The sequence below is a fragment of the Acinetobacter junii genome, assembly GCF_018336855.1.
GTDB lineage: Bacteria > Pseudomonadota > Gammaproteobacteria > Pseudomonadales > Moraxellaceae > Acinetobacter > Acinetobacter junii.
The window spans coordinates 2,883,568-2,941,238 of sequence record NZ_CP059558.1 but is presented as its reverse complement, the minus strand read 5'-3'; the positions used below and the strand labels follow the sequence as shown (position 1 = coordinate 2,941,238).

General features: G+C 39.1%; 56 protein-coding genes (2 of these 56 only partly in view). 31 read left to right on the top strand and 25 right to left on the bottom strand.

Translation table 11 applies throughout. From position 1 onward, the window contains the following. Positions 1–1,374, bottom strand: the 5' portion of a protein-coding gene (locus H2677_RS13610; protein ID WP_212638756.1) for an Rne/Rng family ribonuclease. 1,986 nt of this gene lie to the left of the window's left edge; 1,374 of the gene's 3,360 nt are visible here — the first part of the coding sequence; its start codon is at positions 1,372–1,374; the stop codon falls past the left edge of the window. 790 nt (positions 1,375–2,164) lie between these two features. Between H2677_RS13610 and H2677_RS13605 the strand changes: the two genes are divergently transcribed. The 4 genes from H2677_RS13605 (at position 2,165) to H2677_RS13590 (ending at position 5,205) form a co-directional block, all read left to right on the top strand. Further along, positions 2,165–3,097 carry an RluA family pseudouridine synthase gene (locus H2677_RS13605; protein ID WP_212638755.1) on the top strand — a complete coding sequence of 311 codons (933 nt, stop codon included), beginning with the start codon at positions 2,165–2,167 and terminating at the stop codon, positions 3,095–3,097. Continuing rightward, complete coding sequence (locus H2677_RS13600) at positions 3,094–3,768, top strand: HAD-IA family hydrolase (RefSeq protein WP_212638754.1); 675 nt, start codon at positions 3,094–3,096, stop codon at positions 3,766–3,768. The genes H2677_RS13605 and H2677_RS13600 overlap by 4 nt, the downstream gene beginning before the upstream one ends. A 75-nt stretch (positions 3,769–3,843) precedes the next feature. After that, on the top strand, positions 3,844–4,542 hold the full coding sequence (locus H2677_RS13595; protein ID WP_212638753.1) for a helix-turn-helix transcriptional regulator: 699 nt from the start codon (positions 3,844–3,846) through the stop codon (positions 4,540–4,542). Between the two features lie 51 nt (positions 4,543–4,593). Then, on the top strand, positions 4,594–5,205 hold the full coding sequence (locus tag H2677_RS13590) for a glutathione S-transferase family protein (RefSeq protein ID WP_212638752.1): 612 nt from the start codon (positions 4,594–4,596) through the stop codon (positions 5,203–5,205). A gap of 37 nt (positions 5,206–5,242) precedes the next feature. Here the strand turns inward: H2677_RS13590 and H2677_RS13585 are convergent, their stop codons facing one another. Then, positions 5,243–6,151, bottom strand: a complete 909-nt coding sequence (locus tag H2677_RS13585) for a LysR substrate-binding domain-containing protein (protein ID WP_212638751.1) — start codon at positions 6,149–6,151, stop codon at positions 5,243–5,245. 386 nt (positions 6,152–6,537) lie between these two features. On the opposite strand from H2677_RS13585, the gene H2677_RS13580 reads away from it, so the two are divergent. Continuing rightward, entirely contained in the window at positions 6,538–7,590 is a 1,053-nt protein-coding gene (locus H2677_RS13580) for an MBL fold metallo-hydrolase (RefSeq protein WP_099949251.1), read from the top strand. Here the strand turns inward: H2677_RS13580 and H2677_RS13575 are convergent. The 3 genes from H2677_RS13575 to katG form a co-directional block, all read right to left on the bottom strand. Beyond that, positions 7,577–7,984, bottom strand: a complete 408-nt coding sequence (locus H2677_RS13575) for a DoxX-like family protein (protein ID WP_212638750.1) — start codon at positions 7,982–7,984, stop codon at positions 7,577–7,579. The two genes, H2677_RS13580 and H2677_RS13575, sit on opposite strands and share 14 nt — an antisense overlap. Continuing rightward, positions 7,981–8,421 (bottom strand): thiol-disulfide oxidoreductase DCC family protein, encoded by a 441-nt coding sequence (locus H2677_RS13570; RefSeq protein WP_099949249.1) that lies wholly within the window; start codon positions 8,419–8,421, stop codon positions 7,981–7,983. The genes H2677_RS13575 and H2677_RS13570 overlap by 4 nt, the downstream gene beginning before the upstream one ends. A gap of 110 nt (positions 8,422–8,531) precedes the next feature. Beyond that, positions 8,532–10,736, bottom strand: coding sequence for a catalase/peroxidase HPI (gene katG / locus H2677_RS13565; RefSeq protein ID WP_212638749.1), 2,205 nt, complete (start codon positions 10,734–10,736; stop codon positions 8,532–8,534). Between the two features lie 534 nt (positions 10,737–11,270). Here katG and H2677_RS13560 point away from each other — a divergent pair. Then, positions 11,271–11,729 (top strand): hypothetical protein, encoded by a 459-nt coding sequence (locus tag H2677_RS13560; RefSeq protein WP_212638748.1) that lies wholly within the window; start codon positions 11,271–11,273, stop codon positions 11,727–11,729. Positions 11,730–11,846: 117 nt separating this feature from the next. On the opposite strand, the gene ptsP is transcribed toward H2677_RS13560, so the two are convergent. Together ptsP and H2677_RS13550 are read right to left on the bottom strand one after the other, a co-directional pair. Next, positions 11,847–14,141, bottom strand: a complete 2,295-nt coding sequence (gene ptsP, locus H2677_RS13555) for a phosphoenolpyruvate--protein phosphotransferase (RefSeq protein ID WP_004957663.1) — start codon at positions 14,139–14,141, stop codon at positions 11,847–11,849. A 92-nt stretch (positions 14,142–14,233) separates the two neighbouring features. Next, a complete protein-coding gene (locus H2677_RS13550) occupies positions 14,234–14,710 on the bottom strand; it encodes an RNA pyrophosphohydrolase (protein ID WP_004876647.1) in 477 nt (158 codons plus the stop codon). Between the two features lie 183 nt (positions 14,711–14,893). Here H2677_RS13550 and H2677_RS13545 point away from each other — a divergent pair, with 183 nt between their 5' ends. The 4 genes from H2677_RS13545 (at position 14,894) to H2677_RS13530 (ending at position 18,764) form a co-directional block, all read left to right on the top strand. Next, on the top strand, positions 14,894–15,544 hold the full coding sequence (locus H2677_RS13545) for an HAD family hydrolase (protein WP_212638747.1): 651 nt from the start codon (positions 14,894–14,896) through the stop codon (positions 15,542–15,544). 151 nt (positions 15,545–15,695) lie between these two features. Next, positions 15,696–17,135, top strand: a complete 1,440-nt coding sequence (locus H2677_RS13540) for a DUF2252 domain-containing protein (RefSeq protein WP_212638746.1) — start codon at positions 15,696–15,698, stop codon at positions 17,133–17,135. 53 nt (positions 17,136–17,188) lie between these two features. Next, positions 17,189–17,935, top strand: a complete 747-nt coding sequence (locus tag H2677_RS13535; protein WP_004957674.1) for a sporulation protein — start codon at positions 17,189–17,191, stop codon at positions 17,933–17,935. Between the two features lie 73 nt (positions 17,936–18,008). Beyond that, positions 18,009–18,764 (top strand): glycine-rich domain-containing protein, encoded by a 756-nt coding sequence (locus H2677_RS13530; RefSeq protein ID WP_212638745.1) that lies wholly within the window; start codon positions 18,009–18,011, stop codon positions 18,762–18,764. A gap of 2 nt (positions 18,765–18,766) precedes the next feature. On the opposite strand, the gene H2677_RS13525 is transcribed toward H2677_RS13530, so the two are convergent. Together H2677_RS13525 and H2677_RS13520 are read right to left on the bottom strand one after the other, a co-directional pair. Continuing rightward, complete coding sequence (locus H2677_RS13525) at positions 18,767–19,630, bottom strand: LysR family transcriptional regulator (protein WP_004916621.1); 864 nt, start codon at positions 19,628–19,630, stop codon at positions 18,767–18,769. 51 nt (positions 19,631–19,681) lie between these two features. Beyond that, positions 19,682–19,888 carry a DUF2061 domain-containing protein gene (locus H2677_RS13520; RefSeq protein WP_017397277.1) on the bottom strand — a complete coding sequence of 69 codons (207 nt, stop codon included), beginning with the start codon at positions 19,886–19,888 and terminating at the stop codon, positions 19,682–19,684. 319 nt (positions 19,889–20,207) lie between these two features. On the opposite strand from H2677_RS13520, the gene leuC reads away from it, so the two are divergent. The 4 genes from leuC (at position 20,208) to leuB (ending at position 24,137) form a co-directional block, all read left to right on the top strand. Beyond that, a complete protein-coding gene (leuC, locus tag H2677_RS13515) occupies positions 20,208–21,626 on the top strand; it encodes a 3-isopropylmalate dehydratase large subunit (RefSeq protein ID WP_212638744.1) in 1,419 nt (472 codons plus the stop codon). A 12-nt stretch (positions 21,627–21,638) separates the two neighbouring features. Next, positions 21,639–22,289 (top strand): 3-isopropylmalate dehydratase small subunit, encoded by a 651-nt coding sequence (gene leuD, locus H2677_RS13510; RefSeq protein WP_004958794.1) that lies wholly within the window; start codon positions 21,639–21,641, stop codon positions 22,287–22,289. A gap of 147 nt (positions 22,290–22,436) precedes the next feature. Continuing rightward, entirely contained in the window at positions 22,437–23,012 is a 576-nt protein-coding gene (locus tag H2677_RS13505) for a hypothetical protein (RefSeq protein ID WP_004957691.1), read from the top strand. 45 nt (positions 23,013–23,057) lie between these two features. Further along, complete coding sequence (gene leuB, locus H2677_RS13500) at positions 23,058–24,137, top strand: 3-isopropylmalate dehydrogenase (protein ID WP_212638743.1); 1,080 nt, start codon at positions 23,058–23,060, stop codon at positions 24,135–24,137. A gap of 64 nt (positions 24,138–24,201) precedes the next feature. On the opposite strand, the gene H2677_RS13495 is transcribed toward leuB, so the two are convergent. Then, the gene (locus H2677_RS13495) at positions 24,202–24,609 is read right to left on the bottom strand and encodes a hypothetical protein (protein WP_212638742.1); all 408 of its coding nucleotides are present in this window, start codon (positions 24,607–24,609) and stop codon (positions 24,202–24,204) included. A gap of 156 nt (positions 24,610–24,765) precedes the next feature. Here H2677_RS13495 and H2677_RS13490 point away from each other — a divergent pair, with 156 nt between their 5' ends. Then, positions 24,766–25,137: a lysozyme inhibitor LprI family protein gene (locus H2677_RS13490; protein WP_004958805.1), complete on the top strand. Its 372-nt coding sequence runs from the start codon at positions 24,766–24,768 to the stop codon at positions 25,135–25,137. 59 nt (positions 25,138–25,196) lie between these two features. On the opposite strand, the gene infA is transcribed toward H2677_RS13490, so the two are convergent. Further along, the gene (infA, locus tag H2677_RS13485; RefSeq protein WP_001284370.1) at positions 25,197–25,418 is read right to left on the bottom strand and encodes a translation initiation factor IF-1; all 222 of its coding nucleotides are present in this window, start codon (positions 25,416–25,418) and stop codon (positions 25,197–25,199) included. 230 nt (positions 25,419–25,648) lie between these two features. On the opposite strand from infA, the gene H2677_RS13480 reads away from it, so the two are divergent. Next, entirely contained in the window at positions 25,649–26,656 is a 1,008-nt protein-coding gene (locus H2677_RS13480; RefSeq protein ID WP_004916600.1) for an AraC family transcriptional regulator, read from the top strand. A gap of 40 nt (positions 26,657–26,696) precedes the next feature. Here H2677_RS13480 and truA read toward each other — a convergent pair whose 3' ends face one another. From truA to asd, 5 genes are all read right to left on the bottom strand, one after another. Then, complete coding sequence (truA, locus tag H2677_RS13475) at positions 26,697–27,494, bottom strand: tRNA pseudouridine(38-40) synthase TruA (protein WP_004957701.1); 798 nt, start codon at positions 27,492–27,494, stop codon at positions 26,697–26,699. A 15-nt stretch (positions 27,495–27,509) separates the two neighbouring features. After that, a complete protein-coding gene (locus H2677_RS13470) occupies positions 27,510–28,478 on the bottom strand; it encodes an asparaginase (protein WP_004958814.1) in 969 nt (322 codons plus the stop codon). Positions 28,479–28,522: 44 nt separating this feature from the next. Continuing rightward, on the bottom strand, positions 28,523–29,830 hold the full coding sequence (locus H2677_RS13465) for a FimV domain-containing protein (protein ID WP_212638741.1): 1,308 nt from the start codon (positions 29,828–29,830) through the stop codon (positions 28,523–28,525). 63 nt (positions 29,831–29,893) lie between these two features. Then, complete coding sequence (locus H2677_RS13460) at positions 29,894–31,324, bottom strand: FimV/HubP-related protein (protein WP_212638740.1); 1,431 nt, start codon at positions 31,322–31,324, stop codon at positions 29,894–29,896. Between the two features lie 140 nt (positions 31,325–31,464). After that, the gene (gene asd, locus H2677_RS13455; protein ID WP_004916583.1) at positions 31,465–32,583 is read right to left on the bottom strand and encodes an aspartate-semialdehyde dehydrogenase; all 1,119 of its coding nucleotides are present in this window, start codon (positions 32,581–32,583) and stop codon (positions 31,465–31,467) included. Between the two features lie 189 nt (positions 32,584–32,772). Between asd and H2677_RS13450 the strand changes: the two genes are divergently transcribed. Then, on the top strand, positions 32,773–33,918 hold the full coding sequence (locus tag H2677_RS13450; protein WP_212639619.1) for an endonuclease/exonuclease/phosphatase family protein: 1,146 nt from the start codon (positions 32,773–32,775) through the stop codon (positions 33,916–33,918). A gap of 287 nt (positions 33,919–34,205) precedes the next feature. Here the strand turns inward: H2677_RS13450 and H2677_RS13445 are convergent, their stop codons facing one another. The 3 genes from H2677_RS13445 to H2677_RS13435 are packed head-to-tail and all read right to left on the bottom strand — an operon-like array spanning position 34,206 to position 37,079. Continuing rightward, a complete protein-coding gene (locus H2677_RS13445; protein ID WP_212638739.1) occupies positions 34,206–34,904 on the bottom strand; it encodes a hypothetical protein in 699 nt (232 codons plus the stop codon). A 2-nt stretch (positions 34,905–34,906) separates the two neighbouring features. Continuing rightward, a complete protein-coding gene (locus H2677_RS13440) occupies positions 34,907–35,791 on the bottom strand; it encodes a DUF6502 family protein (RefSeq protein ID WP_212638738.1) in 885 nt (294 codons plus the stop codon). 43 nt (positions 35,792–35,834) lie between these two features. Then, a complete protein-coding gene (locus H2677_RS13435; protein WP_212638737.1) occupies positions 35,835–37,079 on the bottom strand; it encodes a cupin-like domain-containing protein in 1,245 nt (414 codons plus the stop codon). 133 nt (positions 37,080–37,212) lie between these two features. Between H2677_RS13435 and H2677_RS13430 the strand changes: the two genes are divergently transcribed. Continuing rightward, positions 37,213–38,907: a PT dipeptide repeat lipoprotein gene (locus H2677_RS13430; protein WP_212638736.1), complete on the top strand. Its 1,695-nt coding sequence runs from the start codon at positions 37,213–37,215 to the stop codon at positions 38,905–38,907. Positions 38,908–38,948: 41 nt separating this feature from the next. Here the strand turns inward: H2677_RS13430 and H2677_RS13425 are convergent, their stop codons facing one another. After that, a complete protein-coding gene (locus H2677_RS13425) occupies positions 38,949–39,884 on the bottom strand; it encodes an LpxL/LpxP family acyltransferase (protein ID WP_099949236.1) in 936 nt (311 codons plus the stop codon). Positions 39,885–40,091: 207 nt separating this feature from the next. Between H2677_RS13425 and H2677_RS13420 the strand changes: the two genes are divergently transcribed. Continuing rightward, positions 40,092–40,634 (top strand): DUF4334 domain-containing protein, encoded by a 543-nt coding sequence (locus H2677_RS13420; RefSeq protein ID WP_004957729.1) that lies wholly within the window; start codon positions 40,092–40,094, stop codon positions 40,632–40,634. 53 nt (positions 40,635–40,687) lie between these two features. Here the strand turns inward: H2677_RS13420 and H2677_RS13415 are convergent, their stop codons facing one another. Then, the gene (locus H2677_RS13415) at positions 40,688–42,601 is read right to left on the bottom strand and encodes an ATP-binding cassette domain-containing protein (protein WP_212638735.1); all 1,914 of its coding nucleotides are present in this window, start codon (positions 42,599–42,601) and stop codon (positions 40,688–40,690) included. 32 nt (positions 42,602–42,633) lie between these two features. Between H2677_RS13415 and H2677_RS13410 the strand changes: the two genes are divergently transcribed. The 10 genes from H2677_RS13410 (at position 42,634) to H2677_RS13365 (ending at position 51,974) form a co-directional block, all read left to right on the top strand. Beyond that, positions 42,634–42,879 carry a SlyX family protein gene (locus H2677_RS13410; RefSeq protein WP_004916571.1) on the top strand — a complete coding sequence of 82 codons (246 nt, stop codon included), beginning with the start codon at positions 42,634–42,636 and terminating at the stop codon, positions 42,877–42,879. Positions 42,880–43,524: 645 nt separating this feature from the next. Further along, positions 43,525–43,974, top strand: coding sequence for a hypothetical protein (locus H2677_RS13405; RefSeq protein WP_004958841.1), 450 nt, complete (start codon positions 43,525–43,527; stop codon positions 43,972–43,974). A gap of 33 nt (positions 43,975–44,007) precedes the next feature. Further along, the gene (gene topA / locus H2677_RS13400) at positions 44,008–46,647 is read left to right on the top strand and encodes a type I DNA topoisomerase (protein ID WP_130575445.1); all 2,640 of its coding nucleotides are present in this window, start codon (positions 44,008–44,010) and stop codon (positions 46,645–46,647) included. An 88-nt stretch (positions 46,648–46,735) separates the two neighbouring features. Beyond that, complete coding sequence (locus H2677_RS13395) at positions 46,736–47,494, top strand: hypothetical protein (protein ID WP_212638734.1); 759 nt, start codon at positions 46,736–46,738, stop codon at positions 47,492–47,494. Positions 47,495–47,662: 168 nt separating this feature from the next. After that, positions 47,663–48,235, top strand: a complete 573-nt coding sequence (locus tag H2677_RS13390; RefSeq protein WP_212638733.1) for an HdeD family acid-resistance protein — start codon at positions 47,663–47,665, stop codon at positions 48,233–48,235. A gap of 122 nt (positions 48,236–48,357) precedes the next feature. Next, on the top strand, positions 48,358–50,337 hold the full coding sequence (locus H2677_RS13385; RefSeq protein ID WP_212638732.1) for an ATP-dependent helicase: 1,980 nt from the start codon (positions 48,358–48,360) through the stop codon (positions 50,335–50,337). 58 nt (positions 50,338–50,395) lie between these two features. Then, positions 50,396–50,641: an RNA recognition motif domain-containing protein gene (locus tag H2677_RS13380; RefSeq protein ID WP_212638731.1), complete on the top strand. Its 246-nt coding sequence runs from the start codon at positions 50,396–50,398 to the stop codon at positions 50,639–50,641. Positions 50,642–50,647: 6 nt separating this feature from the next. Next, on the top strand, positions 50,648–51,007 hold the full coding sequence (locus H2677_RS13375) for an ASCH domain-containing protein (protein WP_212639617.1): 360 nt from the start codon (positions 50,648–50,650) through the stop codon (positions 51,005–51,007). Between the two features lie 68 nt (positions 51,008–51,075). Beyond that, the gene (locus H2677_RS13370; protein ID WP_004916508.1) at positions 51,076–51,579 is read left to right on the top strand and encodes a DUF6586 family protein; all 504 of its coding nucleotides are present in this window, start codon (positions 51,076–51,078) and stop codon (positions 51,577–51,579) included. A gap of 116 nt (positions 51,580–51,695) precedes the next feature. Continuing rightward, the gene (locus H2677_RS13365; RefSeq protein ID WP_004916505.1) at positions 51,696–51,974 is read left to right on the top strand and encodes a hypothetical protein; all 279 of its coding nucleotides are present in this window, start codon (positions 51,696–51,698) and stop codon (positions 51,972–51,974) included. Positions 51,975–52,021: 47 nt separating this feature from the next. On the opposite strand, the gene H2677_RS13360 is transcribed toward H2677_RS13365, so the two are convergent. From H2677_RS13360 to H2677_RS13345, 4 genes are all read right to left on the bottom strand, one after another. Beyond that, on the bottom strand, positions 52,022–53,737 hold the full coding sequence (locus tag H2677_RS13360; RefSeq protein WP_004916503.1) for a cation:proton antiporter: 1,716 nt from the start codon (positions 53,735–53,737) through the stop codon (positions 52,022–52,024). 262 nt (positions 53,738–53,999) lie between these two features. Continuing rightward, on the bottom strand, positions 54,000–54,155 hold the full coding sequence (rpmG, locus tag H2677_RS13355) for a 50S ribosomal protein L33 (RefSeq protein WP_003654787.1): 156 nt from the start codon (positions 54,153–54,155) through the stop codon (positions 54,000–54,002). Between the two features lie 12 nt (positions 54,156–54,167). Then, entirely contained in the window at positions 54,168–54,404 is a 237-nt protein-coding gene (rpmB, locus tag H2677_RS13350) for a 50S ribosomal protein L28 (RefSeq protein ID WP_004649871.1), read from the bottom strand. Positions 54,405–54,572: 168 nt separating this feature from the next. Further along, positions 54,573–56,027: a coniferyl aldehyde dehydrogenase gene (locus H2677_RS13345; protein WP_004957762.1), complete on the bottom strand. Its 1,455-nt coding sequence runs from the start codon at positions 56,025–56,027 to the stop codon at positions 54,573–54,575. Between the two features lie 121 nt (positions 56,028–56,148). Between H2677_RS13345 and H2677_RS13340 the strand changes: the two genes are divergently transcribed. Next, the gene (locus tag H2677_RS13340; protein WP_004957766.1) at positions 56,149–56,850 is read left to right on the top strand and encodes a TetR/AcrR family transcriptional regulator; all 702 of its coding nucleotides are present in this window, start codon (positions 56,149–56,151) and stop codon (positions 56,848–56,850) included. 81 nt (positions 56,851–56,931) lie between these two features. Continuing rightward, positions 56,932–57,671: the 5' portion of a formyltetrahydrofolate deformylase gene (gene purU / locus H2677_RS13335; RefSeq protein ID WP_004916496.1), read on the top strand. It continues 127 nt past the right edge of the window; 740 of the gene's 867 nt are visible here — the first part of the coding sequence; its start codon is at positions 56,932–56,934; its stop codon lies off the right edge, out of view.

The following is a 57,671-nucleotide window of genomic DNA, read 5'->3' as shown; positions in this document are numbered from 1 at the left end:
ATAAACAAGGCTGTGACGCTTTTCATTCAATAAGAACGCAGCGATTTCAACAGGTACTTCAACTTGAACTTCACCTTGGCGTTCACGTAAAGCAATTTCTTCAACTTTACGCATAATCGAAAGTGAAAGTGAACGTAAGTCACGAACCATTCCTGTGCCATGACAGCGTGGGCACACATAACCTGTCGCTTCTTCTAAAGAAGGACGTAAGCGCTGACGGCTCATTTCCATCAGACCAAAACGTGAAAGTTGACCGAACTGGATACGTGCACGATCGCTTTGTGTCGCTTCACGTAATTTCGCTTCAACCATACGTTGGTTGCGATCTTTGGTCATGTCGATGAAATCGATCACAACTAAACCGCCAATATCACGTAAGCGAAGTTGACGCGCAATTTCTTCAGCTGCTTCTAAATTGGTATTTAATGCAGTTTCTTCAACATCGTGACCACGCGTTGATTTCGCTGAGTTAATATCAATTGAAACTAAAGCTTCAGTTTGATCAATCACAATTGAACCACCTGAAGGAAGTTTTACTTCACGTTCATAAGCGGTTTGGATTTGACTTTCAATCCCGAAGTGAGCAAATAAAGGCTCATTCAAGGTATAAGTTTTTAACTTATCAAGCTGACGTGGCATTACTGCTTTAACAAAGTTATACGCTTCGTTATATGCCTGCTCGCTATCAATCAAGATTTCTGCAACGTCATCACGTAAGTAATCACGAATAGCACGCGTCACTACACCCGCTTCTTGATGAACAAGCATTGGTGATGGACCTGAACTTGCAGAGCTTTGAATTTGAGCCCAAAGATCCAACAAATGTTGTAAATCCAGTTGAAGTTCTTCTTGGGTGCGACCGATACCTGCGGTACGAACAATCACGCTCATGCCACGAGGTACATTTAGAGAAGATAAAATTTCTTTTAGCTCTTCACGCACAGAACCTGAAATTTGACGGCTGATACCACCACCTTTCGGGTTGTTTGGCATAAGAACTAAATAACGACCTGCAAGAGAAATAAAGGTAGAGAGGGCAGCACCTTTGTTGCCACGCTCTTCTTTCTCAACTTGAACGAGTAGTTCAGTACCTTCGGTGATTAGTTCACGAATGTTAGAAGTTTGACGAGGATCTGCTTTGAAATACGAGTTTGCAATCTCTCGCATTGAAAGGAAACCTTGACGCTGAGCACCATACTCGACGAAAACCGCTTCTAAAGATGGTTCAACGCGAGTGACGTGACCTTTGTAGATGTTTGATTTTTTTTGTTCACGAGTACGGTTTTCTAAATCGAAATCGTAAAGGCGATTACCAGTGATAAGTGCAACGCGAACTTCTTCGGCGTGGGTTGCATTAATCAACATACGTTTCATGGGTGTGACACCTAATAGTGATGCACACAAACAACAAGCTCAATACTTTTGAGCAAACATCAAATTGACGCGATCAAGACTCAGAGGCTACTTTTATTTGCGAAGCTCTGAAACCACTGACTGTAAATTTCCAGTTTGGGCTTTGATACGGTTGTTTCGATGTTGGCAATACTGCTTCTATCTTTGGTCTATTGATATTTCATCTCTGTCTTGCATCTGAGAAATATGGTAAGACCCCGACATAATCAAAGTTTCCTGTACGCTTCACTGGCGGGTGAGCGGTGCATTGGATGGTGACTTTCACTGTCATTAAGCATTGAAGTCGATCCATCTGGAAGTCTTGATACGGAATGATCATCGTATCACTGCTTAGCAGTTCCAATGCATCAACGCTTTAGCCTGAATGCGACATCAGGGAGCAAATTGTCTGATGTGGATCAGTTTACGTTTAATAACCAACAAATTGCTGGCGACATATTTTTTCTGAGCAAACTGCATGTGCTGATGCACAATTAAACGCAACAGTTTGTCATTTTGCCGATATAATAAGCCTTCGGCGTCGGCATAATTCTTTAGGACCTATCCGAGTTGTTGGTGAAGATCTCATCGATTTAAAATTTTATCTAAATAAAATTTCTGATTTGATGCTCACTTACGGTGGTATCCGTGCGCTGAATATATCAAACCTTGCGGCATCTGCCTATGGGCTAAGTTTAGGTTTCTTGTGAAATAACTTAGCTAAATGATCATTTTTTAATCGTATTTAGCAAATCTTGGATGAATCGAACGTATGAATTCTACACAACAATGGCAAAGTGTCACTTGGTTTGACGTGGATGAGCATCAAGAAGGGCAGCGAATCGATAATTTTTTATTTACCCGATTAAAAGGTGTTCCTAAAAGTCGAATCTATCGTTTGATTCGTGAAGGACAGGTTCGTGTCAACAAAAAAAGAATAAAAGCAGAAACACGACTGAGTATTGGTGACCAAATTCGAGTTGCGCCGATTCGTTATGAACAAAAAGATGAAATCGATGCACCTGTGAGTGATGGTGTAGCGCAAAGTTTACTCGGTCGAGTGGTTTACGAAGATGAAGGCTTATTAGTGGTGAATAAACCATCTGGTATTGCAGTTCATGGTGGTAGCGGGGTTGCATATGGCTTGATTGAAGCCATGCGTGCTGCGACAGGCAAAAAATATTTAGAATTGATTCATCGTATTGACCGTGATACCTCCGGTCTAGTGATGATTAGTAAGAAGCGAAGTACCCTCAAGTTACTTCAGGACTTATTGCGTGAGCATAAGATTAAGAAGACCTATGCAGCAATTGTCAAAGGGCAAGTGAGTTTGGATCAACAATTGATTGATGCACCTTTACTTCGTTATGAACTTGCGAATGGTGAGCGACGTGTCCGTGTCACTAAAGAAGGTAAACCTAGTAAGACAGAATGGAAGGTGATTGAGCGATTTAAAGCCGCAACATTAGTCCACGCTTCACCTTTATCAGGTCGTACGCATCAAATTCGTGTACATGGTCTAAGTATCGGGCATCCTTTGATTGGGGATGATAAGTATGGTCACAATACAGCTTATACAGGTCCTGAAGCACGTCGTTTATGCTTGCATGCAATGCGCTTAGATATTCCGAACTACCCAACCATCGAAGCACCAATGCCTGAAGATATGCAACAGGTGATTAATGAGTTGAGAAAGCAAAAATGAGTCAGAATGTTGAATTAGTCATTTTTGATTGGGATGGGACGTTGTTTGACTCGGTTGGGCAAATCGTGGCAAGTCTGCAATACGCAGCACAGCAGTTTGAACAACCGCTTACCGATGATGCTGCAAAAAGTATTATTGGTTTAGGCTTACCTGAAGTCATGCAAATTTTATTTCCACAGGTACCGCATTTACAGCAAGATATTTTGCAATGCTATGCAGATCATTATGTTGCCAACTCAAAAGGTGATGCTTGGTTTACGGGTGTTGCTGAACTTTTGCTAGAGTTAAAACAGCAAGGTTTAAAACTTGCCGTGGCGACTGGTAAAAGTCGTAAAGGTTTAGATCGAGTTTTGAGCCAAACCAATAGCCATCACATTTTTGATATTACCCGCGCAGCTAGTGAAACTAAGTCAAAACCAGATCCGCTGATGTTGCAGGAAATACTCACGGAAATGGATGTGGCTGCTGAATCTGCAATTATGGTAGGTGATACCAGTTATGATCTTGAGATGGCTCAAAATATTGGCATGCCTCGAATTGGAGTGAGTTATGGAGTGCATACTGTTGAAACATTAGTACAGTATCAACCTTTGACGATTGCAAATGATGTGGCGGAGTTGCATCAGTATTTGCGCAATTACCTAGCTGAGTTTGCTTTAACTGAAAGTTAAACAACAAAAATCATTTGAGACGACATAGATAGGGATTGATCAATCCCTATCTTAAATAATAAAAATAGGGAAAGTATGAGTCGTTCCATTCGTTTACTTCATTTATTACAACTGCTTAGAGAATACCGTTATCCTGTTACTGCACAGGCGCTAGCCGAACGTCTTGAGGTTAGCCAACGCACTTTATATCGAGATATTGAAACACTACGTGAGCAAGGCGTCAGTATTGATGCTTCGGCAGGACTGGGATTTCAGCTAAAAGAAGATTTTCTTTTGCCGCCAATGACTTTAAATGAAACTGAAATTGAAGCAATTTTTCTTGCGTTGAATTGGTTAAAAGACATTCCTGATCAAGCACTGAAAGCGGCATCAACCTCCTTGTTAGCTAAACTGAATGCAGTTTTACCTCAGCACTGTCAGCATTTGCTAGAGCAGACGACCTTAAGGTCGATTAATACATGGTTGCCTGTCGATGAAATGCTCGTTGAGCAAGTGCGTTTAGCTATCCGCCAACAAGTAAAAATCCTCGTGGATTATGCAGATGAGCAACAACGAATAAGTACAAGAATGCTTTGGCCTTTTGCTTTAGGATATTTTAATGATCGTATTGTGTTAGCAGCATGGTGTGAGTTACGCGAAGGGTTTAGACACTTTCGTATCGATAGAATACGTGAGTTAAGTTTGACCCAAGTTCATTATCCACAATTCAAACAGCAATTATTTCAACAATGGTGGGTTCAAGAAGTCTGTGAATCGACTACTGACAAAAACTGACAATCAAAGCGATTAAATTTAAATAAAACCAATAAACAAGGAAATACAAAAATGGCACTTAAACTTTATACCAATAGTTTTTCACGCGGTGTGGTCGTGGATTGGCTACTACTAGAACTCGAAATTGAATGTGAGCGTATAGAGGTTGCATTTAAAACTGAAATGAAAACACCAGAATATTTGCAGATGAATCCTTTTGGTAAAGTACCTGTTCTGGTTGATGGTGACATTGTTATTTATGAATTGGGTGCAATATGTGCTTATTTAGCTGATAAATTTATCGATAAAGGACTAGCACCTGCACTCAACGATCCCAAACGAGGTTTATATTATCGTTGGTTGTTCTTTATCTCAGGGCCATGGGAAGCGGCAGCGACAGATCGAATGTTGGGTATAAATGAGGTTACATCTGAGCAGAAATCTTCGATTGGTTATGGTGACTACCAAGATGCTTATCATGCTTTTGTGGTTGGATTGAATGAAGCAGCTCCTTTTTTATGTGGAGAACAATTCACCGCTGCTGATGTGTTAGTTGCAGCAATGTTATTTTGGCAGTTGAAAATGGGTGAAGTACAGTCGCATCCTGCGATTGAACGATATTTACAGAATGTTAGTCAGCGCCCAAGTTATCAGAAGTTTGCTGAATTCTTTAGTAATGCTTAAGTCCAAACATCAAAAAGCCGACAATTCGGCTTTTTTTTCAGCTTGCATAAAGTGCAAATTGATCAAGTGCAAATACTTGTCTAATCTCTTCCAAAAATTGTTCGGTCGCTTGATTGGGGGGATTTTTATTAAACGCCATAAATACATCCAAACTGGGCAATGGCTTGGCTAAGGGTTTTACAATGACTTCATCAGTCGCTAGGGCTTCCATGTAGGATGGCAGAATTGCACAGCTCACACCCGAGTTTACCGCTTGAATGCAATCCACTATATGATTGGTTTCATGGATGGTTTTGAACTGAATCTTATTAAATTCAATATATTGCAAAATCGTTTTCGATAAAGGCTGTGACAGCTTATTAGAGAGGATTGTTAACTCTAACTCTTTTAATTGCTCAAGTTTAATTTCTTCAAATTTAGCAAAAGGATGTTGTTTCGGGAGCATAAATACAAGAGGCTCTTTCAAAACTAACTGACTGGCAAAAGTATCATTTTGAAAATCTTGATTAATAAAAATAATGTCTAAATCACCTTTTTTTAAATCAGTAATTTGGTCAGTTTCTTTTAGATTGAGTGTACAAATTTGTAGTTTTGGAATTTTCACGCGTAAACGTGGCAAAATATAAGGAAAAATACGGATTTCTGCTGAAGGAACGAATCCAATTCTAAGACATTGAACTTTTGCAGCAGCAACTTGTCGCGCCATTGTCATTGCTTTATCTGCTTGAGTGATCGTTAAGCGTGCCTGCTCTAGAAAAACGTGACCTTCATCTGTCAATTCTACTTTTCGTTTGGTTCTATGAAATAATTGAACACCAATCTCATCCTCTAAATCCTTGATTTGTTGGCTTAAAGAGGGCTGTGCTGTATGAAGCTTAATTGCTGCTTTACTAAAACTTAGCTCTTCGGCAACGGTGATGAAGTAACGTAAATGTCGTAATTCCATAAGACGAATCCAAGTGTGCCTTATTCTAGTTTTAGAAAGATTGATAATGGGTGAAACTGGCGTAAGACTATATCATAGCTGTTTTTATGACCGATGTGCTCAGTTTTGAGATAGAAAAAATGTATTAAAAACCTAAAATTGTGACTTAATCTGATCATGATAAAAAATTGAACCTTTATATAAATTTATGTTGACTCATTAGGTGAAAATCAGCATAACTAAATGGGTTCTACGAGGACTAAAGTGCATGAATTGAAATGCATTCAAACTTCTCAAAATTGATACATTCACGTGAGATGGAAAACGTTAAAGTAGAAAGCTATTTATCTGATAAATAGATCACCATCGCTGCTTGAGATGATTAAATTCCACTATAGAAGAAGTACATGAAAGATAAGCCGACATTAACTTACCAATTGCCGACCCAATCTTGCTTGAGCCATACTTTTGGGAAACCACCATTTCCTCATGAGGCTTCTGACCATTGTGGTTTTGATCGTTTTTATAATATTGAAAAACGTGATCCACCATTTGATCGAACACGCTTGTTTAAATGGCTTGCAACACGGAAGTCATATACGTGGAACGTTGATCGACATCACGAGCAAAATCTACGAAATCAGATGCTTGAGTTACCTCAAAATCGACCACATGCTGATTTAAATGACTGGAAAATTTGGTTCGTAGGGCATGCAACGGTATTGATCCAAATCGGTCGTTACAATTTCCTGACGGATCCCGTTTGGTGTGAGTATGTGAGTCCTCAGCAGGGTCGTGGTCCGCAACGTGTTTGCCCTGCAGGTATTGCTTTGGAACACTTGCCTTGGATTCATGGTGTGTTGTTAAGTCATAACCATTATGACCATATGGATTTAGCCAGTTTAGAGTGGTTACATCAAAAATTTGCGATGCCGATCTATACTGGGCTTGGTAATGGATATTATTTGCCTAAACACTTTCATGTTATTGAGATGGATTGGTGGCAAGAGATTCCGTTTCATGATGAATTAAAAATTGCTTATACACCTGCACAGCATGCCTCTGGTCGTGGCGTGCGTGATCAAAATCGGGCCTTATGGGGTGGTTTTTCATTATTGGCAAAAACAGGACATTGTTTCTTTGCTGGTGATACGGGATATTCTCCGCATTTTAAAAAGATTCATGAGCGTTATGGTGATGCCCGTGTAGCTCTATTACCAATAGGGGCTTACGAACCACGTCAATTGATGCGTTTTGTTCATATGAATCCACAAGATGCTTTTCATGCACATTTAGATCTACATGCCCACCGATCTTTGGCGATTCACTATCGAACTTTCCAGCTCACCGATGAAGATCGTGATGCACCTGAACATGAGTTGCAACAAGCAATGAAGTCCTCGTCAAAATTGGTGAATCCATTTTATTGTATAAGAGAAGGACATTTTATTCGTGCTTGATCTGTTTGAGGACATCAATACACCACAATGCAATAATTGAAAGGCTAATCAATCCGAGATTCATGACGACAGGATTAAATGCTTGGTAAATTCGGTTTGGGTAGATCAATAAAACGAAAAAAAATAACCCAATCAAACTTATAATATTTAGCCAATGTAAATATCGCTGCGTAAACAATAAAAACATAAAACCGAAGATAATTTCAGCGATCCCTGAAAGTGAAATGATCCAGAAGATGTGCTCTGAAGCTAAGCCCATGTATTGCCAAATATATTGTTCATCCTCTACTTTAAAAATCAATTTTGGAAATAAACCCTGATAAATCCATAGCAAGGCAATCATCCATTGACTGAATTTCAAAATGCGTTGATGGGTTTGGATTAATTTATTCATGAGACCATATCATCAGTTAAAAAATGCGCCGCGATTTCAGGTGTCATTCTGTAGCATTGTTCAGTCTTGCCAAAAAGACGATAACGGTTGAGCGCAATTCGTCGGTATCCAAAATCTCGGATCACTTTGGGAATAAACTGAGTGTACTGAAGTGTTGAATATGGAAAAGATAAGTGCTTAATGATTCTGATAAAAGCAGTTGATTCTGTATATAGTTTTCCACGCTCTACTAATACCATTGTTTCAAAATGATCAGTAGGAAGTTGATATATCGTTAAAATACGTTGACCTATTGGTGACTGAACTGATGCTAACTTGAATTGAAGTTGAGGATCATTTTTCACCATGAAATCTGCCCATGCAGAGCATAATACACAATGAGCATCAAACAAGATGATGCTATTGGTTTGGATTATATGATCGAGTGAAGTAGTCATTGTTATTATTTTCCTGATTCATTGTTGTGATCATAGTTCAAAATCCAGCATAAAAAAATGAAGAACCATAAAAGGTTCTTCATTTCTTCATTTCTTCATTTTAAGAGGATTTAGGCAAGATCAAATCGATCTGCATTCATCACTTTTACCCAGGCTTTCACAAAGTCTTTAACGAACTTTTCTTTATTGTCATCTTGAGCGTAGACTTCAGAATAAGCACGTAAAATCGAGTTCGAACCGAAGACTAAATCAACACGACTTGCAGTCCATTTAACTGTACCTGTGTCACGTTCAACGATGTTGTAACTATTTCGACCAGTTGGCTTCCAGTTGTACTTCATGTCTGTCAAATTCACAAAAAAGTCATTGCTCAGAACACCTACTCGATCGGTCAATACACCTTGAGGATTATCGCCATAATTTGCACCTAACACACGCATACCACCGATCAATACGGTCATTTCAGGTGCTGTTAAACCTAAGAGTTGAGCCTGATCTAACAACAACTCTTCAGGCGTTACATCATAGTGTTGTTTCTGCCAATTACGGAAACCATCATGCAATGGTTCTAATGGCTCAAAAGAGTAAACATCAGTTTGTTCAGCTGTCGCATCGCCACGACCTGCAGCGAATGGTACAGTGATGTTGACACCTGCTTTATGAGCGGCTTGTTCGACCGCAGCAGTACCACCAAGTATGATCAGATCTGCAAGGCTCACTTTTTTAGCCAAACTCGCTTGAATTGACTCTAAAACTGAAAGGACTCTTTGTAAACGTTCTGGTTCGTTAGCTACCCAATCTTTCTGTGGAGCTAAACGGATACGTGCACCATTTGCACCACCACGGAAGTCCGAACCACGATAGGTGCGCGCGCTGTCCCATGCCGTTGTAATAAGATCAGAAGCAGAGAGCCCACTTGCCAGTAACTTCGCTTTAAGTTCTGCAATTTCACTATCTGTCAAAGTGTAATCCACTGTTGGGATAGGATCTTGCCAAATCAAATCTTCTTGTGGAACATCTGGTCCTAAATAACGGCTTTTTGGCCCCATATCACGGTGGGTTAACTTAAACCATGCACGAGAGAATACTTCAGCCAAATAAGCTGGATCGCGATAGAAACGTTCAGAAATTTTACGATATTCTGGATCAATTTTGAGTGCCATATCGGCATCAGTCATGATCGGGTTTCGGCGAATATTCGGATTGTGGGCATCAACAGGTTTATCTTCTTCTTTAATATTAATCGGTTCCCATTGATGAGCACCTGCAGGGCTTTTACGCAGTTCCCAATCATAGGTAAATAATAAATAGAAGAATTCATTGTCCCATTTGGTTGGATGTGTTGTCCAAGCGCCTTCGATTCCACTGACCATGGTATTTGCACCATTACCCGTACCTTCAGAGTTGTGCCAACCTAAACCTTGGAACTCGACATCAGCGCCTTCAACATCAGCACCTAGATTTTCTGCTTTACCATTACCGTGTGCTTTACCAACAGTATGACCACCAGCTGTTAATGCGACTGTTTCTTCATCATCCATTCCCATACGGTCAAATGTGGTGCGCATATCTTGAGCTGTTTTCAGTGGATCAGGTACACCATCAACACCTTCAGGATTTACGTAAATTAAACCCATTTGTACAGCTGCAAGTGGATTCTCTAATGAAGTACGATCTTGATCATTTTCATAACGATTTTTGGTTGCATCCAACCATTTTTTCTCGCTTCCCCAGTACACGTCTTTTTCAGGTGCCCAAATGTCGACGCGACCACCAGCAAAACCAAAAGTTTTCAACCCAGCAACTTCATAAGCTACTGTACCAGCTAGTACGATTAAATCGCCCCATGAGATTTTGTTGCCATATTTACGTTTAATTGGCCAAAGCAAACGGCGACCTTTATCTGTGTTGACATTGTCTGGCCAGCTATTAAGAGGAGCAAAACGTTGATTACCTGTGTTCGCTCCACCGCGACCATCCTGTTTACGATAGCTACCTGCAAGATGCCAAGCGGTACGAACCATCATGCCAACATAACTGCCCCAATCGGCTGGCCACCAGTCTTGACTGGTATTAATCAATTCACGTAAGTCTTGTTTAACGGCTTCTAGATCAAGTTCAGAAAATGCTTTTGCGTAATCGAAATCAGGATCCATGGGATCAGTTTTCTTATCATGTTGATGCAAAATATCGAGGTTTAGTGCATTTGGCCACCATGCCATTGGCCCACCATGAACCTCGGTATTGCCACCATGAATGACAGGACATTGTCCTGAAGTCGTTGTATTTGATTGTACTTTATTGTCTTGGCTCATGATCTTTCTCCAGCAAAGTGACCTGTGAGCGAAGTCACTTTTACTATTTACCGTTCAAAATGATGAATGCTTTAATGATCCATTACACAAATTGGGTATCGATCTGGGTGATGCCTAAATTTGATTGCATATGAATCAATTCACACTCTTTGTACTTTTACTCTAGGTTTGTGAAACCTTTTTTTCCAATGGATTAAAGTTGATGTCTTAAATGCTTTATTCGATTGAAGCTGATTAAATCTTAAACTTGAAATGCCGAAGTGTAGAGATGATATTTGTTATTTTTTTATAAAAATCATTTAAAAATATATATTTACAATTTCTGTTTTTTAGGGAGAGTAAATATAGTTTATCTAAAGTTCATAATTATAAATCGCTTTAAATCCATCAATGCATAACAATTTTCATGTAGTAGTTCTGTAAATTGTGCTCAATGCATCGAGTTTCTTAGACTCTGTTGATGGTCTGTAAGCAAACGGGATTTGGCAAAATTTTATGTTATTTTCGGATAAATGAAATGATTGGGAATAGCAAATGAAGAAAGTTGCGTTGGGTGTTGGTTTAACAATAACTATTCTAACGGGATGTGTTTCATCTCCTCAAAGTCAGGAGCGGGAAGCAAGCAATTCAAATTTACTCTCAGTTGAGTTTGTTGGGAATAGTTCATATCAAGTCCCACAACAACAAGGTACAGTGTGTTTGTATGCTTTAGAAAAACGTATGGCTGATGCACCTGCCACTTTGATTCAAGAAAAAAAGGTTCAGGTTTCGCAGATTCCGTTTACGGTTGAATTTGCTATTCCTCAGAAGCATCGTGAGCATATTCAACCCGCTGTGAAGGACAATACAGAGCTCACTTATTATGTTACTTGGGAAGCTGACGCAGCTAATCCAGTGACTAAAGATATAATTATGATTGATTATGATCGACAGTTTCCACGCGTAAGCTTGGGTGCAGGTAAACAACAAGTACTTTTACGTGATCGCCAATAATAGTGAATCTTCTGAATAGGAACATAGGGATATGTTTTGAAGCGTTTAACTATTTTATTCTTTCAAAGAAAAAGGATGATCCAATCAGATCATCCTTTTTGTTTTTTGTGTATTGATTTAAGCATTCAACATACGATTTGATTTCACCATGTCAGCTAAACCATGTGTTCTGAAATAATGTTCTAACCAACTTTTTACAATCAGTGGGTTATTCATTTTCAGTACTTCATCCAAAAGTTGTTTGGCATCGCTCATTGGAACATGACAAATTGCTTTTCGAACACGCAAGATATTACTTGAACTCATTGAAAGCGTATTAAAGCCCATCGCCATCAATAAAATCGCAGATAAAGGATCACCTGCCATTTCGCCGCACACACTGACGGGTTTTTGATGGATGTGGCAGTCTTCAACTAAACGACTTAATGCACGCAAAACTGATGGATGAAAATGCGAATAAACGTTTGCAACATGAGGGTTGTTTCGATCGACTGCAAGTAAGTACTGGGTCAAATCGTTAGAACCGACAGAGAAGAAATCAACTAGCTCGGCAAATTCACTGATTTGAAAGAGGACACTAGGTACTTCGACCATAATTCCGATTTTTGGTCGAGTGATTTTAACTTGTTCTTCTTCTTGAACCGCAATCCAATCACGTTCCAATAAATAAAGAACTTCCTCAACTTCACTGACGCTTGTCACCATCGGTAATAAAATATGTAAGTTATTTAGACCAATACTCGCTTTTAACATCGCGCGAATCTGTGCAGAGAAAATCTCAGGATGGTCTAAGGTAAAACGCAAACCACGCCAACCTAAAGCCGAGTTTTCTTCTTCAATGCTGAAATAAGGCAAGTCTTTATCCGCACCAATATCGAGGGTACGCATAATCACTGGCTTATTTGCAAAGTGGCTTAGCTGTTGACGATAGATAGCACGTTGTTCTTCTTCACCTGGAAAGCGCTCACGAAGCATAAAAGGAATTTCACTACGGTATAGTCCGACACCTTTTGCACCACGTTGCACACCACGTACAACATCAATCATCAAACCTGTGTTGACGAATAGAGGAATTGATACACCATCAGGGGTAATTGCATCCTTGGTTTCATATTGCTTTAAGTCTTTCGCAATTTGTTCTTCTTCTTTTTGGACTTCTTTATATCGTTGGCGCAATCGACGTGGCGGATTAACGAAGACTCGACCTTGATAAGCATCGACGATCATTTCAATGTCATCAAGTGTGGTGATTGGTAATTCAGTGACACCAACAACTGTTGGAATACCAAGGGCGCGAGCCACGATCACCATATGTGAATTGGCAGCACCTTCAGAAGTAACGATTGCCGCAATATTATCAACAGGTAATTCAACCAGAGCAGCCGTACTGATTTCTTCACCAATTAGGATGCTGTCAGGGCTCAGCTCTCGATGACTCGAATCGGCTTCTTGCAAACATGCCAAAATTCGACGACCTAAGTCTTTTAAATCTGAAACACGTTCACGCAGATAGTCATCTTCCATTTGCGCAAACAACGCAATATGTTTATCAATAACTTTACGGACAGCACCTTGTGCCCAACTTCCAGCTCGAATGTGGTCTTTAATTTCACTTGGTAATGCATTTTCATCCAACATTCTCAAGAACACACTAAATAAAGCACGTTCTTCAGACATGAGTGAGTCTTGCATTTTTTCATCTAAGGATTGAATTTCCTTACGTACAGAGGCAATCGCTTGATCAAGAAGTTCAAGCTCCTCACTAATATCTTCTGCTTCTCGATCTGGAATTACCGTAAGATCAGCAGGAGGATAGAGCACAATTGCACGTCCGAGCGCGACACCGCCTGCACCTGAAACACCTTGGAACGTTTTGTATGTTGAGCCACTGGTAGGCTTACGGAAAACATCAATATTACCAACGGCATGTGCATGTGCAATTACACCAGAAAGCTGAGCACAAAGCGTCACGAGGAATGATTCCGCTGCTTCACTAAAGTCTTGAGGTTCTTTATTTTGAACAACTAAAACGCCCATAACCTTACGGCGATACATGACTGGTACGCCAAGGAATGAGTTAAATAGCTCTTCACCTGTTTCAGGTAAATAAGCAAATCGGTCATGCTTAGGAGCATTGTCAAGGTTAACGATTTCTTCGCGTTGTCCAACTAAGCCGACCAGACCCTCACCAATATTTAATGAGACATGTCCAACTGCTTCAGGTTTAAGACCTTTTGAAGCCATCAACACATAGCGTTTATTACGTTCATCCAATAGGTAAATCGAGCAAACATCTACATGCATCGCCTCAGCCACATGGTTGACCATAATGTCCAAGGAGTCATGCAAACTGACGGACGCATTGATTTCTTGCACAATGCGTCTAAGCGTGTCGAGTTGCATGTTTGACATGGATGTTTACTCCAATTTATAAATCGTTATGAACCTAGTTATAACAGCTCTCTAGTCAAAAATCATTGCTTAAAGTGATGATTTATTGATGTTTAGCGTTGTGGTAGTTGTAAACACAACTCCATCATGGCTTTACGGTAAACATCACGTTTGAAATTCACCACTTGACCTAATGGATACCAATAACTCACCCATTGCCATTCATCAAATTCGGGTGGGTCGGATAGGTTTAACTGAATATGATGCGGCGATGCCGTTAACTTCAGTAAAAACCACTTTTGTTTTTGTCCAATACATACGGGATCTGAATCTGACCGAATGTACCGATGTGGCAAACGATAACGCAGCCAACCTTTAGTTTGCGCTATAATCTGGACGTGTTCGGGCAATAAGCCGACTTCTTCTCTCAGTTCACGATAAAGTGCCTGTTCAGGGGTTTCTCCAAACTGGATACCTCCTTGTGGAAATTGCCAAGCATTGTGACCAATGCGCTTTGCCCATAAGACTTGTCCGTCATCGTTTGCCAAAATGATCCCGACGTTGGGTCGGAAACCTTCTGAGTCGATCATTTGGCTACCTAAATTTTGTCTATATCGTTGACTTTGATCTCGGGGACAGTCACTCTTCACGTCCAACTCGAAAAAGGTCAAAGTAAAATGTTTAAAATTGCTATGATCTTAACGAATTTCTATCGACTAGCGGAGATAGATTTACATTTTTTTTCTTAATTTTCAGTTTAAACGAGAAATTCTATGCAATTGGCTTTGTTTGATTTAGATCATACCCTGTTAAATACTGACTCTGACCATTCTTGGGGTGAATTTTTGGTCAATGAAGGTTTGGTAGATCCAGTTCATCATCGTCAAATGAATGACAAATTCTATGAAGATTATAAAGCTGGGCAACTTGATCCGATTGCCTACAATGAATTTGTATTCCAATTTTTAACTCAGCATGACAATACTTATTTAACTGAGTTACATCAGTTGTTTATGCAGAAAGTTATTCGTCCTAAAATGCGCCCTAAAGGTTTTGATGCAATCAAAAAACATCAAGATTTAGGACATGCGATTGTCGGGATAACTGCGACAAGTGATTTTATTACTGCACCGATTTTTCGTGAATTTGGTATTACTGAAATTATTGCGACAAATGCTGAGGTTGTAGACGGGAGATATACCGGTAAAGTGACGGGAATTGCTTGTTATCAAAAAGGCAAGCTTGCACGTTTGGATCAGTGGTTGGCTGGACGAACAGTAGCTGAGTCATGGGCATATTCTGATTCGATTAATGATCGGTTCTTACTTGAGTATGCAACTCATGCAATTGCGGTAAATCCTGATGACCGCTTAGAAAAATTGGCAAAAGAACAGGATTGGGACATTCAAGACTGGTCGATTTAAGTTTCTGAATTTAGTTGTTTAAAAATAGACGTTGTAATGACGTCTATTTTTTTATTTTTGATAAAGATGATATTGAATAAAAACATTGAATTAAGCTGGTATCAAGATTATAAGAATATAAAATTTTATTTAAAAAAATGATGAGGGGATAATGCCAAAAACACCACAAATTAAATTACCAAAACAACTTTGGAATGATGAAACGATTGACTTGACACGTCATAGTTATCAGGGAAGATTACTCAATAAAAGCGAAGGCTTTAAATTAGGTAAAGCTCAACGGAAAAAAATTCCACGCGAACAACTATCACAATTATCTGAACGCCCAAAGGGAACAACAGCACTCACGATTTATGATTGGAGCAATCAAGGACGTTTAGAATTGCTTAAACCAATTCGTGCAAAACGTATGAGCGTTTCACCATTTACCTTTTATCGTGGTATGCCTTCCTTGATGCTATTTGATCAAGCTTGGGAGCAGTCGAACTCTGGTCTATTCCAACAGATTTGTGGCGATTGTCATTTGAGTAATTTTGGTGGCTTTGCTAGTCCAGAACGTAACTTATTGTTTGGTATTAATGATTTTGATGAGACTTTGGTTGCGCCATTTGAATGGGATTTAAAACGTTTAGCCACTAGCTTTGTGATTGCTGTACGTGATATTGATCTAGCAGATAAAGTAGGATTAAAAGCAATTAAAACAATGCTGAACAGCTACCGTCAGCATCTACTGGAAAATACGGAACTTTCACCATTACAAGTGTGGTACGAAAAAGTTGATGCCAGTACCTTGTTAGAAAATACTGAATGTCGAAAGCTAAGAAAAAAGCGTGCGAAGCATCTTGATTCTGCACAGAAAAGAAATGCGTATTCTGTTTTGCCTAAGCTCACGCAAAAAGATGAAGATACAGGATTCCGCCATTTCGTGGATGATGCGCCATTATTATGGCATCCAAATTCAGATGAACCATTTAGCAAAGATGTAGATATATTCTTCAAACAATATCGTGAATCTTTGAAATATGATCGCCAAGTGCTCTTTGATCGTTATCAACGCACTGATGTAGCGTTGAAGGTAGTCGGAGTCGGAAGTGTGGGGACACGATCAGCCATTGCATTATTTCAGGATGCGGATCGTGAACCATTAATTTTACAAATGAAAGAAGCCAATCCTTCTATTCTTAGTCCGTTATTTTTGGACAAAGTGATACATGAGGGTGAGCGTGTAGTGCATGGTCAGCAACTCATGCAAGCCGCTAGTGATATTTTCCTAGGTTTCTCTTCAACACTTGATCAACATTTCCATGTACGCCAATTACGCGATATGAAAATTTCAGTTGATCTGAGTGATATGGATGATGAATATTTTTATGAATATGCTGAAAGTTGTGGTTTGGCTTTAGCTCATGCTCACGCTAAGGCTGGAAATGCTGACGTATTGATGGGATATCTCGGTGAGGGTGGTGCGATCGTAGAGGTATTGCAATCGTATGCAGAAGCTTATGCAGAACGCAATCTAAATGACTATCAGCGATTTATGAATGAAGTTGCTGATGGTAAGATTCAGCTCGCTGGAGATGATGCGCTGTAACAATAAGTATGCTGCTACAGATGATATGAAATAATTCGAAAGGTTAGAGAAAAATGTTTAATAAAATTATGTCTGGTTTGGGTCTTCAAGGCGTGACTGTAGAAACACGTTTACAGAATCCAAACTTGCAAGCAGGTGAGACACTGCATGGGGAAATTAGTTTCAAAGGGGGATCTTCTGATAAAGAAATTAATGGTCTTTATTTACAATTGATGACGATGGCAGAAGTAGAATCTGGTGATCATGAGTTTAATCAACCTTTGGTTTTACAAGAATGGTTAGTGAATTCAAGATTCTTATTACCTGCACATCAGGCTCATTCTTTCCCATTTAGTATTCAATTGCCTTTTGAAACACCAATTACAGAAGTTGCGTGTCGTAGAAATGGTGCGCGAGTTTGGATTCAGACTCATATGGATGTTGATTGGGGCTTAGATGCCACTGATCGTGATTATCTGAAAGTACTGCCAACAGCAGCAATGCAAAGCTTTTTACAAGCGATGCAACAGTGTGGTTTTGTTTTATCTACTGTTGATGTCGAAAAAGGACAGCTTACAGCTCGAAACTTTAGATCGACAATTGGCTGCTATCAGGAGTTGGAGTTTGTATCCTCACATATGTTTAGTGGCTTTAATGAGGTAGAAGTTTCATTCGTCGCAGAAGCACAGCAAACCCATATCATGTTAGAAATTGATCGTACATTCCGTTCAGATCAATTATTGACGATGACGATTTCAAATCAAAACCTTGATGTGAATCAAATCACACAGCAAATTCGCCGTTTATTACAGATTGCATAATCAAGTTAAAAGCCTCCCATCTGGGAGGTTTTTTTGTCATATAACTGTCATCTTTTCTTCTTAAGATAACACTATGAAAATAAAAATAAATCAGGAAGAAAATACTTCCCCTACGCTTGATGCGTTACTGAAACTAGATCGACAACAACAACACTTAAAAATACGATGGATTATATTGCCCATCTTGATTGTTCTACTGATGTTTAGTTGGCAACAACATCTGTTTACAGCTTGGGTGATTTTGCCGAGTATATGGATGTTGCTGGTCTTTAACCATTTACTGATCATTCGAAGCAGAAGACAAAAACTGCAAAAGATTCAAGAGATAAAACTTGCCCCTGTTTTTATGCGATCGTTACAACAACACTACCCACATATTAGTTTAAAGCAACGTCGTCTGATAGAGACAGGATTTAAAGATTATCTAGCCCTGCATGCAATTCAACAGCAAGCATATGCAATGCCTTCAAACGCAGTCGATGCCTTATGGCATGAGATGTTGGAATATCCTGATCAATACAGAAAATTATGCATTCAGACTATTGGCCGAGAGTTGAATCATCATCCTTATGGTGATGAGACTCAAGCAGAGCAACAAGCGAAGCAATTATTTGAAGCATGGAAATATAGTTGTATGTTGCATGGATATAATCCTAGAAACACGACGCAAATGCCTCGATTATTTGCAATTGACCAAGCTTTGAATTGGGAGCATGGACAACACTTTGATTTGGATAAAATGACTAAAGATTATGCAAAATACTTGCAAGAACAGTCGTCCTCATCATCGAGTTGTGGAAGTGGTTGTAGCAGTTGTGGTGGGGATTAAATTTAATCGTTTTTCATCAGTTGAATCAGCTCTTCAGCAGCTCTAGATTGAATCCGCGCAGGATGCCAAACCATACCGAGTTGACGATTCATTTTTAAATTTAAATCGAGTTGCTTTAAATCTTCGTTTAGAAATGTTTTAGGCAAAACCGACCAACCCAAACCTATTGAAACAAGCATCCTGATAGATTCTAAAGGATTGTTACTCATGGTTATTTTTGGTTTTAGACCATTCTTTTCAAACTCTGATAACGTAATTTGACTCGTATAAGTTTGTGCAGCAGGCAAAAGACTAGGATAGGCGATCAAATCTTCAAGATTAAGTTGAGTTTGTTTTGCCAAAGGATGAAAAGGTGCGCTCACAAATACTAAGGGGTCATTCCAAATAGTCACGTAGCTGAGTCGATCATCACCTGCTGGGGGTAACGTTAAAAAGGCAAGTTCTAACTCTCCTGCAAGGACTTGTTCATGTGCTTGTTCAGAGTCGACAAAATGCACATCCAAAGTGACTTGAGGAAAAAGTTGAACAAATTTCTTAAGTGGTTCAGCGAGATGATGTAGACCAATATGATGGCTAGTGCCAATTTTAAGGCGACCTTGCACCTGAGTCTGTTCATGGCTAAGTGTGTGGTGAATCTCACCTAATTCATTTAACCATGTCTTTACTTTTGGAAGTAATGAATGTGCAGCATGTGTTGGTTGAATACCACGACCTGCTGACTCAAATAATTTTACGCCAAAATAATCTTCTAAACTATGAATACGTTTAGTGACTGCAGGTTGAGTGATAAATAATAATTCTGCAGCGATTGAAATAGAACCTGTTTCCATCACTTTCACAAATGCTTCAAAAGCAGCAAGATTCATATTGGCTTTCCATAAGGCGTTTAAATTCGTTGTATCTGCAACGGATAGGTTCTAGAAACGACTCCATACTTTTTCATGGAAGAAAAATGCAAAGGCTTGCACTGTTGGCTCAAGCAAACTGAGCGTTGCTGCCATGATCAAATTGCCTGTCACTAGATATGCCACCATCATAGCAACAGTGATGTGCATGATGTAGTAACTCAAGGTTTTTTTTAAAGTTCGTTGGTTATTTATCACGAATTTTTGAATATTTGCCATCTGAGTCACCATTTTAAATCTTAATTATTTAAATAATAATCATTATCATTTGTATTGTAAAAAAGAATTTTTAGCTTGTCGTTATTGGATTTATAAATGAATCAACGATAAGTCTTCATATGAGTGCTAGTTTCTAGTTTTTTATATAATTCAAGCTTATATATCATTTGAAATCCGGAATCATTTGAAAGAGTTTTTTATTCCTAAAAGTTTGTTAATTTATAAAAATGATAAATTAGATTTATGTGAAACGGTTGTTATAATCAAGCTAAGATTACAAATACCCAGTCCTATGGCAAGCACTACGGAGAGCGAAGACATGGCAGGCAAAACATTATATGACAAATTATGGGATGATCATTTAGTCACTGAGCGTGATGATGGATCGTGTTTAATTTACATTGATCGTCATTTATTACATGAAGTGACTAGTCCACAAGCATTTGAAGGTTTACAGCTTGCAGGACGTCAACCATGGCGTTTAAGTGCCAATGTCGCAACACCTGACCACAATGTACCGACATCTAAAAAAGAGCGTGAACAAGGCATTGCAGGGATTGAAGATGATACTTCTCGTATCCAAGTTCAAACCTTAGATGATAACTGTAAGACCTTTAATATCGTTGAATTTGGTATTAATGATATCCGTCAAGGTATCGCACATGTTGTTGGTCCAGAACAAGGTTTAACATTACCTGGTATGACTGTTGTGTGTGGTGATTCTCATACGGCTACGCATGGTGCATTTGGTTGTTTAGCACATGGTATTGGGACATCTGAAGTTGAGCATGTTTTAGCGACTCAATGCTTGGTACAGAAAAAATCGAAGAATATGCTTGTTCGTGTTGACGGTGTATTAGGTAAAGGTGTAACTCCAAAAGACGTGGTTTTAGCGATTATTGGTAAAATCGGTACAGCGGGTGGCACAGGTTACGCAATCGAATTTGGCGGTCAAGTATTCCGTGATATGTCGATTGAAGGTCGTATGACTGTTTGTAATATGGCGATCGAGGCTGGCGCACGCGTGGGTATGGTTGCTGTAGATGATAAAACCATTGAATATGTAAAAGGTCGTAACTACGCACCTCAAGCAGAGCAATGGGATCAAGCAGTTGCCTACTGGAATACTTTGCATTCTGATACAGATGCTGTGTTCGATGCTGTTGTTGAGTTAAACGGTGCAGAAATTGAACCGCAAGTGTCTTGGGGAACTTCACCAGAAATGGTGATTCCTGTATCACAAGCAGTACCGACTTTAGAGCAAGCTAAAGATGACGTGCAACGTAATGATTGGACACGTGCATATCAATATATGGGCTTAAATGCAGGTCAAGCATTGGCAGATATCCAATTAGATCGAGTGTTTATTGGTTCTTGTACAAACTCACGTATCGAAGATATTCGTGCGGCTGCTGCAGTTGTCAAAGGTCGTAAAGTTGCTGCTAGCATTAAACAGGCGATGATTGTTCCTGGATCTGGCTTAGTCAAACAACAAGCAGAACAAGAAGGTTTAGATCAGATTTTCTTGGAAGCAGGTTTTGAATGGCGTGAACCAGGTTGCTCGATGTGCTTAGCGATGAATGCTGATAAATTGCAACCAGGTGAGCATTGTGCATCGACTTCAAATCGTAATTTTGAAGGTCGTCAAGGTAATGGTGGACGTACTCATTTGGTTAGTCCAGCAATGGCAGCAGCGGCAGCAATTGCAGGTCATTTTGTTGATGTTCGTTCATTCTAAAGGAGCTAAATCATGGAAAAATACACTGTAGAACAAGGTATTGTTGCACCTTTAGATCGTGCCAATGTCGATACGGATTTGATTATTCCAAAACAGTTTTTGAAGTCAATTAAGCGCACAGGTTTTGGCGATAACTTATTTGATGAGTTGCGTTATTTGGACGAAGGTTATTTGGGGCAGGACATTAGTAAACGTCCTAAGAATCCAGATTTTGTTTTAAATAAACCTCGCTATCAAGGTTCAACAATTCTATTGGCTCGTACTAATTTCGGTTGTGGTTCTAGCCGTGAACACGCGCCTTGGGCATTAAATGAATATGGTTTCCGTACTGTAATTGCGCCAAGTTTTGCAGATATTTTCTTTAATAACTGTTTTAAAAATGGCATGTTGCCCGTGATCTTGTCTGAAGAGATTGTTGATCAGTTATTTAAAGAGTGTGCTGAAACAGAAGCTTATCAACTTACAATTGATTTAGCTGCACAAGAAGTACGTACTCCGAATGGAGAGGCGTTTAAGTTTGAAATTGACCCATTCCGTAAGCACTGCTTATTAAATGGTTTGGATGATATTGGTTTAACATTACAAGCTGCCGATGATATTCGTCGTTACGAAGAAAAGGCAAAACAACAACGCCCATGGGTGTTTCAAGAGATCCAAGCTTAACTATTTATATTATTTAAATGTAAATATGAAGCGATGTCTTGGAGACATTTTGAACATAACCATAGCGCGGTGATTGAACTCTTGTTAACATGCAAGCGAATACGATTCGCTTGCATGTTTGCATGAAATGAGGACTGGGCTTGAATAATGAAAAGAAAACTCGCTCGCAGTAGTTTGCTGTGTTTATTTGTCGGTACGACTTTAACTGCGTGTCAGAATGCACCAAATGTAGTTGATCAAGTTCGTATTGCGCAAAATGCACTAGAAGACAAAGCGGAAAATGCAACTTTATATTGTTCAGGTGTCGATAACTGTGAGTTTGAACGACTAGGTGATACTGTTGTGATGGATCCCAAATCACGTCGTATTAGCTCACAAGCAATGGAAAAAGGAATCGTTCGGTTACATGGTCCAGTGTTTAGTCGGAAGCAACAAGTTTATCTCAGCGTGCCTGCTAAACAATATGAAGTAGTGATTCGTTATTATCCTATTTCACCTGACCGTGCTGAAACTTTTCATGTGATTCATGCGTTTAAGTCTAACCAGCGCTATACCTTCAAAATGTACCGAGATAGAGCACATCAGTCAGGTAGCTTGTTAAAAGTCTCTGTGCCTGAACCTTTATGTGTGGATTTACTACAAGAGCAACGAACAATCCGCCGTTTCTGTCGTCCATTTGATGTCAGTACGGGATTGGGTGAGTTTGTAGAAAAGAAAATTTAATCGACGTGCAGTGTCGTAACTGCTTACATGAAACTGGAAAAATAGATGTCTAAGCATATTTTAATTTTAGCGGGTGATGGAATTGGTCCTGAAATCGTTGGTGCAGCTGAAAAAGTATTAACTAAGGTCAATGATAAATTTAACTTGGGTTTAACATGGGAACATGGATTGCTCGGTGGTTCTGCAATTGATGCACATGGTGAACCATATCCAGCTGTAACAAGTGAACAGGCTAAAAAAGCAGATGCTATTTTGTTGGGTGCTGTAGGTGGTCCTAAGTGGGATACCATTGAGCGTTCGATTCGTCCTGAACGTGGTTTGTTAAAAATCCGTAGTGAACTCAATTTATTTGCTAACTTGCGTCCAGCGATTTTGTATCCACAATTGGCCGATGCATCTAGCTTGAAACCAGAAATCGTTGCAGGTTTAGATATTCTGATTGTACGTGAATTAACGGGTGGTATTTATTTTGGTCAGCCTCGTGGTATCCGTGAGTTAGAAAACGGTGAGAAACAAGGTTATAACACCGATGTTTATTCAGAAAGCGAAATTAAGCGTATTGCTAAAGTTGCATTCGAATTAGCTGGATTACGTGGTGGTAAAGTTTGTTCAGTAGATAAAGCTAATGTGCTAGAAGTCACTGAATTGTGGAAGCAAACTGTCACTGATTTACAGCAAGCGCAGTATTCAAATATTCAACTGTCTCATATGTATGTTGATAATGCTGCAATGCAATTGGTACGTGCTCCTAAACAGTTCGATGTTATTGTGACTGGTAATTTATTCGGTGATATCTTATCTGACGAAGCCGCTATGCTTACCGGTTCGATCGGGATGTTGCCATCAGCATCTTTAGATGAAAATGGTAAGGGGATGTACGAACCATGTCATGGTTCAGCACCTGATATCGCAGGTCAAAATGTTGCAAATCCGCTTGCAACAGTGCTCTCAGTTGCAATGATGTTGCGTTATACATTCCGTGAAGAAGCTGCTGCGAAAGCAATTGAAGATGCTGTAGGTCAAGTTCTAGATCAAGGTCTGCGTACAGCAGATATTATGTCTGAAGGGATGACAAAAGTTGGAACAGATGCGATGGGTGAGGCTGTAGTTTCAGCGCTCAACTAATTCGGTATCGAACTGAATAAAAAAAACGTAGCTTGGGCTACGTTTTTTTTATTGCAAATTTTTGCTAGCACGCTTTACCTTCATAACGAATTGAACGAGCGATTTGTTGCTGATCTAATTCAAAAATAATATGACAGTAAAAATTAATATCATAAGATTGCTGACTTGTTGTTATGGATCCTAATCGAGTACCAGTCATGGTTGGTCCTATTCCACCTATACTTTGTGTTATAGGTACAGGAATATTGATTGGACGTAGCACCGTAAATATTAAATATTCATCGGTTTTTTTAGGTGCTTTTAATGTTTGAAAACCTAACTCTCTAAGATTCAAGTTTTGTTGAATGTTGCTTGCTAGTTGACCGATATAGGGTTGTAAATAATCTTGAAGCTGTACCGATCTCCAATTTGGTGTGGTACATGCTTGTAATAAAATAAATACTGCTAATATCCATACCTTGTAATACTGCATAAGTCATCCTTTATTGAGCAAGTATTTAAATGAATGATCATCTATCTATTTAAAACCATTAAACAAAAATATACAAACTCGTCTATCGGTCGGCAATGTTCAATTCTTGCGAAATATGCTTAGATATTTCGATAATAAATTGTTTGGAAAGAATTCATGTATAAGATCATCTTAGGTTTAATTTTGGGGGTGGCATCAACATTCGCGATGGCAAATAATTGTGATAAAGCTCGGAATACCTATGATGATATTTATTGTACCAATAAAATTTATGCGAGTGCTGATGCAGATTTGAATAAGAACTACCAGCAATTACGTCAGAAATTAGATGAAACACAACAAAAAATTTTGAAAAAGTCACAACTTGCTTGGATTCGCTATAGAGATGCTGAATGTACTGATGATCAGCAAGTTTCTGTAGACGTACAATGCCGCTTATCAACGACACAAGAGCGCAATCATTGGCTATTAGAGCGTTTGCGAGAATGTCAGACGGTGGGCTGTAAAACTACACGTTTGAGTGAATAGCACAATTTATAGATATAAAAAAAGCCACAAATCATGTGGCTTTTTTGCATTCACTAATCTTAGCGTGCACGGTACGTGATACGACCCTTAGTTAAGTCATAAGGTGTCATTTCAACTTTAACACTGTCACCTGTTAAAATACGGATATAGTGTTTACGCATTTTACCAGAAATGTGAGCAATAACTTCGTGACCGTTTTCTAAACGTACACGGAACATCGTATTAGGAAGCGTTTCGGTGACAACGCCTTCGAACTCAATGAGTTCCTCTTTATTGGCCATGGCCTACCTGATGATCAAATTGGAAAGGCGCAAATTATAGTCAATTTATTTAAAATTTACAAGACGCTGGCTTAGCAAAGGCTGCAACGTTTATTTTGAGAAAACTGTCTAACAATCTGTATTTTTTTTTAACAAAAGAAGCAGAATAGTGTTGTCAGTTTGGTCAATCAACGTTAATCTAAAATCATCGCTTATTGTCATAATAAAGTATCTACAGGGAAGGGCACTGCGTGGGTCAGTTAACAGATGCATCGGTTGTATTGCGCTTTGGTTATCAGGCAATTCGTAAAGCAGGATTACCAACTGAAGAGATTTTAACAAAAGCAGGTGTTGCTCTAAATCAAGTTGATACCAATGCCAGAACCCCTTTAAGTGCTCAAAATGCATTTTGGATCGCAGCACAGGAAGTGAGTAATGATCCAGATATTGGTCTGCATTTAGGTGAGCATCTTCCATTATATCGTGGTCAAGTCATTGAACACTTATTTATCAGTAGTGAAACGTTTGGTGAAGGGCTTAAACGTGCCTTAGCCTATCAACGTCTGATAAGTGATGCGTTTGATGCGAAGTTAGTAATTGAAGATGGTCGTTGCTATTTAAGCAATGGTGAACAATATTGGCCTGATAATTTAGTCAATCGTCATTTTTCTGAATGTGCGATGTCAGGTATTTTGCGCTTCTTCAAGTTCATTACCGAAGGACAATTTCAGCCGATCTTCATTGATTTCAATTTCAATGAAGGCGCTGATGATGATGAGTATTTCAGAGTGTATGGCTGCCCTGTCAGTTTAGGTCAGAAAGAAACACGTCTTTATTTTGATATGGCTGTGCTTGATTATCCACTATGGCAGGCCGAACCAGAATTATTACAACTACACGAGCAACTTGCGATTGAGAAGTTACAAGAATTAGCTCGCTATGATCTGGTGGGTGAAGTACGTCGTGCAATTGGCTCAACATTGGAAAGCGGTGAGACAACTTTAGAAACCGTTGCAGCCCAGCTCAACATTACACCGCGTCGTTTAAGAACTCAGCTTAGCGAGGCGAATACCAGTTTTCAGCAAATCCTCTCCGATTATCGTTGTCGTTTGGCGAAAAAACTTTTGGCAAATACCAATGAAAGTGTTGAAAGAATTGTTTATTTAACGGGCTTTTCAGAACCAAGTACATTCTATCGTGCATTCAAACGCTGGACGAATGAAACCCCTGTTGAGTATCGCAAAAGAAAACAGCGTTAATCTTTTACATCAGAAAAAACCCTCAAGAAGAGGGCTTTTTTTATTCGGGTAGATTTAACCAGTGAGGTCCGAGAGGCAGCTGAGGTAAATCAAACTGATCTGGGTAATAAGATTGGATAAAATATAGACCATCTGCGGGAGCGGTAATTCCTGCTGCGCGACGATCTTCGGCAGCAAACATCGTGTCTATATGGTCAATCTCATACATTCCTTGCCCGATCTCAAGTAAGCACCCCATGATATTTCGAACCATGTGGTGTAAGAAACCATCGGCTTGAATATCTAAAACTAAATAGCGACCATGTTCAAATAAACGACAATGCTTTACATGTCGTACAGGTTGATTGGATTGGCATGCGGCAGCTCTGAATGACTCAAAATTGTGAGTGCCTTCAAATTTCGCAGCAGCTTTAATCATTTTTTGCACATCTAATTCTTGGTATAGATGCGTGACTTGTTTGTGGAGTAAAGCAGGACGAGTGGGGGCGTTATATACTACATAACGATAACGACGAGCCATTGCTTTAAAGCGTGCATGAAAATTTTCATCCATGCATTTGATCCACTGAATAGAAATGTCTTTTGGAAGTTGGCTATTGGCACCTCGAAGCCAACCTTGTTCGGGGCGAATGGCTTCGGTATCGAAATGCGCGACCATATTGGTTGCATGAACGCCAGCATCAGTCCGCCCAGCAGCATGAAGAGTGACAGGGTGGTCGGCGATTTTACTGAGTACCTTCTCGATGGTTTCTTGCACACTTACAACGCCTGCTTGTTGAGTTTGCCAACCACGGTATTGAGTACCACAAAATTCAATACCGATCGCGTAACGTTGCATGCTTAAACCTCAATCTTAGTTTGTATTCCAATGTTCAAACCATTGAACATGAGTCGGGTATTTTAAATACATTTGCAATGCTTTTGCATATAAATCCGCATGACTATGACAATCATTGATTAATACTTTGGCATTTTCTATCCAAGAACTCACAGCGTATCGTTGATCAAGTTTACCAAACACCACTTGTGAGCTAATAATGACGACACAACCTCGTTCATATAATGCTTCGAATAAATTCAATAATTCGGAATTGGTTGCAATATTTCCTGTTCCAAACCCTTGTAATATCAAGAAGTGTGGTGGGTTTTTAATTAAATTTTCGAGTTGAGCAGCAAGTTGTTCTTTTGCGATTGGCTGCAACATTAAATTCAGTACAGTTAATGATGAGGCACGTTCTATATGTTCAGCTTGAACAATAAAATTTTCGATAGAAGTTTGGCATGATTGATGTGCATCAACGCCTGCAAAAGCATCTAATTCAGTCGTATGTACTTTGAGAACAGTTTGCGCATGGAAAATATGTTGATGAAATGCTAAATATGTACCGACAGGAAGGCTAAGTACCTGCTCAAGTGCTAAATTTAGATTCCCGAGAGCATCAGTAAATTCTCGAGTGTCATTCCCTTCAATATTAAGTAGAGGATATTGACTACCCGTAATCATAATATGAGATGACTGTCCCAAGAAACGTGCAAGTGTCGCTGCCGCATAACTGAGCGTGTCAGTGCCATGAATGATGACAAAATGTTGATAGTTTTTGAGTTGAAGGTCTTGAATTTGCTGAATAAGCTTCAGCCAATCTACAGCTGTACAAGCACTACTGTCTTTTATACTAGGTGCTGCAAAACAATCAACGTCAAGATGGGGTGGAATGACTTTTTCAAGTAAGGGAATAAACTCATTTTCAGGCATTGGCATTAACGGATTACCGACACAGCCAAACGTACCACCCATGTAGATCAAAGCAATTTTTTTCATCATAAAAAAAGCAGTCCGAGAGACTGCTTATATTAGACTGATCAAATTTAGGAAGCTATTTTATTCAGTAACTTTTCTACGTATTGTTGTTGATCTTGATTAAAAAGTGATTGATTGGTCTGCAATATAACTCGCGCAGATTCATAAGCACCTAATTCAATATATTGTTCTGCTAGATCAAGATTAAGTTGAGCTTCGTCCATAGTTTGCAAATCTGGAAAAGATTGCATTAAAGGATCGTTAGTTGAAAGAGCAGGTGCTGTTTGAGAGACTGGTACGATGAGTTCAGGTTGAGTCTCTTCAGCCGTTGTCGGTTCTTTAATCTCAAATGTAAATGCCGTTTTGTCAAAGACTGGCTGTTCTTCAAGCTTAACTTCAGGTTGATTGAAGTCTAAATCTAAATGAATTGGTGCTTCAGTTTTTGTTTCAGGTTCTGGGGTTTTCAGTTCAAGATCAGCAAAACTAAAATCTAGACCAGATTTGGTTTCTTCAACTTTGACTTCCTGTTCAGTGACAGTAGGTGAGGTTGTAGGTTCGAGGTTGAAAGAAAATTCTAGAGGAGCTTGATCTTTCGATTCTGTTAATTCAGGTTCAGGCGAGGATTTGGTTTCAATCTCTATAGCAGGTTCAGCAGTTTCTTTTTGTTCAAAAGAAAAACTAAAATCTAAAGGTTTAACTTCAGGAGTAGGTTCAGCTTCTATTTTTCGCTCTTCGACTGGAGACGGTGCAACTTCCATTTGAAGTTGATCAAATGATTGAGCTGGGCTAGGTGAAGCAACCAATGCATCAAAATCTGCTGAATTATCTTGTACAGGAGTTTCGGTAATAGTTGATGTTTGACCAAAATGACCTTTGCTAGAATGAAATTCTAAAGCATCTGAAGGTTTATTGGTTTCGTATTCTTTTTTCTTGTCCTGTGCAGTTTGGATCAGTGAATTTAGTTCTAAATCTTGTAAATGTTTAATCAACTGATTAATTGCAAAATCATCTTTTTGAGCGATGTGAAGATCTAACAATAAGATATACAAGTCATGCTGAGAATCATCTGTTTTAAGTGCCTGATTGATTTGAGCTTCAGCAGCTTGGAAGTTATTAGCAAGAATAAGTTGCTCAATCTTTTCTTTCAGTTGTGTTGGTACAGGTGTACTGGCTTGAACTTTATTTGTCTGTTGTTGTGTTTCGACTTCAGCAATAGGTGTTGATTTGGTCGCAACTTTTTTTGATGCTGCTTTCTTTTGAGGTTTGGCTGCACCTCCTTTTTTAGGAGTTGCTGTATTTTCATTGTCAGCACGTTTTTTTAAAACGATTGCAACGACTAATACAATAACTAACAATACAATGATGATAGTTGACATGATCTTCACCCCTTAAAGATTAGAGCAGCTTTTAGTGTAAATTTATGAGAATATTCTCGTAACCTAGCGTGTTGGCTTTTTAGTTTCCTGTTGAGCTTTTAGTTGCTCTTGTAATTCAGCCAGTCGAGCATTTAATAGCTGGATACGCTGTTCCTTTTGACGCAATGCCAACTCTAACTGAGTCACGTTTCGTTGTAATGTAACGGTTTTTTCCCTTGCTGTCATAACTTTTAATGATAAGTCAGCACTGGTTTTTTGTTGTAATGTGTCCTTCTTCGCACTTCCTGTGCTGGAATCTTGATTACTCTCGGCAACTAAAGACATTTCAGCTTGTTGCAAACGGTATTTGGTACGTCCATTAGGTGCAGTTGTGGTTTGTGCTGCAAGCTGATTAGTATTTTGTGCTGGACGACTTGGAATATTGCTTAGATTAAAGTTTAAACGTGAACCTTGGCGTATTCTATTTTGATTACCCCCAATAAATGCGTGTTCGTTTTGTTTTTTAATTTGAGACATGACTTGTGTTACTGGCTGTTGAGTCTGACTTGCGATTTGCTGTGCAATACTCCACAGAGACTCATTGCGTTGAACTACGTGTTGTTGGGTTTTTTCAGAATTTAGTTTTTTCTGCTCAGGTGCTTTGACTTTTGCCTGCTGAGTTTTGTTAGGTTGTTGAACTTTTTGTTGAGTTGGTGTTGTTTCCACCTTTTTCATGTCCTGACGAGCAATCGTTTTTTCACTATTGAGATCCGTCGGTGGTGTTTGCGAAGACTCAACGACTTTCGAAGGTGCAGGAGCTTGAGCAACTTGTTCAGCATTGACGTTATTATTTGCTGAGGCTGTTTGTTGTAACGTATTTGGCTGTGCACTTGGTTGTGGTGCAATTGAAATAGCTTCAGCATTTACTGAAGAATCATCATTATTTAAAACAGGGGGAAGTTTATATGGTGCATTCAGCAAAGTTTCTTGTTTTAAACTTTGCTCTTTTGACTCAGATGCATTGGCATTAAATCGAGTACTCACTGGTAAGTTTAATGCGATATCTTTTTCACTCACAATAAACTTAGGTGTAAGCGGTTTTTCGGCAATTGATTTAGCTAAAACAGGATCAACAGATCTACGAATAGGCTGTCGGATATGTTTTAAATGTGATGCGCTACCTTCCTGAATTTTTAAAATAATATTTAATTCAGCTTCAGTCATTGGGCGTGTGGAAGTAATAACAATCGTTCCTTCGCCTTGGCTATTACGTCTTGTAAAAAAATTTAAACCAGATGGTGGTTGGTGTGCTGCACCAATCATCATTAAATCTTCAGGCGTAGCTAAACTCACTTCTAGTTTTGAGTTCGTGTCTGCTTGATGAAAACTCATCTCAGCGTAAAGTAATTCCCCAGGCGCAGATTGAACTTGCAACGGATCGAGTGTAATTGCGTAAAGATGTTGCGAAGAAAATATGGCTAAAATGGCAATTTTTAATTTGTTATAAACAGTCATCTCGATCCATGAAAAAGTGATGTTATAGTCGTGTAAAAGTATACATTAACGTGATGTAAATGAATTGTAAATTCTTCAAAAGTGAAAACATAAAAAAGCCGATCAAGTGTGATCGGCTTTTGATTTTTAGGTGTTTTTGCTTAAGCGTTCTTGTATTCAACTAAAATACGAAGCATACGGCGTAAAGGTTCAGCAGCACCCCAAAGTAGCTGATCGCCTACTGTAAATGCACCTAAATATTCTTTACCCATATTTAGCTTGCGTAAACGACCTACAGGAACAGTTAAAGTACCTGTTACTGCAACAGGCGTCAGGTCAGTCATTGAAGCTTCACGAGTATTTGGAACGACTTTCGCCCATTGGCTAGAGTTGCGAATCATGTCTTCAATTTCATCAAGCGCAACATCTTTTTTCAACTTTAAAGTGATTGCTTGTGAGTGACAACGCATTGCACCGATACGAACACAGTGACCATCAATTGGAACGATTTGTTGATTACCCAAGATTTTATTGGTTTCAACTTGGCCTTTCCATTCTTCTTTTGATTGACCACTTTCGAGTTGTTTGTCGATGTATGGAATCAATGAACCAGCGAGTGGCACGCCAAAGTTTGCTTTAGGGAAACCTTCACCACGTTGTAAGTCAGCAATTTGACGATCAATATCAAGAATCGCAGATTTTGGATCATCTAGTAATTCTTTAGTATTGTTGTACAAATAGCCCATACCAGTGATGAGTTCACGCATGTTTTGCGCACCAGCACCAGAAGCTGCTTGGTAAGTCATTGAGGTAGCCCACTCAACCAAATTATTTTGGAAAAGTGAACCTAAACCCATCAACATAAGTGAAACTGTACAGTTACCACCAACGAAAGTTTTTGTTCCGTTGACTAAACCATCTTTAATCACATTTAAGTTTACTGGATCAAGTACGATGATTGCATCATCCGCCATACGAAGGGTAGACGCAGCATCAATCCAATAACCATCCCAACCTTCAGCTTTGAGTTTCGGGAATACATCAGAGGTATAGTCACCACCTTGGCAGGTTAAAATGACATCCATTTGTTTCAGACTCTTAATGTCTGAAGCATCCATAAGTGCTGGGGCAGTCTTACCACCAAATGAAGGCGCTTCGCCACCTGCATTACTGGTAGAAAAATAGAATGGCTCAATATGAGCAAAATCATTCTCTTCAACCATACGTTGCATAAGGACAGAACCCACCATCCCACGCCAACCGACCAGACCTACTTTCATGTCATTGTGCCTCGGTATTTCAAAAAACTTTTAAGGGGTTTGAGTGTATCAAAAGCGACCACAACTGCAAGCTTTACGTAAATAAAACGATAATTTAATTGAGTGAAATAATTTGTTTGTATTAGATAGAAAATTGATAAAGCCATAACTTTATTGAGAATCTAAGACATCCCCACGAGAAAAATGAACATGATATGGATTCAGATTTGTGCAGTATTGGTTATATGGCTTTCGTTTTGGTCATTAATCCCCAGAGATGAGTGGTGGTTTAGAGGTGCGGACTTTCCGCGCTTACAGATTCTGGCACTCGGTCTCTTCGCCTTTTTTGCAATGTTATTTGCCATTCCCGAATGGACCTTGACTACCGAGTTGCTGTTTGTTGGATTGGTCGCAGCAATCGCTTATCAGTTGAAAATGGTTCTTCCATATACTCCGATTTGGAAAAAACAAGTTCAAAAAGTTAAGCCTGAGCAAATCAATGAAAACCAGCAAATCTCATTGCTGGTTGCCAATGTGTTGACGCCAAATGATAAATATCATCTATTGCTTGAGCATATAGACACATTAAAACCTGATGTTGTGCTGACATTAGAGTCAGATTCAAGTTGGCAAAATGCGTTAGTTAACATTGAACAATATTATCCTTATCGCGTGCCCGTACCTTTAGATAACTTATATGGTATGCATCTATATAGCCGCTTGCCTTTGCACGATACAGAAGTGAAATTTATCTTAAGTGATGAGATCCCTTCCATTCATACGACTTTAACCTTGTCTTCTGGCCTGAAAGTGCAGCTATATTGCTTGCATCCTAAGCCTCCTAGTCCAACGGAAGCTAAAGATTCCACTCTAAGAGATGCAGAATTATTAATTGTGGGTGACCAAATTAAAGATCTCGATCAGAGTTGCATCGTGATGGGGGATTTAAATGATGTGGCATGGTCACGAACAACGCGTCTTTTTCAGAGAATCAGCGGTTTATTAGATCCACGTGTTGGTCGTTATTTCATGAATACCTTTCATGCCGATTATCCACTATTAAGATGGTCACTCGATCACATTTTCCACAGTACAGATTTTGCTTTGGTTGATATGAAAAGATTGGCACATATTGGTTCAGATCATTTTCCAATTTATGTGGTTTTACAAACGGGTCGTATTTTTGAACAACAGCAACAAGAGTTGGAGCAAACGGCTGATGATGAGCAAGAGGCGAAAGAGGCGATTCAAGACGGTATAGAAAAGGCTGAAAAAGAAGAAAAAATTGTTGTGGATGAGTTAGCACAACCTCATAAACAAGCGATGGAAAAGGAAAGTAGAGAAGGAGTATTGTAAGCCATAACGTACAGGGATTTAGGTCCATAACGAATGGTCTAATCTACTTAAAAGATTTATTCTAAATACATCAGCACATGGACGCAGGAATGGATTTCCGTTTAAGGATAGCGACGCTGAGATGGAAAATGCATTATGGATATGATGCCTGCTACGGAAGCAAGATAATAACAAAGATGTGAAAGCACAACCTCATTTGCCCGAGTTTTGCAGGATGCGAAACTCGGGTTTTAATTTTTCTAATTTATATCATTTAATCCGATTATTGTTTGTTTTCGCTAAACATCTTACTGAGCTGGCTCTGCTTCTGTTGGAAATTCGATGGATGGGTTATCTTCTTCTATTTTGGGAATCAAGCGTTTATGCATTAATACAGTTGATTGAGCTATATCGCATTTATCCCAGATGATATCAGTTGAAGGGAGTTCAGCGCTGTAAAATGCATAGTAATTTACGGTAATTGGTTCTTGTGTTTCTGCGAATTTTAAATCAACTTCGTAAGTTCTAGTCTCAAAGGGTTTTAATACCTGAATACTATCTTGGTCTCTACTGCATTTAAAAGATTGGCTGGCTTCTATATCCATGGTCCCGATCTTGAAATCAATATGACGGCATAAAGGTGTCATTTCATAAATATAGTTTGATGTTGTGTTTCGTATTTCAATTTGTAATGGAGAAATTGAAATGGAACGGATTGTATCTACTGGAAGGGGCTGTTTACTTTCAGCATCAATGAATCGCATACGACGCTCTACGCCGGAACAGGTACTGAGGGTTTCAGCGGGAATTCTTGCGACATATTCATAGCGTTCATCACCATCGCCAGTAGATGGATTAGAAGAATTATCGTTACCACCAGGTACAGGTTTTTGTGTACCTGAACCACTACCTCCTAAGCTAACATTTGCAGCTAGAAAGTTGTCACCACAAGCTACCAAAGATAGTGTAATGCTGCACAGCAATACCGATAACGATAATTTTTTCATTGTTATTTACCTTTATATTGATAAGGTATTTGAAATCTTATTTCCTTATCATATTGATAAATTCCTAAGCGGAACTCGTACTTAGCATCATTTTGATTCTGATCTTGTTCACAGCATTCAATCGCGGCATTTAACAGTTGTTTAGCCATGTTTTGCCATAGCTCAATACTGAGTTGTCGCAATGATTCAATAGATTTGAGTGTCAATTTTTCTGCATGTACAGCTTGCTCAAGATGAGTAAATGTTTTTTCGCTAATGAAGTTGTCTATTCCAGCGGCAAGATGATCTGTTAGGTTTGCAGAGAATAATGCTTTACTTTCTTGCTTTTGATTATCAGGCGTAAAGCTTTGTTGTTGTAAAACAACATCAGCTCCTTTTTGTTCAACGACGCCTAATCGTTGTAATTCAAATAAAATTGAACGAGGATGCTTTTCGGTAGAAATATGTCTGACCAATCCTTCAAAGCTATTTCCATCGCCAGATACAGGAATTTGATGTGGAAGATCCAAAGCAATCCATCTTGCAATCACACGAGCAGGGACACTAATAGCAAAATTAGGTTGCACTTCAGTCATGGCTTGATTTGCTTGTTGTCTAAAGGCACTAACATCTTTCCGATGCAATCCAGATAATAAACTGACTGCTGAATCGGTCTTATTTTGTTGAATGCGCTCTAATTCAGCCAAAGCTTGTTCATAAAAAATAGGCTTTAAGGCAGCGACAAAATCGGTATATCCAACTCCAGAATGAATTAACCAACGGGCAATATGCTGCATCATTGGAAAGATACTTTCCAACGTGGTTTCAGCATCTTGAGGAATAACCCCTTGAACATTTTGCTGCGATTGCTCAGTGTGGATGATCATTTGGTCGGTTGGTTTTGCCATAGAGATACCTTAAAAATCGATATGCTTTAGTTATTTCTTAAACTCAATCATGATGAGTGGATTGGGGGAATTTCTCAGCCCCGCTATTATCAAGATTAAAATGAGTAAAAGATACACTTATGGAGACATCTAGACTTTCTACACAATGCCACCAGCCTATTGGAATAAACAAAGAATCACCTTGATTTAAGATACATTCAATTTTTGAACAATGTTTTAGATCGGGAAATTGCTCTGTGATATGAGGTTGATGAGGGTCTGCGATCTGACTAAACACCGCAACGTCATTGTATAAATGAGGCACTTGCATTGCGGGTATCAAAGTGACTTTCTTTCTACCATAGATTTGAACTAGAAAGTTATTAGTTAAATCATGATGTAATGGCGTGAATGCACCTTTAGGACCAAACCAAATAAAACTTCGTTCAAAAACTTGGCTGTGATCAGTGTAATTGTGAAAGTCGCCAATATCTTTAAAGAGTTCAGACAAACTAGATTGACTGGCTTTTGCATTATTTGCAGTCATATAAAAGTTATTGGAATATGGATTTTGTTCAATCAAATCAACATAATCATTCATGCTCATTTGGGTTTTATGCTGAATAGAGTTCCGCTCAAATAATGGATCTTGCTCTCGATTAAATTGAACCTCAATTTTTTGATGACCGATCGTGTCTCTAAAATATTGTGGAGACCATTGCTTTAGAGCACTCCAATGATCAATCGCATTGTTAAAAATTACAGGTAGATTTCTGCTGTAATAATCTTGAATAAACTGTTCAAAATTTGGTGTGGAAATTCGTTTTACTTGTAAGTAATCAGTATGGAGTCGTGCATAACGATCAAGAGTATCCAATAACCAATCTCGTTTTTTGACTAAAAAATGCTGTTGTTGAGCGATTTGAAAATAGGGATTCTGCTTTAACTCAACGATCTCTGCTGCAATATCAATTTCATTTAAGCCTTGTGCTTTAAGTGTCTGGTAGATTTCGACTTTGGATTTTTCTTCTAGCACAGCTTCAGCAATCCATTTTTTTTGATGAGCATTTAAATTGTGTGAGATGTAATCATGTTTTTTAGCAATAAGTTGTTCGAGCCAGTCGTAGTTTTGTGAATATTGATTACTGCTTTCAAAACTAACCTTATCTAAATCAATTAAACCTTCTTGTAGCAAAATCTTAGCTAAATCATCTGGATTACAGCCGCGTTCTAAATTTTCTAATAACCAATCATTCCAATTTTTTGGCAATGCTTTGAATTGATTAATTAAATTAATTTGTGCATCCATACTTTTTAACCTGTTAATCCAAAGATTTGACCTTCTGTTATTAATTTAAGCATAAAAATATTTGCACTCAAGCAGAAAAGTGTTAAATTTTCACATGTATTATATGTGAAAAATTCACACAGAGGGTGAAATCATGAAAAATATATGGACTCAACTTGCCTTAAGCGTTACTTGTGTAGCTTTAGTTGGATGTGGCGGAAGCTCTTCATCTAATAATTCACCAACACCAACACCAACACCAACACCAACGCCGACGCCAACACCAACACCAACACCAACGCCAACACCAACACCAACACCAACGCCGACACCAACGCCGACACCAACGCCGACACCAACGCCGACACCAACGCCGACACCAACACCAACACCAACGCCAACTCCGACACCTACACCGACGCCGACGCCAACACCGACTCCAACCCCTGCCCAAGCTTTAGCAGGAACATGGGAATCGACCTTTTGTAATAACTCATCATTTGGGGCTTATCGATTAGTTGTTGAAAATTATCGAACTGGGACAAATTCATTTGATATGGTCGTGGATAGTGAACAATACACAGAACCTCAATGTGCAGGAGCCGTGAAGGGTGATCTAGCTTTGGATGGTGGGCCTGCTACAGGAATTGTGGTTGAAAATATGGGGAATCAAATTACTGCCAATCTAACCAAATACCACATCGCAACAATACGAAGTCGTAGCTCCGCATCAGGTCAACAGGGGGTTGTAGCTTTTAGAGATGCAAACACGTTTTGCTTGTTAGAAAATATTTCGAATCCTGTCGGCAGTGAAATTGATCGTACTGTTCAATCAATAAACTTAAATGCAACGCAGCTCTGTTGGAAGAAATCATCAATTCAACGTTTCCAAAGAAAAGCACCAACGACTTTTGTATCTTCATCTAAAGGCATATTGGCAGATGTTCAGCCGAGCTTACAAAAATTACAATTACAATTAGATGCACAGGCAAATGCGGGCTATCGTCTGAACTTAGCAAATTTTGATACCCGAACAACGTCACCGACAGCATCATTTGAGTTATATATTGACGCACGTGATGATCGAAACCTCTATGTTAAAGATAACGCGACAACGGCATTAAAATATCAATATAAAGTTCTTGATGGTGCGGCTGCCACAGCAAGCGCACGTTATTCACTATGGAAAACACAAATTGTTCAACAAGCAGCATTAGGCTTTTTATTTAAACAACAAGCAGTCGTTCGACTCGCTGATAGCAAACCATCTCTCTACAATAATATTTTTGAGAAACGTGTTGGGGATACAGCTGTATACGCAATCACGACTAAAGAAGTAACTGAATCATCAGTACGAGATAAAGCTCTGTGGGAAGGTGTTGCAAATCAATTCGGTGGTCAAGGTTGTCGAATCTTCTTCGCTGAATATATTTACGGATCTCAGTTTGCTTTTGCTTGTAGTAATAGCAATGTCCATAATGGAACTTATCAATATCGTTGGATTGCCTCAACATCGAATGCTAAAGCGAGCGAAGTTCAAGCGATTCTAGATGCACAAAAGGCTCAGGGCTTTATCTATCGTTTTGAACTCGAATTGCCAAATGGTCAAGTTGGTTTTGTATTTGAAAAAGACAGTACTCAACCAAACTTAGCTACTTCTATTCAATACAAAGTATTTGAAAACAGCGTATTAGATAGTGGTGACACAACTAGTTTGATGGATGAGCGTATTACACATCAAGGTTTATTGGGATGGCATTTATTGGATGGTCGTTCTGTATTAGCAGAAGGTGGCATCACATCTTCATCAAACATTAAAACAATTTTTGTAAATCGACCACTACCTTAATAAGCAAAAAATCTGTGTCTTCGGACACAGATTTTTTATGTCTAATAGATTTTTTCGTAACCTTCTGCTCGAGTTTTGAATCTACGGTGAAACCACATCCATTGTGTCGGTGCAATACGTAGTTGAGCCTCAATAATTTTATTTACACGAATCGCATCATCTACTTCATCTTCACTTGGCATATTTTCGACGATTGGTTCGATGAGTACTTTATATTGTGGATTGCGGACATCACCATAACGGTAAAAATACAATGGAATTGCAACGGACTTAGAGATTTTTAATAAACGACGATGCGCAGTCACGGTTGCTGCAGGCACACCGAAAAAGGGAGCCATCACACCTTGTTTTAAACCAAAATCTTGATCTGGACTATACCAAATAGCACCGCCATCTTTTAAACGACGTACTAAGCCTCGCATATCATCGTGATCAATTTGTTGTTGATAAATAGTCGCTCGACAACGATAAATCAACATATCCAACATTGGATTATTCTGTGGTCGATAAACAACATCGGGTTCAAAGTATTGAGCACAAATATAACCACCCGCATCAAGCAAGGTACTGTGTGTGCCGAGTAACAATATGCCTTTACCTTGGGCTTTGGCATCAAGGATATGCTCTAAGCCTTCTATGCTATGTCGACCTTTAAACCAATGTGGACAATACCACGCATTTAGAGTTTCAAACACACCTAACATCATGTCGACAAACACCTGTTTGGCTTGAGCTTCAACTTCGGCAGGCGACCATTCAGGAAAACAAACTTCTAAATTTTTTAGCGTGGTTTTACGACGCGATTTTAATAGATACCAACATAATGCTGCTAGTCCATGTGCTAAGCGCCATTGAATTGCCCAAGGCAGAATAGCCAAAAGCATAAGGAAAATAATGGCGATCCAAATTTTCCAGTATTTTGGAAGTAAAAATTCCCATCGAAATTCGCCAGGAATATAAGACTGTTGTTGGCTCATAGACTTAGATGCGTAAATAAGTTGAATTTTTGCGAAGTGTAACACGAAGTTGCTTTTCTAATAATTGTTCTAGGAGGTTTGTTGTATTGACAATAAAAATCATAGAATGGTGGTTGATTTTTACTCTATTGAAGTGCTGTATAAAAAAATCAGTTATTTAATAGATTGATTGTAGGGATAGCTAAAATAATTAAGGTAAAAAGACAGATGAATATTTCAGAAATATTTGATGGCAAGAAAATGGATACTCAGGAAATGATGAATTATTTTGATCATTTAGAGAGTGTTGATTGCGAGTTTATGCATGGTCAATGGAAAGGTTTGGAAGTCATCACTGGTCATCCAATGAATGGTCTGTTGGATAAAGCAAATTGGTATGGGAAAAAATTTATAGACGATGAAACAGTATTTCCACTGGTTTTACTGAACCTAAAAAGTTCCAACTTATTTAGTATTGATCCGAAATGGTTGCCATTAGGTTTAGATTTTAGCTTTTTAAAAAGTAAGAGTAAGTATCTGGTGAGAGGATTGAGATTACTCAAAACAGATAAAAGTAAAGCAAGATTAAGGATGATTGAGTTTAGAGGTAAATCATCTGCCACCATGATTTATGATGAAAAACCGATTAATGATGTATTTAGGCGTATTGATCAAAATACAGTGCTTGGGTGGATGGATTTAAAAGATCAAGCTCAGCCTTATTTTTTTATTCTTATGCGAGAAGAGGGAAGTAAACATCTATGGGAATAGCCCAATCTTCAAATTATTATCTAATATCCTGAAGATTGGGCTTGTGAAATGAATTATGAACCTTTGCTAAGATTTTCTAATACATCCCAACGCTCTAATTTTTCAAGCAATAACTCATCAATTTCAGCTAAGCGTTGGCTGGCTAAAGTCGCTGCATTGGCATCACTCACAAACCATGAACCATCCGCTAGTTTCTCTGAAAGTTTAGTTTGTTCTGCTTCTAATTTCTCAATTTCAGCAGGAAGTTGCTCAAGCTCACGTTGATCTTTATAGCTTAGCTTCACTTTCTTTGGCGTTGGAGTTGCGGCAGCCAATGAAGCAGCTTCAGCCTTGGCTTGTGCCTTTTTTACATCACTCTTTTGATCAACGACTTTCTGATCTGGTCGTTGCTCCAAGTAATCTTGGTAACCACCTATGTATTCATCAATATTACCTTTTCCATCGAACACCCAAGTTGAGGTGACGACGTTGTCCATAAATGCACGGTCATGCGAGATGAGTAACAAAGTGCCTTTATATTCAGACAACATTTCTTCAAGCAACTCAAGTGTCACCATATCCAAATCATTGGTTGGCTCATCCATCACAATTAAGTTTGATGGTTTGAGTAGAAGTTTTGCCAACAGAATTCGGTTACGCTCACCACCAGAAAGAGCTTTCACAGGTGTACGTGCGCGTTCAGGTGAGAATAAAAAGTCCTGTAAATAACTATAGATATGACGACGGTTACCATTCACATCGACAAAGTCTGAGCCTTCCGATACGTTCGCCATAACGGTTTTTTCGAGGTCGAGTGCATTACGTAGTTGATCGAAATAAGCAACTTCGAGTTGTGTACCCGTTTTAACCGAACCGCCGTGTTGGATTTCACCTAAGATGGCTTTGATGAGTGTGGTTTTTCCGACTCCATTATCACCGACTAAACCGATACGATCACCACGTAATACGATTGCAGAGAAATCCTTAATGAGTGGTTTACTATCATAGCTAACACTTAAGTTTTCTATCTCAAAGACCAACTTACCTGAACGGTTAGCCTCTTGTGTCGCCATATTAACTTTGCCTTGCTGGAAGCGACGAGCTTTAGATTCTTCACGCAAAGCTTTTAAAGCACGAACACGACCTTCATTACGGGTACGACGTGCTTTGATACCTTGACGAATCCAAGCTTCTTCTTCAGCAAGTTTTTTATCAAATAAAGCATTCTGTTTTTCTTCAGCTTCCATTTGCTGAGCTTTAAGTTCTAAGTAACGTGAATAGTTACCTTCATAGCCACGCAGAATACCACGATCGAGTTCAACAATACGGGTCGCAATACTATCTACAAATGAACGGTCATGTGAGATAAATAAAAGCGTGAGATTGTTTTGATCTAATAGGAATTTTTCTAACCATTCGATACTTTCCACATCCAAATGGTTGGTCGGTTCGTCGAGTAATAAAACATCTGGTTGAGTGAGTAGCGCGCGCGCCAGTAGTACACGACGTTTACGACCACCTGATAGGTCAGCCAAATCTGCATTTGGGTCGAGTCCCATTTTACCCAAAATGGTATTTACTTTATTTTCTAATGCCCAACCATCTAACTGATCTAGTTTATGCTGCAGCATACCCATACGGTCGCAGGCATCCATATCACCTAGCACACAAGCATCACTTGCCTCATGATATTCTTTTAAGACACTTGCGGCTTCACCTGCACCATCCGCTACAATGTCGGCAACTTTGCCTGAATCCATTGGAACATCTTGGGCTAACATAGAAACGGTTAAGCCATTTTGAATCGAAACTTCACCACTATCGGGTAATAAGCTTCCCTCAATCAGTTTAAGTAAAGTAGACTTACCTTCACCATTACGACCGATTAAACACACTCGTTCACCACGTTCTAGGTTAAAGTTCGCGCCGTCGAGTAGGGCTGGTCCGCCAAATGCGAGATGGACATCCCTTAAAGTAATATAGGCCATAATGTTTCCTAAAAGCTCAGATGAGGTCTGAAATGACTAAACAACAAAATTTTGATGATCACGCGTCATTGTCCGCACCCATTGAAGATTTGCAAGTGCGAATTGCATTTTTAGATGATTTAGTTGAGCAACTCAATCAACAGCTCGCAATTCAGACACAAGAAATTGCAGTTTTGAAGAAACAAATGCAGCTTTTATACCAACGCGTTGAGTCTTCAGACTTGTCAGAAGGAATTGCACCCTTTGATCCAATGAGTAACAAACCACCGCATTATTGATATTCAATAGGAATGAATCTACGAAAATAAATTGTATCTTTATTGAATTAAACGACTCTTTTACTTCTTATTGGTCCTTAAATAATTATTATCTCAAGTCAAAGCATTTAGTTAGGATATTTTTGTAGGCTAATTTGACCAACATGAATAATGCCAAATGATTTTTAATAGTTGTAAGTAGTTTATTACTCATCAGTATTTTGACTACGCATAAGAATGAGTCGAATATAAGATTTATTGAGATTGAGTGTTCTAGATATTTCAACCTAGAGGAATCCTCCTGCAATTATTGGTTGGAATTAGGTTGGAAAAATCTAAAACAAATATCTTTTAGGAATAGTTGAGTTACAGAACGTATAGGTTGTTTGAGAGAGGTGACTTTAATAACTGCTCATATGAATTTTTTTTCGATAAGTGGTAGTGAGCCGAACTTGAATTAATTGCTAATTTAACTCTGTACTTTATAAAGAGCTATTCATATTTAATAAAACAAATATTCAAACTCTAATTTTAAACATTCTTAAATCAGACTGGTGATTTAAATATGTGAGAAAAAGCGCAGATATAAAATAAGGGCAAGTTAAGTACTTGCCTTTTTCATTCAACTTATGTAACGCTAATAAAAGGAAGTTTTGGGCATCTTTAATGAGTAATGTTGGAATTTGGATAACTGTTGCCATTGTACTATTTGTACTTGGCTCTATTTTTGGTTTACGTGTGAGTCCAAGAGAAAAAGCACTCGGTTTAATGCGCGATCAAGCTCGCAAAATGGGATTACACCCACGACTCATCGTTGCGCCTGAGTGGACGAAAATTCCAATGGCATCAGAAAAACGCGCCAGTATGGTTGCTTATTATAGTGTGCTTATTCCAGATGCTCGCTTAGCACTTATGCGTGCAAGAGTTGTTGATGGCAAGCTTCAGGTTGTGCAGGGTGATCAGAAATTTAATGACTTACCCATTGCATTAAAAGGAGTTTATGCTATTGATATGCAGGCAAACTGTGTGGGACTGTATTGGGATGAGGAAACTGATCTCAGAGCCACTCAGCTTGAAGATATAAAAGTTTATTTACACGAACTAGCACAACGCTAATTTATTGATTGATCATAGGAAAAACGATTCATTATGGCGAATACTCCACGCTCTGCTTCCAAAAGCACAGCAGCTTCTAACTCTGCTGCAACTAAACGTGCCTTAGTGATTGTGGAGTCGCCTGCAAAAGCGAAAACCATTAACAAATATTTAGGTTCACAATTTATAGTGAAGTCATCTGTTGGTCACGTACGTGATTTACCAACAGGCGGGGGAGCAAAAACAACTGAAAAGAAGCCTGCAACCCGTACTAAATTAACTGAAGAACAAAAAGCTGAAAAAGCTCAGTCTGCACTTATTAATCGTATGGGCGTTGATCCCGAGCATGATTGGGTCGCACACTACGAAGTGTTGCCTGGCAAAGAGCATGTTGTTGCTGAACTGAAAAAACTCGCCAAAGATGCTGATGCAATCTATCTCGCAACGGACTTGGATAGAGAAGGAGAAGCGATTGCTTGGCATTTAAGAGAAGTGATAGGTGGTGACGATAGTCGCTATCACCGTGTGGTATTTAACGAAATCACTAAAAATGCGATCCAAGAAGCTTTTAAACAACCTACGCGTCTTGATTTAAATCGAGTGAATGCACAGCAAGCACGTCGTTTCCTCGACCGTGTAGTTGGCTTTATGGTATCGCCTTTGCTTTGGGAAAAGATTGCCCGTGGCTTATCTGCAGGTCGTGTTCAGTCTGTTGCTGTAAAACTTGTGGTTGAACGTGAACGTGAAATTCGAGCCTTTATTCCAGAAGAATATTGGCAAGTGTTTGCTGACACGATGTCTAAAAAAGAAGACATTCGTCTAGAAGCTGTTAAACAAGCTGGCAAGACACTTAAGCTCAAGAATAAAGCTGAAACAGATGCACTATTAAGTGTTTTGAAAGATGCTGAATATAAAGTTGCGTTGCGTGAAGATAAACCGACAAAGGTAAATCCAAGCGCACCTTATATCACTTCAACTTTACAGCAAGCAGCAAGTACGCGTTTAGGTTTCTCTGTTAAGAAAACCATGATGTTAGCGCAACGATTGTATGAAGGTGGTTTTATTACGTATATGCGTACTGACTCCACTTTCTTGAGCGACGATGCAGTGAATATGGTTCGTAACCATATCCAGCAAAACTTTGGTGACAAGTATTTGCCTGCTCAACCAAATCGTTATGGTAATAAAGCAGGGGCACAAGAAGCCCATGAAGCAATTCGTCCTTCTGATGTAGCACTCACTGGCGATAGACTTGCTGGTGTAGAACGTGATGCGCAACGTTTATATGATTTGATTTGGCGTCAATTTGTGGCTTGCCAAATGACACCTGCTGAATATTTATCTTCAACCTTAACTGTTGAAGCTGCAAATGTTGAATTAAAAGCTAAAGGTCGTACCCTTGTTTTTGATGGTTTCACCAAAGTTCGCGGTGCGAATAAATCTGATGATGATGTATTGTTACCTGCTGTAAAAGTAGGTGAAGTACTCAAATTAGAAAAACTTGATCCGAGTCAACACTTTACTAAACCACCTGCACGTTTTACTGAAGCATCTTTAGTTAAAGAATTAGAGAAGAAAGGCATTGGTCGACCTTCTACTTATGCAGCGATCATTTCAACCATTCAAGAACGTGGTTATGTGAAACTTGAAAATCGCCGTCTCTTTGCTGAGAAAATGGGCGAAATCGTGACGGATCGTCTCGATGAAAGTTTTAATAATTTGATGAACTATGCCTTTACTGCGGATTTGGAAGGTCAGCTGGATAAAGTCGCGACAGGTGAGCGTAACTGGAAAGAGCTATTAGATACATTCTACGGTGACTTCAAAAAGCGCCTGACCAATGCTCAAGGCGAAGACGGTATGCGTCGCAATCAGCCTATTGAAGTAGCTGATGTTGCTTGTCCTGAATGTTCTCGTCCAATGCAAATTCGCACAGGGACGACAGGGGTATTCTTGGGCTGTTCAGGATACAATCTGCCACCGAAAGAACGCTGTAAGGGTACTTTAAACCTTACGCCAGTCGAATCATTAGCTGCGTTATCGGATGATGATGGTGCTGAAACTGCTGATTTGATGTCAAAACACCGTTGTCCAAAATGTGGTACTGCGATGGACAGCTATGTCGTGGATGGTGGTCGCAAATTACATGTTTGTGGTAACAACCCTGATTGCGATGGTTATGAAGTCGAAGAAGGCGAATTCAAGATCAAGGGTTATGATGGCCCGACTATCCCATGCGATAAATGTGATGGTGAGATGCAGCTTAAAACAGGTCGTTTTGGTCCATATTTCGCTTGTACTAGTTGTGACAATACTCGTAAGGTGCTCAAGAGTGGTCAACCTGCTCCACCACGCGTAGACCCAATCAAAATGGAGCATCTACGTTCAACGAAGCATGATGACTTCTTTGTCTTGCGTGATGGCGCTGCTGGTTTATTCTTGGCTGCAAGTAAATTCCCAAAAATTCGTGAAACGCGTGCACCAAAAGTATCTGAATTACGTAGCGTAGCTGAACAACTTGATCCAAAATATCAATTCTTGTTGCAAGCTCCTGATACTGATCCTGAAGGCAATCCGACAGTTGTTAAATTTAGCCGTAAGAATCAAGAGCAGTATGTTGGTTCTGAAACTGCGGAAGGTAAACAAACCAAGTGGAGTCTAGTATTCCAGAATGGAAAATGGGTTGAAGCTTAAATAATTCATTTCGAAAAATGCTAGCACTCGCTAGCATTTTTTATATAAACAAAATAATCAATCAAATCTTAAAACTTTTGGGGCGCACATGTGGAAAAATATTAGGGTTGCATGTCTTTTAGTTGTTTTATTGATTGTAGCAATTAATGCATATCGTGATCAAAACCAAGACTGGAACCAACCGATCAATATTCTGCTACATCCCATCAACGCTGATGGCTTACCCTCTACCCAAAAATATATCCAAGAATTACAGCTAGATGATTTCTATGAAGTTAAACAGTATTTAGAAAAAAATAGTCAACAATATCGTGGGAAAAGCAGTTATTTTATGGTTCAGATAGGACGGGAATTACAACAAACACCACCTAAGACACCTGAACAACTAAGTGTTATCAATAATATATTGTGGAGTTTAAAGTTTCGTTTCTATGCTTGGAAACAACATGAATCAATAGATGGTTCTCCAAGTTTAACTTTGTATTTGAATTATTATGATCCAAAAAATACAAAAGAGTTAAAACACTCGACTGCGCTTGAGCGAGGTCGTATTGGCTCAGTCAATTTATTCGCAGCTCATAAGCAAGAAAGACAGAATAATGTTGTGCTCGTACATGAGTTGCTTCATGGCTTTGGTGCTACGGATAAATATAATTTAGCCAATGGCGAACCACTTTTTCCAATTGGCTATGCTCAATACGAGAAAAGACCCTTATATCCTCAAACTGAAGCCGAAATTATGGGGGGGAGAATCCCTTTATCAGAGCATAAAAGTAAAATGCCGAATGATTTAGAACGAACAGTCATTAGTCCGCTCACAGCAAAAGAAATAGGATGGGTTCAATAATCTGTGGATAAGTTCTGACTTATCCATACCAATCAAATAAAAAGATCAATGTAATAAAAAGAGTAATTTCCTGACATTCGGTCATTATTTCTCAACATGCTTTATACAATATCGTGTATGGAACACGCTCAAAATAGAGCTATAACATTGATGATAAAAGAGTAAATAATGATGAAAACGGTGGGTAACGATCTGATTCGCAATCAGCTGCACGCTGATCGTAAATGGTATCTGTTATTAGGTGTCTTATTGGTTATTTTTGGTTTGGTTCTTTTAGCTGCACTACCTTTTGCAACACTATCAGCAGTCCTTCTTTTTGGTGTTCTTATGATGCTCGGCGGTATTTTACATTTTATCGCTGCATTTATGGTCTTTCAGGGTGGGACACGGTGGTTGTGGGCATTATTCGGCGTTTTGTATATTGCAGCTGGTTATTTTGCTTTCACTACGCCCGTGATTACGGCAGTGGTTTTGACCAATTTATTGGCAATCGCATTGATTGTTGCTGGAATTATACGCAGTGTTAATGCCTTTATATTAAGACCTATCTCAGGTTGGGGATGGGTGTTGTTTTCAGGTGTATTAACACTTTTAACAGGTATTCTCATTCTATCGTCACCTGATTCGCCATTTTGGGTACTTGGTATGTTTCTCGCGATTGATATCCTTTTTCAAGGGATTAATTATTTAACTTTTGCAAGTGCAATCAAACAGCTCCCACACAGTTCAACTGTGATTTAACATTCGACAATTATTGAAATATTGAGAGCATGTTGATACATGCTCTTTTTGTTTTATAGTTGAAAACCGAGATGCAGTTTTAGTCTGCTAAAATAGCCTTTCATTTCTGATTGACCAATTTTATGACGCTCGCCAAGCTAATTGATGAACTCAACCCTCAACAAAAACAAGCAGCCACTGCGGTTGCGCAGAACTGTTTAGTTTTAGCAGGGGCGGGTTGTGGAAAAACCAAAACGATTGTAGCTAGAGCAGCATATTTAATTGATCAAGGTTTACCTGCACAGCAGATCCAAATTCTAACGTTTACCCGGCGAGCTGCCAGTGAGATAGTTACGAGAGTTGAACAACATATGGGGGCACAATCCAAAGGTTTACGTGCCTCAACATTTCATACCTTTTGTATGTATCTTTTGCGCCGTAATCCACGCGCTTTTGGTTTGACACAATTCAGTATCATTGATCGAGATGATCAATTGCTGATGTTCCGCTTATTGCGTGGTAAGGATAAAGGTAATGTGTTGCCAAAAGCTGCTGAATTATGTGATTTATATTCTTATGCACGGAACACGAAAACCAAATTATCTGATGCTTTATTCAAGCAATTACCGCAAGCTGTAGAGTATAAGTCGCAAATAGCCGAGTTGATGAAAGCCTATGAGCAGCGCAAGCAAGAGCGTAATTTCCTCGATTATGACGACATTCTTTCGATTGTGGCGGTACATTTACAAAACTCACCTGAGTTGGTGAAGTGGGTGACGGGTTTCTGTTCAGCATTGTTAGTCGATGAAATGCAGGATACTAATCCACTGCAATGGGCTTTATTGCAGCCTTTGGTAGGTAAGGTGAAATTATTCTGTGTCGGGGATGACGCTCAATCTATTTATGGTTTTCGTGGTGCAGATTTTGAAAATATTCATCACTTTAAAGAGCGTGTACCAGATGCTGAAGTGTTGACTTTAGAAATGAATTATCGCTCGACCCAAGGTATTTTAGATTTATCCAATTGGTTACTTGAGCAAAGCCAAATTGGTTATGACAAGCATTTACAAGCCTATCGAGGAAATGGTTTAAAACCACAATTGCATATCCTGAGTAATGAGTTTGAAGAAGCCAATTGGATTGTTCAAGATCTAAATCAACGGCATTCGCAGGGTGCTGCTTGGGCAGAACATATGATTTTATTACGTTCAGGTTTTAGCGGGCGGTATTTGGAAGGGGCTTTGATTGCGGCGAATATTCCTTATCGATTTATTGGTGGCGTAAAGTTGCTTGAATCCGCTCATGTCAAAGATGTTTTAAGTTTGCTTCGCGTCAGTGTCAATCCACAGGATGATTTAGCTTGGATGCGCTTTTTGACGCTTTGGGATGGTGTAGGTGATGTAGGGGCAAGTAAGTTAGCGCAAGAGCTCATTCAGTTGCCTGATATCGAAGCACGTTGTCAGCGATTAGAACGACATGGCAAAGTGCCACAACAAGCGATTTTGATCTTGATGCAATTAGATGTATTACAACAGCATGTGGAAGCTTGTATCGGATTAGCTTTGGATGCTTTAAATGAGCAATTAGAAAATAACTACAAAACCAAAGATTGGTCACGCAGAGTCAAAGATTTTGATTTGGTGAAACAATTAGCACGTAAGCATCATTCACTTGGTGAATTTTTAGAAGAATATGTACTTGACCCAATTTCGATATCAGAAATTGATAAGACACCCGATCAAGACTTAGTGACTTTGATTACGATTCACTCTGCAAAAGGTGCTGAACAAAAGGTTTGTTATGTTCCACATGTATCTCCAAATCAATATCCACATGCACGGGCGCAGGGGGATTTTGATGATGTCGAAGAGGAGAGGCGTGTTTTGTATGTCGCATTGACGCGTGCAGAAAATGAGTTGATTTTAACCAAACAAAATTTAAATTTATGGTCACAAGATCAGTATGATGAATTGGGTAGAAAAATAGAAAGCTACTTTCTAAATGATTTACCTCAACATTTAGTGGATATTCAAATCCATCGTGACATTCCTCGTGCATATGGGCAAACGAATCGTGCTCGCTCAAGCACAATCAATTTAGGTTTTGGCATAGATTTCGATTAAACTAGAGTGATTCATTTCTTTTGATTCACTTCATGGTGAATCATCTCTAGGTTTTAACATGAAAATTTTAGTTCGCAATTTAGATCGTTTGGTGACAGACGCAGAAATCCTCGACTTATTCAAAGCTTATGGCAAAGTCGATTCTTGTGTTGTAGTCAAAGATGCTGAGACTGGTAAATCCAAAGGTTTTGGTTTTGTTAAAATGCCAAATCCACGCGAAGCGATTAAAGCCGTGAAAGGGCTAAATACATTAAAACTCAGAGGTCTTGGGATTCGTGTAAAAATAGCTGAAGATAAAGCTTAATCCATAATCATAAAGCAATATCAAGTTTTATTGATCGTTGCTCCAAATGCTGAGCGAATTGTACAAGGCATAAAGACCTTAGAGGTTCGCTCGTGGCGACCTGAGAAATTACCGCTTAAAGATTTAGTGGTTGTTGAGAATACGCACTTTTTGAATAATGATGGCGATGAAGAGATGGGCAAAGTAGTGGCTTTGATCGATATCGAGTCAGTACATCCTTGGTTGGCTCAAGAAATTGATGCAGCTTGTGCAACTGATTGGGCGGATGAATATTTCGCTTGGGTTATTTCAAATGTACGTCCTTTAAAGCAACCAATTGATGCAATTGCGAAACGAAAACTTTATCGTCTTGAATTGAATCTATAAGTGCTATTTTTTTCATCTCCAATACGCTTTACAATCAGTTTTCGTTTTAAATGAAATAGGGATTTATTATGTCTCGTGTTGCTCGCTATCATGCCGATCGTACCAATCAAAAACTCTATTTTGCTCGACTCGCATGTCAACAAGCAGAGCAAACTGACAATATCCAACAAGCACAGGCACATCGCGAAGCAGCAGTTTTTCATTTGCATGGTGCAATTCTGGCTTTTCTTCAAGAGTTGGTTCGCTATTATCGTCTCAATGATATGCAACCAACATTTAAATCAATCGAAGAACACATGGCTGATAAAGGTCAAGTTTCTCCAGAGGTTGCAGTATTGCAGCAATTGGCCAAAGATGGGTTCATTGCTGAGTTAAAACGTGCTTATCGCATGTGTCAATACGCGCCTGAACCAACTTCTCCTGAGCCAGAAAGTGAAACATCTTCAAATCTGATTATTAAAGTCACTCAAAGTCCTCAAGCATGGTTACCAGATTCAAAGATTCTCCGAGAATGGCATCGTGAATTGAGTCATTTGATCGATGGTTTTCGTAATGAAATGGTTGAATTCTAACTCCAGCAAGATCGTAACTGACTTGAAATCTAAGCACGCCGTACCTATATAAGTAAGACGTGAGATTGTAAAGTGCAAGGGTGCTTTGCCACCATGTTGAATCATGGAGAAAATAGATGTCTATGCAACAGTTAAAAGAATTATTTGGTAGTCAGGAAGCGATTCTTGAATTGGTTCAACTCGAAGGTGGTGAGCTTGCTTTACGTAATGCAGGTTCAGAAAATGAACCTCTCGTAAAAATTCAGTTCAGTGAAGAAGTAAAAGCGATCTTAGGTGATCAAACACCTCTTGTGGCACAACATATGATTCAAGCAGCTCTATTTGGTTTATTAGAGAAACAAATGAATCAGTGGCAAGCTGAAGTCGTTGATGAAAAACCTAAACATTTAAGCTAATAATAAAAAAGCGTACCTTGAGTACGCTTTTTTATATGACCAAACAATCAATGAGCATTTGGTTGATGTGCAAGCTCGATCTGATTCAAAATATGATGGCTCATATTCTTTGCCATTTCTTCTTTTGCGTAGAATACCTCACCAATATTTTCCTCGCGGATAACAGCGGCTTCTTCCTTACTCTCAGCACAGATTAATACCTGTATCTCAGGATTTAGCTGTTTTGAGATATCGACAATTCGATGAATGTCGAGGATATCCATGGGTGAAATCACCAATAAACGTGCATGTTGAATATGCGCTTGGATCAATACATTTGGTTCAGTGGCTTCACCACTCACGGCTGCAATACCACTGGCACGTAACTTCTCAACAATCTCACGATTTTCTTCTGCAATAACGACTTTGATGTTCTGCTCAATCAGATTTTCACTGATACGACGTCCAACACCCCCATAGCCAATGATCACTACCTGATCACGAAGATAGGATTGGTCAACTTCGTCAGGTAACATTGCTAATGGGTCACCACTACGCTCTAGTAGACGGGCTAAATGTGAGCGCTCACGAATCCAACGCTGTGCAGGTTCAATTGCAGAAAACACAAAAGAATTAAGTGTAATTGAAAATAATGCACCTGCAAGAATGAGATTTTGCGCCTCAGGTGTAAGTAATCCTAGAGCTAAACCTAGCGTCGCTAAAATGAAAGAGAATTCTCCGATTTGTGCCAAACTAGCACCGACAGTCAATGCAGTATTGATTGGATAACGGAAGAATAAAACCAAAGCCATGGCTGCTAATGTTTTACCGACCATGATGATTGCGACGACAGCTAAGATATGGAGTGGTTCTTCGACCAATATTCTTGGATCAAAGAGCATTCCAACGGAAACAAAAAATAGAATCGAAAAAATTTCACGTAGCGGAAGGGTTTCTTCTTCAGCACGATGGCTAAAGTCAGACTCTTTAACCACCATTCCCGCAAAGAACGCACCGAGTGCCATAGAAACGCCAAATACAGCATAAGAGCCATATGCAATTGAGACTGCAGCAGCAACTACCGTAAGCGTAAATAACTCACGAGAACCCAAACGAGCGACAAACTGCATGATCATCGGAACTAGTCGTTTGCCGATGATCAACATAAATGCAATAAAGCCTGTGACTTTAAGTAAAGTAATACCAATCGTGACCCAAATACTCTGAGATGGATCTGTGTTGGGTAATGCATGCCCGCCCAGTAAAACTGCAGTTGCAGGTAACAACACTAAAGCCAAGACCATGACAAGGTCTTCAACCAATAGCCAACCGACAGCAATTTTTCCATTAACAGAATCAAGTAAACCACGATCCCCTAGGGCTTTTAATAATACAACCGTACTGGCACAGGAAAGACTTAAACCAAAAATGAGTGCTGAGCCAAAACCCCAGCCCCAGAGCATTGAAACTCCCATACCTAAGAGGGTAGCGACAGCGATTTGAAGAATAGCCCCAGGTAAAGCAATACGTCGGACTTGTAATAGATCGTTAAGGGAGAAGTGCATTCCTACACCAAACATCAAAAACATAACACCTAGCTCAGCAAGCTGGTTGGCTAGATGAATGTCACCGACGATACCTGGTGTATTTGGGCTAATGATAATGCCCGCAATTAAATAGCCGATCAAAGGAGGTAGGCGTAAACGTGCTGCGATATAGCCAAAAATAAGAGCCATACCAAAGCCAACAGCAAGTAATATAATTAAATCAACATCATGTGGCATCGAAGCTCCTTAATCGTTGCGGTTAAGGTCAAAATAAAATAAGCATAAAAAATGCCAAAGCAAGTAGCTTAAAATTTTAGCAATTAAAATCGAATTTGTTGATGATAATTTTTTTATTTATCAAAAAAAATCATGTAAATTGCTGTAACACTTTCTAAAGCCTAGCGCATTTATACAGTGAGAGAAAGAAATCTTAAAAGATAGGAAATTTAAAGTAAAAAAAACGACTTCATGAGAAGTCGTTTTTTTTAAAGAACTAAAATTATTTAATTTTAGCTTCTTTGAAAATTACGTGTTGACGGATTTTTGGATCAAATTTTTTGATTTCCATTTTTTCCGGCATAGTACGTTTGTTTTTAGTAGTGGTATAGAAATAACCTGTACCAGCTGTAGAAACGAGGCGAATCTTATCACGCATTGTTCAGACTCCTTAGATCTTTTGACCTTGAGCACGGAGATCAGCAACAACTTTCTCGATACCCAATTTATCAATAATACGCATACCTTTAGTGGTTAAACGAAGACGTACAAAACGCTTTTCGCTTTCTAACCAAAAACGGTGGTGGTGCAGGTTCGGCTCGAACCGGCGTTTGGTTTTGTTGTTTGCGTGCGATACGTTGTTACCAACGATAGGACGCTTGCCGGTAACTTGGCAAACCTTAGACATGGTGAACTCCATTGCTAGTTTATACAGCACCGTTTCGTGCAACTAGCCATTCAAGTAAACGGATGAAATCATTCAAGGGGCGTTTTATACCAAAAATACGATTAAAAGACAAGCGAATTTGGTAAAAACAGAGCATGATCTAGTGTGATAGATCATGCCTTGATCAGCTTAGCGGAATAGTGTTTTTAAAAGCACTTTATGCATCGCTTTATTATACGGTGGAAGGATGAACTTCAAGCTATATAGTTTAGGGCTTACAGGATTCGACATGACTGAACGTTCATGAGAGAAGCTAAAGAAACCTTCTTTACCATGATATTTGCCCATACCTGATGCACCAACACCACCAAATGGAAGATCATCTTGTGCAACGTGGGTCAGTGTTTGGTTAATACCAAAATGCCCAGAGTGCGTGCGACTTGCTACGTATTCAGCACGAGCACTATCAATATCAAAATAATAGAATGCTAATGGACGTGGATGGTTATTGATGAACTGAATCGCATCTTCAATATGTTCATATTCTAGAACAGGTAAGATTGGACCGAAGATTTCATTCTTCATGATTTGCATTTCAGTCGTTACGCCAGTCACCAATGTTGGAGCAATCTTGCGAACGTCAGTTAAAGATTCATTTTTCGTATTCAACTCAACAATAGTTGCGCCTTGATCACGAGCATCTTCTAAATAGCCTTGCAGACGATTGTATTGCTTGTCATTGATAATAGAGGTGTAATCTTTATTATCACGAAGCGTTGGGTACATTGTATTCACAAAGTCGTTATAGTGCTTTGTAAACTCTGCTGTCTTACCTTTAGGTAAGAACATATAGTCTGGAGCAACACAAGTCTGACCCGCATTCCAAAGCTTACCAACAGCGATACGTTGAGCTACATCACGAATGTTCATTGCTGAATGAACAAGAGCTGGTGATTTACCGCCAAGTTCTAATATCACAGGAACTAGATTTTCAGCTGCCGCCGCCATCACTGTTTTACCAACAGACGTAGAACCTGTGAAAATCATTTTATCAAATGGTAGATGGCTGAAAGCATCAGAAATAACACCGCCACCATTTACAACAGCAACTAACTCTTGTGGAAATGCCTCTGCTAAAGCATTTTCAAGAACATAACCAAAGTTTGATGATGCACTTGAGATTTTGATCATGGCATGGTTACCCGCTGCCAATGCACAAATCAAAGGACCAACTGAAAGCAATAACGGGTAGTTCCATGGCGCAATAACACCGATCACGCCCAATGGTTGATATTCTACCCAACCTTTTGCTGGTTGGTGTAACATGCTGATATGACGCTTAGATGGTTTCATCCATTCTGTTAAATTCTTGCTGTAATATTTGATGTGTTCCAAACATGTAAGAACTTCACCAATTTTGGTTTCCATTACCGCACGATTGCCATAATCTTGATTAATTGCGTTAGCAAATTGATCTTGATATTTTACCAAGATATTTTTAAGTCGAGCCAAACGTTCAATACGTTCTTTGGCACTTGGTACAGGATGGCGTTGGTAAGCTGCTTTTTGCTGATCAAGCAAATCATGTAGCCGTTTTACATCAACATGAGGTGTCATAGCGGTTGTTTTTGTTTGACTGTTCATAGGAGTGGACCAAAATAAAGCTTATTATTTTTTAATTTTTAGAGTAAATACTCTAAAGTGTCAAGTCGCTTTATGAGTTTGCTTTATAACCTATTGATAATGTTATAGATGGTTAAAAACGATGTCGCACGCTAAACCGAACAAAACTAAAGATAGAATTTTGCAAATCAGTTTGCAGTTGTTTAATGAGCGTGGAGAGCGTTCGGTTACAACCAACCATATTGCGGCTGAGCTGGGGATTAGCCCTGGCAACTTGTATTATCACTTTCGTAATAAACAAGAAATTATCAAAGAGTTGGCTCAGCAATATCAGGCTGAGACATTGGAAATGTTAGCCTTACCCGTTGATCGTCCTCTCAATGCAAACGATAAAATTAGTTATTTTCAGGTGTTAAGCAACCAACTTTGGGCTTATCGCTTTATTCATCGTGATGTTTATCATCTTGTAGAAAATAACGAAGACTTTAGAAAAATCTACCCGCGATTTGCAGGGCAAGTGATGCAACAAGGTCAAAAGATTTATCGTGCCTTTGTGGATGCTGGTCTGATGAAGATGACCGATTCTGAAATTGAGGCATTGATTATTAACTTGTGGATCGTTCTTACCAACTGGACTAACTTCTTGTACATGTCTGGGCATATTAGTGATAACACACACTTAGAAGAAAAGTGGGTTTGGCAAGCATTGAGACAGATGGTGTTTTTAGAAGGACCATATTTAATGGGTGAAAGTCGTCAAACTTATGAACAGTTGCTCCAGTCACTTGGTCCATCCGATTTGTTTGCAAGTTTATCCAACCTTAAAAATGACGATGAGTCGTGATCAGGTATTTAGTCAGACGCAAAAAAGAGCTAGAATGCTCGGCTTGATTTTAATTTGATTTGAATAAGTGATATTAACCACATGAACACGACCACTGCCAATACAGCACGTTTACTGATTACTTGTGAAGACAAGCCGGGAATCGTGCAAGCTGTATCGAGCTTTTTGTATCATCAGGGAGCAAACATTACCGCACTTGATCAATACGCGACAGAAGCTCAGGGCGGACGTTATTTTATGCGTGTTGAATTTGAACTTGATCATTTGCAATCTCGTAAAGAAGCCTTGATGCAAACCTTTGCTGCTAACGTTGCTGAGCGTTATGAAATGCAGTGGAAACTGACTTTTGTAAATGAATTGAAGAAAGTTGGTATTTTGGTTTCAAAAGTTGATCATGCTTTATTAGAGCTTTTATGGCGTCATGCACGTGGATCATTGCCATGTGAAATTACTCAAGTCATTTCAAACCATCCTGATTTGCGTGATGCTGTTGAAAACTTTGGTATCCCATTTCACGTTGTGCCAGTGAATAAAGACAATAAAGTTGAAGCTTATGCACAGATCAATGACATGATGCAGGGCAACGATTTATTAATCTTAGCCCGTTATATGCAGATCTTAAGCGAAGATTTTGTTGCTCAATGGGAAATGAAGATTATCAATATTCACCATTCATTCTTACCTGCTTTCGTGGGCGCAAACCCATATAAACAAGCATATGAGAAAGGGGTGAAACTGATTGGAGCAACTGCGCATTATGTAACAGCTGATCTTGATCAGGGACCAATCATTGAGCAGGACGTTGAACGTGTAAGCCATGA

Bases quoted from the DNA above. Each gene is read 5' to 3' on its own strand.
- H2677_RS13420 (WP_004957729.1), top strand. From the start codon at position 40,092: ATGAATATTTCAGAAATATTTGATGGCAAGAAAATGGATACTCAGGAA.
- H2677_RS13405 (WP_004958841.1), top strand. From the start codon at position 43,525: ATGAGTAATGTTGGAATTTGGATAACTGTTGCCATTGTACTATTTGTA.
- H2677_RS13365 (WP_004916505.1), top strand. From the start codon at position 51,696: ATGTCTATGCAACAGTTAAAAGAATTATTTGGTAGTCAGGAAGCGATT.
- H2677_RS13390 (WP_212638733.1), top strand. From the start codon at position 47,663: ATGATGAAAACGGTGGGTAACGATCTGATTCGCAATCAGCTGCACGCT.
- H2677_RS13575 (WP_212638750.1), bottom strand. From the start codon at position 7,984: ATGAATAAATTAATCCAAACCCATCAACGCATTTTGAAATTCAGTCAA.
- H2677_RS13540 (WP_212638746.1), top strand. From the start codon at position 15,696: ATGCCAAAAACACCACAAATTAAATTACCAAAACAACTTTGGAATGAT.
- H2677_RS13525 (WP_004916621.1), bottom strand. From the start codon at position 19,630: ATGAATCTTGCTGCTTTTGAAGCATTTGTGAAAGTGATGGAAACAGGT.
- rpmG (WP_003654787.1), bottom strand. From the start codon at position 54,155: ATGCGTGATAAGATTCGCCTCGTTTCTACAGCTGGTACAGGTTATTTC.
- H2677_RS13505 (WP_004957691.1), top strand. From the start codon at position 22,437: ATGAAAAGAAAACTCGCTCGCAGTAGTTTGCTGTGTTTATTTGTCGGT.
- H2677_RS13340 (WP_004957766.1), top strand. From the start codon at position 56,149: ATGTCGCACGCTAAACCGAACAAAACTAAAGATAGAATTTTGCAAATC.
- H2677_RS13385 (WP_212638732.1), top strand. From the start codon at position 48,358: ATGACGCTCGCCAAGCTAATTGATGAACTCAACCCTCAACAAAAACAA.
- H2677_RS13380 (WP_212638731.1), top strand. From the start codon at position 50,396: ATGAAAATTTTAGTTCGCAATTTAGATCGTTTGGTGACAGACGCAGAA.
- H2677_RS13535 (WP_004957674.1), top strand. From the start codon at position 17,189: ATGTTTAATAAAATTATGTCTGGTTTGGGTCTTCAAGGCGTGACTGTA.
- truA (WP_004957701.1), bottom strand. From the start codon at position 27,494: ATGCAACGTTACGCGATCGGTATTGAATTTTGTGGTACTCAATACCGT.
- H2677_RS13425 (WP_099949236.1), bottom strand. From the start codon at position 39,884: ATGAGCCAACAACAGTCTTATATTCCTGGCGAATTTCGATGGGAATTT.
- leuC (WP_212638744.1), top strand. From the start codon at position 20,208: ATGGCAGGCAAAACATTATATGACAAATTATGGGATGATCATTTAGTC.
- H2677_RS13490 (WP_004958805.1), top strand. From the start codon at position 24,766: ATGTATAAGATCATCTTAGGTTTAATTTTGGGGGTGGCATCAACATTC.
- leuD (WP_004958794.1), top strand. From the start codon at position 21,639: ATGGAAAAATACACTGTAGAACAAGGTATTGTTGCACCTTTAGATCGT.
- H2677_RS13415 (WP_212638735.1), bottom strand. From the start codon at position 42,601: ATGGCCTATATTACTTTAAGGGATGTCCATCTCGCATTTGGCGGACCA.
- H2677_RS13450 (WP_212639619.1), top strand. From the start codon at position 32,773: ATGATATGGATTCAGATTTGTGCAGTATTGGTTATATGGCTTTCGTTT.
- H2677_RS13585 (WP_212638751.1), bottom strand. From the start codon at position 6,151: ATGGAATTACGACATTTACGTTACTTCATCACCGTTGCCGAAGAGCTA.
- H2677_RS13520 (WP_017397277.1), bottom strand. From the start codon at position 19,888: ATGGCAAATATTCAAAAATTCGTGATAAATAACCAACGAACTTTAAAA.
- H2677_RS13470 (WP_004958814.1), bottom strand. From the start codon at position 28,478: ATGATGAAAAAAATTGCTTTGATCTACATGGGTGGTACGTTTGGCTGT.
- topA (WP_130575445.1), top strand. From the start codon at position 44,008: ATGGCGAATACTCCACGCTCTGCTTCCAAAAGCACAGCAGCTTCTAAC.
- H2677_RS13445 (WP_212638739.1), bottom strand. From the start codon at position 34,904: ATGAAAAAATTATCGTTATCGGTATTGCTGTGCAGCATTACACTATCT.
- H2677_RS13550 (WP_004876647.1), bottom strand. From the start codon at position 14,710: ATGATCGACTCAGAAGGTTTCCGACCCAACGTCGGGATCATTTTGGCA.
- H2677_RS13430 (WP_212638736.1), top strand. From the start codon at position 37,213: ATGAAAAATATATGGACTCAACTTGCCTTAAGCGTTACTTGTGTAGCT.
- H2677_RS13495 (WP_212638742.1), bottom strand. From the start codon at position 24,609: ATGCAGTATTACAAGGTATGGATATTAGCAGTATTTATTTTATTACAA.
- H2677_RS13460 (WP_212638740.1), bottom strand. From the start codon at position 31,324: ATGACTGTTTATAACAAATTAAAAATTGCCATTTTAGCCATATTTTCT.
- rpmB (WP_004649871.1), bottom strand. From the start codon at position 54,404: ATGTCTAAGGTTTGCCAAGTTACCGGCAAGCGTCCTATCGTTGGTAAC.
- H2677_RS13600 (WP_212638754.1), top strand. From the start codon at position 3,094: ATGAGTCAGAATGTTGAATTAGTCATTTTTGATTGGGATGGGACGTTG.
- H2677_RS13370 (WP_004916508.1), top strand. From the start codon at position 51,076: ATGTCTCGTGTTGCTCGCTATCATGCCGATCGTACCAATCAAAAACTC.
- H2677_RS13530 (WP_212638745.1), top strand. From the start codon at position 18,009: ATGAAAATAAAAATAAATCAGGAAGAAAATACTTCCCCTACGCTTGAT.
- H2677_RS13440 (WP_212638738.1), bottom strand. From the start codon at position 35,791: ATGGCAAAACCAACCGACCAAATGATCATCCACACTGAGCAATCGCAG.
- katG (WP_212638749.1), bottom strand. From the start codon at position 10,736: ATGAGCCAAGACAATAAAGTACAATCAAATACAACGACTTCAGGACAA.
- H2677_RS13545 (WP_212638747.1), top strand. From the start codon at position 14,894: ATGCAATTGGCTTTGTTTGATTTAGATCATACCCTGTTAAATACTGAC.
- H2677_RS13570 (WP_099949249.1), bottom strand. From the start codon at position 8,421: ATGACTACTTCACTCGATCATATAATCCAAACCAATAGCATCATCTTG.
- H2677_RS13360 (WP_004916503.1), bottom strand. From the start codon at position 53,737: ATGCCACATGATGTTGATTTAATTATATTACTTGCTGTTGGCTTTGGT.
- H2677_RS13560 (WP_212638748.1), top strand. From the start codon at position 11,271: ATGAAGAAAGTTGCGTTGGGTGTTGGTTTAACAATAACTATTCTAACG.
- H2677_RS13410 (WP_004916571.1), top strand. From the start codon at position 42,634: ATGACTAAACAACAAAATTTTGATGATCACGCGTCATTGTCCGCACCC.
- H2677_RS13580 (WP_099949251.1), top strand. From the start codon at position 6,538: ATGAAAGATAAGCCGACATTAACTTACCAATTGCCGACCCAATCTTGC.
- ptsP (WP_004957663.1), bottom strand. From the start codon at position 14,141: ATGTCAAACATGCAACTCGACACGCTTAGACGCATTGTGCAAGAAATC.
- H2677_RS13605 (WP_212638755.1), top strand. From the start codon at position 2,165: ATGAATTCTACACAACAATGGCAAAGTGTCACTTGGTTTGACGTGGAT.
- H2677_RS13465 (WP_212638741.1), bottom strand. From the start codon at position 29,830: ATGTCAACTATCATCATTGTATTGTTAGTTATTGTATTAGTCGTTGCA.
- H2677_RS13590 (WP_212638752.1), top strand. From the start codon at position 4,594: ATGGCACTTAAACTTTATACCAATAGTTTTTCACGCGGTGTGGTCGTG.
- asd (WP_004916583.1), bottom strand. From the start codon at position 32,583: ATGAAAGTAGGTCTGGTCGGTTGGCGTGGGATGGTGGGTTCTGTCCTT.
- leuB (WP_212638743.1), top strand. From the start codon at position 23,058: ATGTCTAAGCATATTTTAATTTTAGCGGGTGATGGAATTGGTCCTGAA.
- H2677_RS13395 (WP_212638734.1), top strand. From the start codon at position 46,736: ATGTGGAAAAATATTAGGGTTGCATGTCTTTTAGTTGTTTTATTGATT.
- H2677_RS13595 (WP_212638753.1), top strand. From the start codon at position 3,844: ATGAGTCGTTCCATTCGTTTACTTCATTTATTACAACTGCTTAGAGAA.
- H2677_RS13435 (WP_212638737.1), bottom strand. From the start codon at position 37,079: ATGGATGCACAAATTAATTTAATTAATCAATTCAAAGCATTGCCAAAA.
- H2677_RS13345 (WP_004957762.1), bottom strand. From the start codon at position 56,027: ATGAACAGTCAAACAAAAACAACCGCTATGACACCTCATGTTGATGTA.
- infA (WP_001284370.1), bottom strand. From the start codon at position 25,418: ATGGCCAATAAAGAGGAACTCATTGAGTTCGAAGGCGTTGTCACCGAA.